Below are 56,118 nucleotides of genomic sequence, written 5' to 3'. Positions count from 1 at the left end.
CATCAAGAGAGTGCGTGCCCCAACCGGCCGCGGCCGGTGGGCGCAACGCGGGATCAAATGGGCCGCGTGTCGTCCGGGTCGGCGGGTCGGCGCTGCGGCATCAGCAGCAAGATGCTCGCAACCGGCCACAGCGCGGCTTCGACGAAACCGTCGATCAGATAGCTCCAGCCCGGAAATGCCGCACCGGTCAACAGCCGTATCACAAACGGCACCAGTTGCGCGACGACGAGCAGCGGCATCACCGCGAACGTTTGCACGCCAAGCGACATCCACAGCACGCGGCGATGAATCGTGATCGCGCCGTACGACAGCAGCGTGTACGCGAGCGCGTGCTCGCCGAGCAGGCTCGCGTTGTGCACGTCCATCAGCAGGCCGAGCAGAAACGCGATGCCCATGCCGACCTTGCGCGGCTGATGCACATTCCAGAAAAGCAGCACGAGCGCGACGAAATCCGGTACGCCGGCGAGACGCCCCCAGGGCATCAGGTTCAGCAGGAACGCCGCGGCGAGGCTGAACGCGATGAAGTACGGATTGACCGGCTGCAGGATGTATTGCGGGCGGTTCATGGCTGAGCCCCCGGCGCGGCCTGCGGCTTCGCGTTCTTCGCGGCGACCGCCTTGTCGGCTTTTCTCTCGGCAGCGGGCTTCTCGGACTTCTTGTCGGCGGCGGCTCTGGCCGGCGCTTTTTCCGTGGTTTTGGCGGCGGGCTTTTCGGCCGTAGCCTTATTGGCGGCGGTGTCCTCGCCCGGCTTGGCTGTGGATTTGTCCGCGACGCCCTTGCCGCCCTTCTTCGCTTTCGCGTCCTTCGCGACGGTGGCCGCGTCGGGTTCGGCAGCCGGGCGCGGCGGCGCGTCGTTCTGGACGTGCAGCACGAGCACCTGACGTGCGCCGCGCACCGCCGCGATGGGCAGACTGATCACGCGCGCAAACGCGGTGTCGGCCTGCTTATCGACGCGCACGACCTTCGCGACCGGCAGCCCCGGCGGATACACGCCGTCGAGGCCGCTCGTGACGAGCTCGTCGCCGGTCTGCACGTCGGCGCTGATCGGCACGAAGCGCAGATCGAGCGTGTCTCCCTTCGGCGTGCCGTAGATCACGCTGCGCAAGCCGGTGCGCAGGATTTCGACCGGCACGGCCTGGTCCTTGTCCGTCAGCAGCGTGACTTCCGCCTGCAGCGGGAACACCCGGGTGACCTGGCCGATCACGCCGTCTTCGTCGACGACCGGCGAGCCGTTCTGGACACCTTGTTGCGCGCCGCGTCCGATCACGACCTTCTGGGTGAATGGATCGCGCGTGTCGTACTGGATTTCGGCGGGCAGCGATTGCGTGGTCAGGCGCTGCGACAGTTGCAGCAGCGCGCGCAGATGGCCATTTTCGGCGGCGAGCGACGCCGCCGTATTGGCTTGCTGCGACAGTTGCAGGTCCTTCGTGCGCAGCTTCTCGTTTTCCTGGCGTAATGTGGCGCTCGTCACGGCGATGTCGGCGGCGCCCAGGAAGATATCGCGCGGCACGAGCGCCGCGCGCTGCAACGGATAAAGTCCCGCGCCGAGCACGCCGCGGACGATTTCGAGCGTCTGGAAGCGGGCATCGGAGATCAGCAGGGCGAGCGCCAGCACGACGAAGAACACCAGCCGGGCGAGAGCGGAGGGGCCTTGCTTGAACAGGGGCGGCGGACTGTATTCCATGGTCGGCGCCGGGGGCGTGAGCGGTTGGGTGAGACGGTGGCGCGCAAGGTGCGTGCGGTCAGCGCGCGTCGGCTGGTCGGCCCAGCCGACGACAAAGCGGCCCACAAGGGGCCGTGTGCCAGATCCGCGCTACTGACATGGGAGAAAAGCTCGCTTACTCGTACGAGAAGATGCTGCCGAGCTTGTCCATGCGTTCGAGCGCCATGCCCGAGCCGCGCACCACGCAGGTCAGCGGGTCTTCGGCGACGAGCACCGGCAGGCCGGTCTCTTCGGCGAGCAGGCGGTCCAGATCGCGCAGCAGCGCGCCGCCACCGGTCAGCATCATGCCGCGTTCGGCGATGTCCGCGCCGAGTTCCGGCGGTGTCTGTTCGAGCGCGATCTTCACCGACGACACGATCTGGTTCAGCGGATCGGTCAGCGCTTCGAGGATTTCGTTGCTGGAAATCGTGAAGCTGCGTGGAATGCCTTCCGACAGATTGCGGCCTTTCACTTCCATTTCCTTGACTTCCGAGCCCGGGAACGCGGAGCCGATTTCCTTCTTGATGGCTTCGGCGGTCTGTTCGCCGATCAGCATGCCGTAGTTGCGGCGGATGTAGTTGACGATCGCTTCGTCGAACTTGTCGCCGCCGACGCGTACCGAGCCCTTGTACACGATACCACCGAGCGAGATCACGCCGACTTCGGTCGTGCCGCCGCCAATGTCGACGACCATCGAACCCGTTGCCTCCGACACCGGCAGGCCCGCGCCGATCGCCGCGGCCATTGGTTCTTCGATCAGGTACACCTGCGAGGCGCCTGCGCCGTGCGCGGCTTCCTTGATCGCCCGGCGCTCGACCTGGGTCGAGCCGCACGGCACGCAAATGATGATGCGCGGCGACGGCGAGAACATGCGCGATTCATGAGCGGTCTTGATGAACTGCTTGATCATCTGCTCGGTGACGGTGAAGTCGGCGATCACGCCGTCTTTCATCGGGCGGATCGCCTCGATGTTGCCCGGCACCTTGCCGAGCATCTGCTTGGCTTCCTTGCCGACTGCCTGAATGGTCTTCTTGCCGTTGGGACCGCCTTCCTGGCGGATCGACACGACCGACGGTTCGTCGAGAACGATGCCCTTGCCGCGCATATAGATAAGCGTGTTGGCGGTGCCGAGGTCAATGGCCAGATCGTTGGAGAAGTAGCTGCGCAAAAAACCGAACATTCAAAATCCTGTCTCGCGGGGGCCGGGCCTCGCACCGTATGCGTAGGGCGGCAGCGGAATAAACAACAGCTTCAACCGGGCGAAGTGGCGCCACAGGAACTTGAAGCTGCGGGGGAGTCTACCGGAGGCCGTTGCAAAGCCAGGGCGGAAAGCTTCGGACGTTGTTGGAATTGTCCGTAAGGCCTTGGTAAGTCGGTCCGGGTTTGGGTCGAACGCGTAATGATACCTTATAATTTTGGATGTTTTGCAGGAAACGGAAGGCACTTTTTAACCCTGCCATTCCTTTTCTATTCTTGTCCTATCTTGTCGTAACCCGCTGTTACAACGCGATTTTTTGAAAGTGTTGTGACCTTCCACCCTTTCCGGTGACTGCATGGCTCTGACCCTGATCGATGTAAAACGCATCGCGCATCTCGCGCGGCTCGAACTGGCCGATGCCGACGCCGAGCACACGCGTGCCCAGCTCAATGATTTCTTCGGCCTCGTCGAACAGATGCAGGCGGTCGATACCACCGGCATTGCGCCGCTTGCTCACCCGATCGAGCAGATCGAAGACGTCGCGCTGCGTCTGCGTGACGACGCCGTCACCGAGGCGGTCGAGCGCGAGGCTTTCCAGCGCCCCGCGCCGGCCGTGCAGGACGGCCTGTACCTCGTGCCGAAGGTGATCGAATAAGACCCGCCGGGCAGACTCCGGGTCCGGCCCCGGCGCGATCCTCTGCGCCGCAGCCGCGCGGCCGCGTCGCGAACCACGCCGGACCGGTCTGCCAACGGGCAACCGAACGCCTCCACGGCAGCGTGACCGCGCTGCCGCGCTTTCCAGGATAAAACGCAATGCATGAAAAAAGTCTGACCGAACTGCGCGCCGCGCTCGCGGCCAAGGAATGCTCCGCAGTCGAACTGGCGCAGCTGTACCTCAAGCGGATCGACGCGGCCAATAGCCTGAACGCGTTCATCCAGGTCGACCCCGAACTCACGCTCACCCAGGCGAATGCCGCCGACGCGCTACTGCACACCGGCCACGCCGGCCCGCTCGTCGGCCTGCCGATCGCGCACAAGGACGTGTTCGTCACGAAGGGCTGGCGCTCCACGGCCGGCTCGAAGATGCTCGCGAATTACGAAAGCCCGTTCGACGCGACCGTGGTCGCGCGTCTGCAAAACGCCGGCATGGTGTGCGTCGGTAAGACCAACATGGATGAGTTCGCGATGGGCTCGTCCAACGAGAATTCATACTTCGGCCCGGTGCAGAATCCGTGGGACCGCAAGGCGGTGCCGGGCGGTTCGTCGGGCGGCTCCGCGGCCGCCGTGGCCGCGCGCCTCGCGCCCGCCGCGACCGGCACCGACACCGGCGGCTCGATCCGCCAGCCGGCGTCGTTCTCGGGCATCACCGGCATCAAGCCGACGTACGGCCGCGTGTCGCGCTACGGCATGATCGCGTTCGCGTCGTCGCTCGATCAGGGCGGCCCGATGGCGCAAAGCGCAGCGGACTGCGCGACGCTGCTCAACGCAATGGCCGGCTTCGACGAGCGCGACTCGACCAGCCTCGCGCACGCGCACGAGGACTACACCCGCTACCTCGGCAAGTCCTGGCAAGACGGTGGCGCGGACAAGCCGCTCGCCGGTCTGCGCATCGGTCTGCCGAAAGAGTACTTCGGCGCCGGTCTTGCCGACGACGTGCGCGCGTCCATCGACGCGGCGTTGAAGCAGTACGAAACGCTCGGCGCGACGCTCGTCGAGGTGTCGCTGCCGAAAACCGAACTGTCGATTCCGGTCTACTACGTGATCGCGCCGGCGGAAGCATCGTCGAACCTGTCGCGTTTCGACGGCGTGCGCTTCGGCCATCGCGCGGCCGAGTACCGCGATCTGCTCGACATGTACAAGAAGTCGCGCGCCGAAGGCTTCGGCCCGGAGGTGAAGCGCCGCATTCTGGTCGGCACCTACGTGCTGTCGCACGGCTATTACGACGCGTACTACCTGCAGGCGCAGAAGATCCGCCGCATCATCGCGCAGGACTTCCAGGAAGCGTTCAGGCAGTGTGACGTGATCATGGGACCGGTCGCACCGTCGGTGGCATGGGACATCGGCGCGAAGGGCGACGATCCCGTGCAGATGTATCTGGCCGACATCTATACGCTGTCGGTGAGCCTCGCTGGCCTGCCGGGCATGAGCGTGCCGTGCGGCTTCGGCGCGGGCGCGAATGCGCAGCGTCCGGTCGGTCTGCAGATCATCGGCAACTATTTCAACGAAGCCCGGATGCTCCAGGTGGCCGACGCGTTCCAGCGCGCGACCGACTGGCACCGTCAGGCACCGGCAGGAGTGTGAGCACCATGACCAAACAATGGGAAGTCGTGATCGGTCTGGAGACCCACGCGCAGTTGTCGACGCATTCGAAAATCTTCTCGGGCACCGCGACGAAATTCGGCGCCGCGCCGAATACCCAGGCGAGCCCCGTCGATCTGGCTTTGCCGGGCACGCTGCCGGTGATGAATCGCGGCGCCGTCGAGCGCGCCATTCAATTTGGTCTCGCGATTGGCGCAACGGTCGCGCCGCGCAGCATCTTCGCCCGCAAGAATTACTTCTACCCCGATCTGCCGAAGGGCTATCAGATCAGCCAGTACGAAATCCCCGTCGTGCAGGGCGGTCAGGTGACGATCCAGGTGCCGGCCAATGAAAAGGCGGGCAAGGAAGCGTACGAGAAAACCATCAACCTGACGCGCGCCCATCTCGAGGAAGACGCAGGCAAGTCGCTCCACGAAGACTTCGCGGGCATGACCGGCATCGACCTGAATCGCGCCGGCACGCCGCTGCTCGAAATCGTCACCGAGCCGGACATGCGCAGCGCGGCTGAAGCGGTGGCCTACGCGAAGTCGCTGCATACGCTCGTCGTGTGGCTCGGCATCTGCGACGGCAACATGCAGGAAGGCTCGTTCCGTTGCGACGCGAACGTGTCGGTGCGCCCGCTCGGTCAGAAGGAATTTGGCACGCGCGCCGAGATCAAGAACCTGAACTCGTTCCGCTTCCTCGAAGAGGCGATCCAGTACGAAGTGCGGCGCCAGATCGAGCTGATCGAAGACGGCGGCACGGTGGTGCAGGAAACGCGTCTGTACGATCCGGACAAGCGCGAAACGCGTTCAATGCGCAGCAAGGAAGACGCGCACGACTACCGTTATTTCCCCGACCCCGACCTGATGCCTCTCGTGATCGACGCCGCGTGGGTCGAGCGCGTGAAGAGCGAGATGCCTGAGCTGCCGGAAGCGATCCAGCAGCGCTTCATAGCGCAGTACGGCCTCACGCCGTACGACGCGAACGTGCTGACCGCGAGCAAGGCGACGGCCGCCTATTTCGAGGCGGTGGCCGCGAAGGCCGGTGCGGCAAACGCGAAGGTTGCGGCGAACTGGGTGATGGGCGAGGTGTCGTCGCAACTCAATCGCGAAGGTCTCGACATTTCCGCGTGCCCGGTCTCGGCCGCGCAGCTCGCGCTGCTGCTGCAACGCATTGCCGACGGCACGATCTCGAACAAGATCGCGAGGGAAATTTTCCTCGCGATCTGGGAAGAAAAGGCCACCGACGAAGCCGCCGCCGATCGCATCATCGAGGCGAAGGGCTTGAAGCAGATTTCGGACACCGGCGCGCTCGAAGCGATCATTGACGAAGTGCTCGCCGCCAATCAGAAATCGGTCGACGAATACCGCGCAGGCAAGGAAAAGGCATTCAACGCGCTGATCGGCCAGGCGATGAAGGCGACCAAAGGCAAGGCCAATCCCGCTCAGGTCAATGAATTGCTCAAGAAGAAATTGTCCTGAGTAGATGTGCCGCGGCCGGGCGTGGTTACGCCTGCGCCACCAAGGGCTGTTGCCGGATCGAAAGCGGGGCAACAGCCCGTTTTATTTTGCGGACCCGCTTCAAGCGCATAGGCGTAGCCAAGCGTAGACCACGGAGTGCGTGCATGGCGAAGCAACCTGATCTCGACGATTTCCGCGTCCCGTATTTCGACGACGGCAAGAAGAAAAATCACTTTTCGCTCGACCAGTTCGATCCCAAGGCGAAGCCGTTTTCAACCGGCTCGAAGGACGCGGACCGCGCGCGTCTGTCGGAGATCGGCATGCTGCTCGACAATCTGCAGGAGCGGCTGCATGCGCAACGCAAGCGCCGCATGCTGCTGGTGCTGCAAGGCATGGACACGAGCGGCAAGGACGGCACGATTCGCGCGGTGTTCCACGAAGTCGATCCGCTCGGCTTGCGCATCGTGCCGTTCCGGGCGCCCACGCCCATCGAACTCGCGCACGACTTCCTGTGGCGCGTGCATTTACATGCGCCTGCGGCCGGCGAGCTGACGATCTTCAACCGCAGTCACTACGAAGACCTGCTCGTGCCGACCGTGCAGGGCGAACTCGACGCCGCCGCGTTCGAGCAGCGCTGCCGCCATATCCGTCATTTCGAGGAGATGCTCGCCGACAGCGGTACGACGATCGTCAAGTGCATGCTGCACATTTCAAAGGACGAGCAGCGCGCGCGTTTGCAGGCGCGCATCGACGATCCGCTCAAGCACTGGAAATTCGACGTGTCGGATCTCGAAGCGCGCAAGCAGTGGGACGCGTATCAGTCCGCCTATCGCGACGCGCTGGCCGCGACGTCGACCGAGTACGCGCCGTGGTACGTGATCCCGGCCGACTCGAAGACGCATCGCAACTTGATGATCGCCGAACTGCTGCTGCGCACACTCAACGCGCTGAAGCTCGAATATCCGCCCGCCAAGGAATCGCTGAAGGGCGTCAAGGTCGAGTGAGCGCGAGCGCCCCTTCTGGCTTCAGAAACGAATCGAATAAAAGGAACAACATGTTGCGTGTGATTACCGCCAACCTCAACGGCATCCGCTCGGCGGCGAAGAAGGGTTTTTTCGACTGGTTCGGTGCACAGGGCGCCGACGTGCTATGCGTGCAGGAAATCAAATGCTCGCAGGACGACATGACGCCGGAGTTCATGGCGCCGCACGATTTCACCGGCTATTTCCAGCACGCGGTGAAAAAGGGCTATAGCGGCGCTGGCGTTTATACGCGTCATGAGCCGGACGAAGTGGTGATCGGCTTCGGCAGCGAGGAGTTCGACCCTGAAGGGCGGTATGTCGAACTGCGCTTCGGCAAGCTGTCGGTGATCTCGGTGTACGTGCCGTCGGGCTCGAGCGGCGACGATCGCCAGCAGGCCAAGTTCCGTTTCATGGACGAGTTCATGCCGCATCTCGCCGGGCTGGCGAAGGAACGCGAAGTGATCCTGTGCGGCGACGTGAACATCGTGCACAAGGAAATCGACATCAAGAACTGGAAGAGCAACCAGAAAAATTCGGGGTGTCTGCCGGAAGAGCGCGCCTGGCTCGACAAACTGTTCGGCGAAGTCGGCTACGTCGACGTGTTCCGCACGCTCGACCCGCGACCCGAGCAGTACACGTGGTGGAGCAATCGCGGTCAGGCGTATGCGAAGAACGTCGGGTGGCGGATCGATTATCAGATCGCCACGCCCGGCATCGCGAGCAAGGCGAAGCGCACCGAGGTGTTCCGCGATATCAAGTTCAGCGACCACGCGCCGCTGACCGTCGATTACGACCACAAGGTGAAGAAGTAAGCCGACCGCCGCAGCGCGAGGAGCGCCGTGGCCCGCCAGCAGCAGGTGGAAGCGGGTATCAGTCGCGCACCGGCGTACGGGTCGGCCGGCCGATGCCCGCGTAGTCGGGCAGCGCGTCGACGCTCTTGCCGATCGCCTTCGCGTACAGCGGCAGCATGTCTGGCAGCCGCTTGATGATGTCTTCGCGGCGCGCCTGCGGGTACGGGTGTACGTAGATGAAGCCGCGCTCGCCATTGCCGCGAGTCGCCTGCGCGAGCTTGTCCCACAGCGTGACCGCCGCGCGCGGATCGAAGCCGGCGCGCGATGCGATATCGCTGCCGATTACGTCGGCTTCGGTCTCGTCGGTGTCCTCGTATTTCATTTCCAGCAGACGCGAGCCGATGCCGAGCGGCGCCATGCCCAGATCGGCGAGGCCGAACAGTTGCGGGATCGTGCCGGTCGAGTCGAGCTGGCTCGCCTGCAGCTGGCCGAGCCGCATGCGCGCGTGCTCGCGCAACGCATGCGCGATTTCGTGGCCGATCAGCATGGCGAGTTCGTTGTCGTTCAAGCGCACGCGATCGATTATCCCGCTGTAGACGACGATCTTGCCGCCCGGCAGGCAGTACATGCGGATGTCGTTGGAGCGCACCACCGCGACTTCCCACTTCCAGCCCTTTGCTCGCTCGTTCCATTTCAACGAGTACGGAATCATCCGGTCGATGATCGAGCGCACGCGCGTTACCCGTGCGTCGGTGTCGCCGTACAGACGTTTCGCGTGGCTCGCGCCGTAGACGATCTGGCTGAACTCCTCGGCGGCCTGGGTCTCGAGCATTGGCGAGGGGATCAGGTTGCGGAACACCATGTAGCCGCCGTAACGCAGTTGCGGGCTGACGTAGTACGGCGGCGGCACGGCCGCGGGGGCCGCAGCCGTAGCGGGAGCTTTGGCGGTGGCGGCGGGTTGCGCGGACTGCTGCGCGGGGCTGGACGGGGCGGGGCCCGGAGCGCCGCCGCTAGCGGCGGTCGTGCTCGGGGCCCCGGCGTTGGCGCCGGCCGCTTTGCCGTCATTCGTGCCCAGGCTGGCGCCGGGCGCCGCCGATGTCGCGTTTTCCGCGCTGGCTGCGCCGGTTGCCGCCGCGCCTGCCGCGTAGGCGCCCGACGGCATCGCCAGCGCGACGCTCGCGCAGCCGAGCCACCATGCGGCGCCGAGCGCCGTGCAGCGCGCGCCTGTCGAAAACCGTACCTTCACGACCGGTCTCTCCACGGGGCGATACGCAACAGCAGCAGCATGCCGGGCACTGCGAGCGCGGTACACAGGAGGAAGTAGTCGAACCAGCCCATCCGCGCGACCACATAACCGCTCGCCGCCGACGCGAGCGTGCGCGGCACCGACGCGAGGCTCGTGAACAGCGCGAACTGCGTCGCGGTGTAGCGCGGATCCGTGGTGCTGGCAATGTATGCGGTGAACGCAGCCAGCGTCAGGCCGGTGGCGAAGGTCTCGAAGCCGTAGACGAGCGCGAGCGCGACCGAACGCGGGTCGAGCTGCACGCTCCAGTCGATGCCGACGATGGACAGCAGCTTCGTCGTCCCCTGGCCGAGCGCGACGGCGATGGCGTAAATCGCCGCAAGGCCGGGCGAATCGGGGCCGAGATGGGCGAGCCACGCGAAGCCGAGCGTCGACACCATCTGCAGGAAACCGAAAATCCACAAGCCGCGGCCGATGCCGATCTTCATCAGCCAGATTCCGCCGATGATCCCGCCAGCGAGGCTCGCGCCAAACGCGGTGGTCTTCGCGATCACACCAATCTGCGTGCGCGAAAAGCCGATGTCGAGGAAGAACGACGTGGACAGCGTGGTCGCCATCGTATCGCCGAGCTTGTACAGAAAGATGAAGCCGAGCACGAAGAGGGCCTCGCGCCAGCCGTCGCGCTGAATGAACTCCCTGAACGGCTCGACGATCGCCTCGCGCAGATTCTTCGGGGGCTTGCCGTGCACCTCGGGTTCGCGCACGACCAGGGTCATCAGAACGCCCGGCAGCATGAACGCGGCCGTCACGATGAACACGGTGCTCCACGGCAGGTGATCGGACAAAATCAGCGCGAGCGAACCGGGCACGAGCGCCGCGATCTTGTACGCGTTCACGTGCACCGCGTTGCCCAGTCCCTGTTGCGTGTCGCTGAGCAATTCACGCCGGTAGGCATCGATCACGATGTCGGAGCTCGCGCCGAAGAACGCGACCAATGCGGTCAGCGCGGCGACGGTCCAGATCGATTCGCGCGGCGACACGAAGCCGAGTGTCGCCATTGCCCCCGCCACCAGCAACTGCGTGAGGAGCATCCAGCCGCGCCGTCGGCCGGGCCGCCAGCCGGGCACGCGCGGCGCGTAGCGGTCCATCAGCGGCGCCCAGACGAATTTCCATGTGTACGGAAACTGGATCAGCGCAAACAGGCCGATTTCCTTCAGATTGACGCCTTCCGAGCGCAGCCACGCCTGCACGAGGTAGACGAGCGTAAACAGCGGCAATCCCGACGTAAAACCGAGAAAGACGCAAATCAGCATGCGCGTATTCAAAAACGCGCGCCAGCCGGGATGTTCTTCGTGAGCGGTAAGTGCGGGCGCCTCGTGCGGCGGGTTCGACATGTGGATAAGTGAGGTTAGCTTTTCTTGACGCGATAGACCGCAAGACTACCACGCCAGTTCACGCCCCAACGCACCACCTGTCCGTCGTGAAGCACGACGCGATCGAGAATTTCGATGCCGACTTCGGGCGCGAGCGCTTCGAAGTCCCTGATCGTGAGCACGCGCACGTTCGGCGTGTTGTGCCATTGATAAGGCAGCGACTTCGACACCGGCATGCGCCCTTGCAGCACCGACAGCCGGTGCGCCCAGTAGCCGAAATTCGGAAACGACACGATGCATTCCTTACCGACGCGCACCGTCTCGCGCAGGATCGCCGCTGTCTGATGAATGGTCTGCAAGGTTTGCGACAGCACGGCGAAATCGAAGCTGCCGTCTTCGAACAGGCGCAGTCCGTCTTCGAGATTCTGCTGGATCACGTTGACGCCGTTCTGCGTCGCGGCGAGCACGCCGGCGTCGTTGATCTCGATGCCGTAACCCTGCACGTCCAGTTCCTCGCTCAATAGCGACAGCAACGAGCCGTCGCCGCAGCCGAGATCGAGCACGGTCGAGCGCGGTTCGACCCAGCGGGCGATCGCGCGGAAGTCCGGGCGCGATGCCAGGTAATCAAGGGCTCGCTGGTTCATGCGTTGACCTCGTTTGCAATGCGTTCGTAGTAGGCGCGCAGCAGGTTGTGATAGCGCGCGTCGTCGAGCAGGAAGGCGTCGTGGCCATGCGGCGCGTCGATTTCCGCGTAGGTGACCGTGCGCTTGTGGTCGAGCAGCGCCTTCACCAGTTCGCGCGAGCGTGCCGGCGCGAAACGCCAGTCGGTCGAGAAGCTCGCGATCAGATACTTCGCAGTAGTGTGCGCGAGCGCGGCGGTCAGATCGCCGTCGAAGGCCTTGGCCGGGTCGAAGTAGTCGAGCGCGCGCGTGATCAGCAGGTAGGTGTTCGCATCGAAATAGTCGGCGAACTTGTCGCCCTGATAGCGCAGATACGATTCCACTTCGAATTCGACGTCGAAGCTGAAGTTGTAGTCATCGAGCGCGCCTTCCGCGCGACGCAGCGAGCGGCCGAATTTTTCGGCCATGTCGTCGTCCGACAGATACGTGATGTGTCCGATCATCCGTGCGACGCGCAGGCCGCGTTTCGGTTTCACGCCGTGCGCGTAGTAGTTGCCGCCGTGGAAGTCGGGGTCCGACAGGATCGCCGAGCGCGCGACCTCGTTGAACGCGATGTTTTGCGCGGACAGCTTCGGCGTCGACGCAATCACGATGCAATGCGCGACACGCTCCGGATACATCATGCTCCACGCGAGCGCCTGCATGCCGCCGAGACTGCCGCCCATCACGGCGGCGAAGCGCGTGATGCCCAACGCGTCGGCGACGCGCGCCTGCGCGTTGACCCAGTCTTCGACGGTGACGACTGGAAACGTCGCCCCGTACGGCTTACCGGTGGCGGGGTCGAGGCTCATCGGCCCGGTCGAGCCGAAGCACGAGCCGAGGTTGTTCACGCCGATGACGAAAAATTTGTCGGTATCGAGCGGCTTGCCCGGACCGACCATGTTGTCCCACCAGCCGATGTCCTTCGGATTGTCGGCGTACACGCCCGCCACGTGATGCGATGCGTTCAGCGCGTGGCACACGAGCACCGCATTGCTGCGCGCGGCATTGAGCGTGCCGTAGGTCTCGACCATCAAGTCGTAGCCTGCAAGCGAGCTGCCGTTGCGCAACGGCAGCGGCTCGGTGAAATGCATTTTTTGGGGAGCGACGACGCCGATGGATTCCATTCATTCCGCCATTGAGTCAACAGGGCGGCTAAACGGCGTCGGCGAAGCACGAAGAGAAGGGCGGTGTGCGCAGCTGACGACCTCTTTAGCCGCATTTATAGTGAACCGCGGGCCTAGAGCCAAGGGTTCGCGCGCCCGCAATCGAGTCAGCAAATCGGCGCGTAAAAGGGTGTGAAACCGCGTGCAACGTGTTCGGGATGCCCTGACGCGGTCCGTTATGCATCGGAGGGCCGCGGCGGTATCAGGCGCAAAGTATAGCGGAAAACTCCACGCCGCAGCGGCGCGGACGGTGCCGCGCGAGGGGGCGAGCCTCGCGTATTACTGAAGAATCAGCAGCAGTTGTGCGTCCGCTTGTTCGGCGGGCGGGCGCGTGAAACCGCTGCGCACATAGCGGTGCCAGCGGCCGATCACATAGCTCAGCAGCAGGCTCGCGCGAATCGCGGGATCGTAGTCGGCGGGCAGCGCGGTGGTTTGCGGCACGGACTGCGGGTCGGTGTTGCCCGTGGCGTGGTTATCAGCATGGGCGAGCGCTTCGGTCTGCGCGAGCCTCAAGCATTGCTTCAGCGATGCCTCGATACGCTCGAGCATCTGGTTCACGCGCTCGGTCAGCCGCTCGTGCTCGCCGACCAGCGCCTCGCAGGTCAGCACGCGCGTCATGCCCGGATTTTTAGCCGGAAAGTTGAGCAGCATCAGCGCGATCGCGCGCGCCTGCAGCACGCCGTTGCTTTCGCGGCTGGTGATCTGGTTGATGAGCCCGAACAACGTCTGTTCGATGAACTCGATCAAACCGTCGAACATTTGCGCCTTGCTCGCGAAATGGCGGTACAGCGCGGCTTCGGATACGCCGAGCCGGGCGGCGAGGGCGGCCGTGGTGATCTTTTCGTTCTTCGGTGCCTCGAGCATGCCAGCAAGCGTCTGCAGGATGTGCACGCGACGCTCGCCTGGTTTCGGACGCAGCGGGCGTGCGGCGGCGGGCGCTGCGGGGGAGGCTTCGGCTGAGGCTTCGTCAGGCTTGTCGATCGGCTGCATGGCTGTCGTCCCCCGGCTGATGTCGTTGGCTGCTCTCGTCGCTACTGTCCCGGCTGGGGTTCCTTCCATCGAACCGAGCGCATGCCCGGTCGCAACGATTTTAGCGAACGGATGCTGCGGTCGACATAATGCGGCCGGCCGGTGCCCGGCAGACGAGTCGGCGCGCCGTCCGCATGCGGCTTGCGCGGCAGATGACCGGTGAACCATACGGTGCGGATGCCGAGCCGCCGGTAGTTTTTCAGATGCGAGCGCGTGTCCTCGACGAGGATCGCGTCTTTCAGCGACACGTGCGCGTCGCGCATCGCGCGGCGCAGCATCGCGTGATCCGGTTTCGCGCGCCATTGGCGGCGATCGCGCATGTGCTCGATCGCGATCACGCGCTCGAACAGCCGCTCGATGCGCAACTCGGCGAGCACCGCGCGCGCGTACGTTTCGGGCGCGTTGGTCAGCACGATCTTGCGGCCCGGCAGAGCCGTGAGCAGGCGCGCGACACCGCGCTCGTGGCGGATCATCGAGCAGAGGTCGGGGAACGTATGAACGACCTTCAGAAAGTCGTGCGCGTCGAGCGGATGGTGGCGCGTGAGGCCGAGCAGCGCCGCGCCGTAGCGCTGCGTGTAGCCGACGCGCAGACGGTTGGCTTCGTTGATATCGACGTGCAGTGCATCGACGATGTACTGCGTCATGCCGCGATTGATCGCCGGGAAAATGGCATGCGACGCGCGGTGCAGCGTGTTGTCGAGATCGAACAGCCAGACCGGCTTGCCGCCCGCGATGTCAGGGCGGCGGCGCCGCGAAGTGGGGGTGCGCATGGTGGAGGTCTTCAGGCGCCGGCGGGCGCTTCATGCTGCCGATGCGGAAAGTTTGCGGTCTCCGCACTCGGACGGCGCGCCCCGCCGGCCAGCCGCGAGGTGGGGCACAGGTGTCGCGTTGAGGTGGCGCGACGCCTGTAACGGGGGGCGCAACAATTAGTGCGAGCGGATCATCGTGCCGAACGGCTGCTCGGTCAGGATCTCGAGCAGCACCGAGTGCTCGATGCGGCCGTCGATGATGTGCACCGAACGCACGCCGCTCTTCGCCGCATCGAGCGCGGACGAGATTTTCGGCAGCATGCCGCCGGAGATCGTGCCGTCTTCGAACAGGCCGTCGATTTCGCGTGCCGACAGGTCGGTGAGCAGATTGCCTTCCTTGTCCATCACGCCAGGAATGTTGGTCATCATCACGAGCTTTTCGGCGTTCAGCACGACCGCCAGCTTGCCTGCTACCAGGTCTGCGTTGATGTTGTACGACAGCCCGTCTTCGCCGAAGCCGATGGGCGAGATCACCGGAATGAACGCGTCGTCCTGCAGCGCTTTCACGACCGCCGGGTTGATCGACTCGACTTCGCCGACCTGGCCGATGTCGACGTACTGGCCCGGATTGTCGCGATCCGGCATCAGCATCTTGCGCGCGTGGATCAGCCCGCCGTCCTTGCCGGTCAAGCCGACCGCATGGCCGCCGAAGTGGTTGATCAGCATCACGATGTCCTGCTGCACCTCGCCACCGAGCACCCATTCGACGACTTCCATCGTCTCTTCGTCGGTGACGCGCATGCCCTGGATGAACGTGCCCTGTTTGCCGATTTTCTTAAGCGCCTGGTCGATTTGCGGACCGCCGCCGTGCACGATGACCGGGTTGATGCCGACCAGCTTCAGCAGAATCACGTCGCGCGCGAAGCCCTGCTTCAGGCGCTCTTCGGTCATGGCGTTGCCGCCGTATTTGATGACCACGGTCTTGCCGTGATACTGGCGGATGTAAGGCAGCGCCTCGGCCAGAATTTCGGCTTTCAGGGTGGGCGCAATCTGCGAGAGGTCGGGAAGCTCGGACATGGCGGCAGGCTCGGGCACGAAACAGTTAAAACAGCGCGAATTGTACAGGACTGGCGCGCTGCAACAGGGTTTTCAGCAGCGGCTCGAGCGACCTGCGGGCAAGCTGACATACCGCACCCGCACAAGCCTGCGGGACCGGTCGAACCGCAAGCTTAACGCGCTTGCGTGACGGCTGTGCATTGGCCGAATGGACGACTGCACCTGAGCGTATCAATCGTGTCATGATGGTCCGACCGATGTCCCTGGCCCTTTGCGCCCCACCCGCGATGAAACCGTCTGTCACCCGCTCCTGGCGCAGCGCGCGCTGTCCGCGCTGCGGCAATACCTTCGACTGCGCCATGCAGGCCGAGCCGTCGAGCTGCTGGTGCCGCGCGCTGCCGCCGCTGCCGGCAGAGCGGCTGGAGCCGGGCGGCCAGTGTCTGTGTCCGGAGTGTCTCGCCGCGGAGATTGCACGGGCGACACGAGAGGCGAGCGGGGATGAGCGGCCGTGATTTTGGAGTTTCCCTGGGGCCAATCTGAAACCGCTTACTCGCCGCGAGAAGGGACGATCGCGTCGGCGTGCCGGTTCGCCATCTGCAACGCGTAGCCGCTGCAGAAGTGCGCGATCGCGCTGCCGCGATCGAGTTGGGTAATAATGGCTGCGAGCTCGATCCCCTCCGCGTGGCGCTGCTGCGCGAGCAACGCGCCGATGAGCGCGTCGGGCTTACAGTCATATCACCGGCGCTCGGCCGCCTGGTCAGTCGGGCGAGGCCGAACGGGTAGACTAGGGTCATGCACCGTATAACCAACACCGGCCGGGTCAATCTCGGCCATCTGTTCTGGCTGCGCAGCCTCGCGATCATCGGGCAGCTGCTGACGATCGCGTTCGTGCAGATCTTCCTCGGCGCGAAACTGCCGTTGCCCGCGATGCTGCTCGTGATCGCGCTCGAAGTACTGTTCAACGCGCTCACCTGGTGGCGCGTGTCGCAGCAGCGTCCCGAGTCCAACATGGAGCTGTTCGGGCAGATCTGGGTCGATCTGGGGGCATTGTCCGCGCTGCTGTTCCTGTCCGGCGGCACCACCAATCCGTTCGTGTCGTTGTATCTGCCTTCGCTCGCGATCGCGGCGGCTGTGCTGCCGTGGTACCTGATGGCCTGGCTCGCGGCGTTCGCGGTCACCTGCTACGCCGTGCTCGGTTTCAATTCCGTCCCGCTCAATATCGAGAATCCCGCGAACCTGTTCGACTACTACCGCTCGGGCATGTGGGTCAACTTCATGGTCAGCGTGGGACTCATCGCGTGGTTCGTCGCTCGCATGTCGCGGGCGCTGCGGCTGCGTGACGCAGCGCTTGGAGAGGCGCAGCAGCGTTTGCTTCAGGACGAACGGGCGGTCGCGCTCGGCGTGCAGGCGGCCACCGTCGCTCACGAGATCGGCACACCCCTGTCTACAATCGCCATGTTGTCCGAGGAATTGCGCGACGCGGCGCGCACCGACGCGGGACTCGCGTCTTACCGCGCCGATCTCGAACTGCTCGAGCAGCAAATCGCGCTGTGTACGTCGGCGCTCGCGCGGTTGCGCAGCCGCGCAACGACCACGACGAACCGCCAGCCTGTCGACGAATGGCTCGAATCGTTTGCGGAGCAATGGCGCCTGCGCCATCCGCACGTTACGTTCGAGCGGCTCGGCGCGCCGCCCGCCGATGTCAGCCTCGACGACACGGTGGCCGTCGGCCAGATCCTCACGATCCTCCTGGACAACGCCGCGCGCGCGAGCCGGGATCACGTGACGCTTTCCTGTGCGCTCGCGCCACGCGGCGACCAGATCGTGTTCGAAGTGTGCGACCACGGTCCGGGCATTCCAGCCTCGCTGCGTGGCTCGCTCGGTACGATGCCGGTGAACAGCACGCAAGGCGGCCACGGCGTTGGCCTGTACCTGGCGTTTTCGGCGGCGGCGCGTCTGAACGGATCGATCGAGCTGGCCGACGTCTACGGCGAGGGGCCGCGTGGCACGCGTGCAGTGCTGCGACTGCCGCTCACCGCGCGCAAGACTTCTGGAGCGAGCCCGCAAGGCGCCGCACCATCCAACACGGAGAAACAGGCATGAGCGAAAAGAATTTTCTGGTGATCGACGACGACGAAGTGTTCTCCGGCATCCTCGCTCGCGGCTTGACGCGGCGCGGCTACACGGTGAGCGAAGCGCACAACGCGGACGAGGCGATCCGGCTCGCGAATCAGCAGAAGTTCAGCGAGATCACCGTGGACCTGCATCTGGGTAACGACTCCGGCCTCACGCTCGTCGCACCGCTACGCGATCTGCAGCCTGACGCGCGCATGCTCGTGCTGACCGGCTACGCGAGCATCGCCACCGCGGTGCAGGCGGTCAAAGACGGCGCCGACAACTATCTCGCGAAGCCCGCCAATGTCGAGTCGATCCTGTCCGCGTTGCAAAGCGAGGCGAGCGCGCTGCAGGCCGAGGAGGCGATCGAGCATCCGCAGCCGCTGTCGGTGGCGCGGCTCGAATGGGAGCATATCCAGCGTGTGCTCGCTGAACATGGTGGCAATATCTCGGCGACCGCCCGCGCGTTGAACATGCATCGGCGCACCTTGCAGCGCAAGTTGGCGAAGCGGCCGGTGAAGCAGTAGGCCGCGATCGTCCAGCGCGGCGTCGGCTGTGCGAGGCGACGCCGCCGCGCGTTGGGCGGCACGAAACAAAACGGGCCGCCCATACGGAGGCAGCCCGTTTTTTTCAGGCATCGGCGCCTGGTGATATCACAGCACGTAGCGCGACAGATCCTCGTCTTGCGCGACTTCGTTCAACGCGCGATCGACATACGCCGCGTCGATCTGCACTGCGCGGCCCGAATGATTGCCGGCCGAGAACGACACTTCCTCGAGCAGCTTTTCGATGACCGTATAAAGACGCCGCGCGCCGATGTTTTCGGTTTTCTCATTGACCGAGTAGGCGATCTCGGCGAGACGGCGGATCCCGTCGTCGGCGAACTCGAGGTGCACGTCTTCGGTGGCGAGCAGAGCCTGATATTGCTTGACGAGGCTCGCGTCCGTCGACACGAGGATCGATTCGAAGTCCTTCACCGACAGCGAGTCGAGCTCGACGCGAATCGGAAAGCGCCCCTGCAGCTCGGGAATCAGATCGCTCGGCTTCGCGAGATGAAACGCGCCGCTCGCGATGAACAGAATGTGATCGGTCTTCACCATGCCGTACTTCGTGTTGATCGTCGTGCCTTCGACGAGCGGTAGCAGATCGCGCTGCACGCCCTGACGGGACACCTCGCCGCCGCCCGCTTCATTGCGCGACGCGATCTTGTCGATTTCGTCGAGGAACACGATGCCGTTCTGCTCGACATTCTGCACCGCCTTGGTCTTCACCTCCTCGTCGTTCAGCATCTTGCCGGCTTCTTCGTCGGTGAGCACCTTCAGTGCTTCCTTCACCTTCATCTTGCGGCGCGTCTTCTTGCCGCCACCGATGTTGGCGAACATCGAGCGGATCTGCTCGGTCATGTCTTCCATGCCCGGCGGCCCCATGATGTCCATGCCGACCTGCGGCTGCTCTACGTCGAGTTCGATTTCCTTGTCGTCGAGTTGGCCTTCGCGCAGGCGTTTGCGGAACGTTTGACGGGTCGTGCTGCTTTCATCGGCGGTATTGCTCAAGCTCGAGCTCGAACCGAAGCCGACGGGCCGAGCGCTCGGCAGCAGGATATCGAGGATGCGATCTTCAGCCAGATCGCCCGCCTTGGTCCGCACTTTGCGCATTTCCGTTTCGCGGGTCTGCTTGACGGAAATTTCGATCAGGTCGCGCACGATGCTGTCGACGTCGCGGCCCACGTAGCCGACTTCCGTGAACTTGGTCGCTTCGATCTTGATGAACGGGGCGTCCGCGAGCTTCGCGAGACGCCGCGCGATTTCGGTCTTGCCGACACCGGTCGGTCCAATCATCAAAATGTTCTTCGGCGTGATTTCCTGGCGCAGCGGTTCATCGACCTGCTGACGGCGCCAGCGGTTGCGCAATGCGACTGCCACGGCCTTCTTCGCGCGGCCTTGGCCGATGATGTGTTTGTCGAGTTCGGAGACGATCTCGGCGGGGGTCATGGTGCTCATCGATGGGTCCTTACTCGATCGTCTCAATGACGCGGTTATGGTTCGTGTAGATGCACATGTCGCCGGCGATTTCCAGCGACTTCTCCACGATGTCGCGCGGCGACAGATCCGTGTTGTCGGCGAGCGCCCTCGCTGCCGCCTGCGCATACGCGCCGCCCGAGCCGATCGCGCAGATACCGCCTTCGGGGTCGAGCACGTCGCCATTGCCGGTAATGACTAGCGTGGTGGTCGCGTCCGCGGCGATCAGCATCGCTTCGAGACGACGCAGCATGCGGTCGGTGCGCCAGTCTTTCGCGAGCTCCACGGCCGCGCGCGTCAGATTGCCCTGATGTTTTTCCAGCTTCGCCTCGAAGCGGTCGAGCAGCGAGAAGGCATCCGCCGTGCCGCCGGCGAAGCCGACCAGCACCTTGCCGTTGTAGATGCGCCGAACCTTCTTCGCGCCGCCCTTCATGACGATGTTGCCGAGCGTCACCTGGCCGTCGCCGCCGAGTGCGACCTTGTTGCCGCGTCGCACGGAAACGATCGTCGTGCCGTGAAATTGCTCCATATGCGTTCCTCTTTGCAAAACGGGTAGGACGCGGCAGCGCTGCGCGCTACCGCATGAATCCTGTCAGCGGACGGCGCGCCGGCTGGCGCGCTCGTGGGCGCATGTCCGATCTATTTTAGGGCGCGCGCGGTCATATCAAGATCCGCCGGAAGGCATAGGACGAAAAACTGAAAATCCGCTCAGGAAGCCCGGAAAATGGGCGGGAAGGCGCGGCGGGGCGGCAGGAGCGGGGCAGCTTGCGCGGATGTCGCGCAAAAAGAAAAGGCGCACGGTTCACCGTGCGCCTCTCGACGAAGCAGCGTTTTCAGGGCGCTAAGCCTAGGCCGCGCCTAAGGTAATCAGTCGCCGAACAGCTTCTGGCGCAGTTCGCGGCGCTCCTGGGCTTCGAGCGACAGCGTGGCCGTGGGCCGCGCGAGCAGTCGCGGAATACCGATCGGCTCGCCGGTTTCCTCGCACCAGCCGTAGTCGCCCGCCTCGATTCGCGCGATCGATTGCTGCACCTTCTTCAGCAGCTTGCGTTCGCGGTCGCGCGTGCGCAGTTCGAGCGCATGCTCTTCCTCGATCGTGGCGCGATCGGCCGGGTCCGGCACGATGACCGTTTCGCGCAGGTTCTCGGTCGTCTGGCCGGCATTGCGGAGAATGTCCGCCTGCAGCTGTTCGAGCCTGTTCTTGAAGAAGGCGAGCTGATCCTCATTCATGTAATCCTTGTCGCTCATCTTCAGGATTTCGGCTTCGGTCAAGAGTCGTTTCGTCGTCATCTGGCTTACTTCTTCAATGTGAGGCAAAACTCTTACATAGTGCCCGCACTTTCGTATTGCCCGCAAACGCGTCGCGCGGGGCCGAACTCCTCTGGAAACCGATTCTAAATGCTCCTGAGGCATCGCTTGCCGGCAAGCGCGGGCCCTTTCAGGCCATGCCCGCCGGCATTTTCGGCGTGTCTCCGGACAAGATTTTCCGGCGCCGTTTCAGGCCCGTCGCAGGTTACGCGCGACCGGCAATTCGTTGTCATTCTCCAGTGGGCACGTATTGTAACTGAATCACAATCCGGCACAGTAACTGCTGAAAATCTGCCTGCGGCGCAGCGATATCCCGAAAATATAACGCGCACCAAGCTAAAAAGCGATGGTCGTGCACGCTTTAATACAGCAGGGTTTTCACGCGCTTTTCATATAGTCTGCTCTGAGACGGCCCGTCGGCCGCGGCCTCGGGTTTTCGACAGATGATTTACGCCCGCGCCTCCTGCTGCGGAGGGCTCGGCGCACTAGCACTAGCATTGCGCATGCCGCGATGCGTGCGGCATGCGGTGGCTTTCTCGGGCTTGCGCGGCCGCGCGGCGTCCGCTCAGGCGAGGCAGGCGTCGAGACCGTCGGTGATCAGGTCGCGCGGCAGATCGATGCCGATGAACACCATCTTGTTGGTCTTCTTCTCGGCCGGTTGCCATTTCGCGGCGAGGTCGCTGCCCATCATCTGATGTACGCCCTGGAACACGACCTTGCGATCGACGCCCTTCATGTACAGCACGCCCTTGTAGCGCAGCAGGTGCTCGCCGTAGATCTGCAGAATGCCGCCGAGAAAGTCTTCGAGCTTGTTCGGATCGAACGGACGATCGCTGCGATACACGAACGACTTGATCTTGTCGTCGTGATGCGCATGGTGGTGATGCGCGTGATCGTGGCCTTCGTGGTTGCAATGGCCATGCTCGTGATCGCAGTCCTCGTGGTCGGCGTGCGTGTGGCCGTGCTTGTCGTGCGCATGGCTGTGCGCGTGTTCGTCTTCGGCGAGGAAGTCAGGATCGATTTCGAGCTTCGAGTTCAGGTTGAACCCGCGCAGATCGAAGATTTCCTTGATGTTCGCCTCGCCGAAATTGACGACCCTGATCGCCGCCTTGGGGTTCATGTGCAACAGACGGTGGCGCAGATCGGCTACCTGCCCCTCGTCGACGAGATCGGCCTTCGTGATGAACAGGCGGTCCGCGAAACCGACCTGGCGCTGCACCACTTCATGCTCGTCGAGCTGATGATTTGCGTGCTTCGCGTCGACCAGCGTGATGATCGCGTCGAGCAGGAATTCGCTTGCGATCTGGTCGTCCATGAAGAAGGTCTGCGCGACCGGGCCCGGATTGGCGAGGCCGGTGGTTTCGATCACGACGCGGTCGAAGTCCACTTCGCCCGCCTGCTTTTTCGCGGCCAGATCGCCGAGCACGCGCGACAGGTCGCCGCGAATCGTGCAGCAGATGCAGCCGTTGCTCATCTGGATGATCTGTTCGCTCGTGTCCTGCACGAGGATCTCGTTGTCGATGTTTTCTTCGCCGAACTCGTTCTCGATGACGGCGATCTTCATGCCGTGCTTTTCGTTCAGGATGCGCTTGAGCAGGGTGGTTTTGCCGCTGCCGAGAAAGCCGGTCAGGATGGTGACTGGAATCATGTGGGTCGCCTGTAGGTCGTGAAACGGTGCGTGATCGAACGCTAGCGAAAGGCTAGCAAGATGCGTTAGGCCGGCCGCCGCAGCCGGATGGCGCGCGGCCCTGTCCAGCCGGTCATTGAAACATATTTGCGTGGCGGGTGCTGAGGCGCCCGCGTGCGCCGAGGCTGGCAGCTGCCGCCGCCAGCACGCGCAATCACCCCCAAAATAGGGACGATCAGGCGATTTGCAACAGCAGTCCCTTCAGATACTCGCCTTCCGGAAACGCAGTGAGCAGCGGATGATCGACGCCCGCACCCAGGCGCTTCAGGATGCGTGCGTCGACGCGCGCGTCGGCGGCCGCGCCGGACACGATCTTCTGGAACAACTCGGGATCGATCGCGCCCGAGCACGAGTAGGTGAACAGCAAACCGCCCGGACGCAGCAGCTTCAGGCCCGTCAGGTTGATGTCCTTGTACGCGCGCGCCGCGCGGTCCACGTGCTCGCGCGATGGCGCGAACTTCGGCGGATCGAGCACGATCAGGTCGAAGCGCTCGCCTTCGTCGTAGAGGCGCCGCAGCGTCCTGAACGCATCGGCGTCGAGCCAGGTCGCGCGCTCGGCATCGAAGCCGTTGGCCGCGACGTTCTGCTGCGCGAGCGCGAGCGCTTCACCCGACGAATCGACCGACACCACGCGCCTCGCGCCGCCCTTGAGCGCCGCGAGCGAAAATCCGCCGGTATAGCAGAAGCAGTTCAGCACGTCGCGATCCTGCGAGAACTGCTGCACGAGCAGGCGGTTATCGCGCTGATCGACATAGAAGCCGGTCTTGTGGCCATTGCGCACGTCGACGTGATAGCGCACGCCGTTTTCGCTCGCGATCAACGTCTCCGATGGCGGCTCGCCCGCTAGCACGCCGGTGATCTGCTCCAGCCCTTCCTTCTGACGGATCGACACGTCCGAGCGCTCGTAGACGTTCGGGCAACCGGTCGCGCCGACCAGCGCCGCGACGATCGCGTCCTTCCATGCTTCGACTCCGGCCGCCATGAACTGGCAGACCAGCTGGCTGCGCTGGCCCGCGTCCTCGGCGACGTAGTGATCGACGATCAGGCCGGGCAGACCGTCCGCCTCGCCGAAGATGAGCCGCACCGCGCCGGTGTCGCGCACCATCGCCCGACGATGCGCGAATGCGCGCTGCACGCGCCGCTTGAAGAACGCGTGATCGATCGGCTCGGCTTCGTCGAAGCTCCACACGCGCGCGCGGATCTGCGAGTGCGGGCTGTAGGCGGCGCGCGCGAGAAAGCGGCCGTCGTGCGCGCGCACGAGCACGGTCGCGCCGGGCGCGGGGCGGCCGTCGACGTGCTCGATCGCATTGGCATAGACCCAAGGATGGCGGCGCAGCAGCGATTTTTCTTTCGACGGTTTGAGCGTAACGGTATTCATCAGGTGTCGGTAAATTGCAGGCGAAGACGGCGCGCCGCGGTGCGCGGCGCCGGTCGCGTGATCAGTTGCGTTTCTTTGCGCGCGGATGAGCGCTGTCGTAGACGCGGGCGAGATGCTGGAAATCAAGCCCCGTATAAACCTGCGTCGCGGTGATGCTCGCGTGGCCGAGCAGTTCCTGCACGGCGCGCAGATCGCCGCTCGACTGCAGCACGTGAGTCGCGAACGAATGGCGCAGCACGTGCGGATGCACGTTGGCCGGAATGCCGGCGGCGAGCGCCGCGCGCTTGACGCGCTCGCGTACCACGTTGGGCGAGAGCCGGTTGCCGCGCGTCGACAGGAAGAGCGGATGCGGATCGTGGCGGACCATCCGGTCGCGCACCGCGAGCCATGCATTGAGCGCCGCGACCGCCTTGCCGCCCACCGGCACGACGCGACGCCGGTTGCCTTTGCCGAGCACTTCGACTTCGCCGGCATCGAGCTTCAACCAGCCGGCGGAGCGATAGCCGTCGGCGTCGGCGAAACGCACGTCGAGGCCGACCAGTTCGGCGAGACGCAGGCCCGACGAGTAGAACAGTTCGAGCATCGCGTGGTCGCGCAGGCCTTCGGGGGAGTCGGCGGGCGGGCTGTCCATCAGGCGCGCGGTGTCGTCGACAGACAGCGCCTTCGGCAGCGTTTTCGCCTGTTTGGGCGCACGCACCGCGGCGACCGGATTGGCCGGAAGTTCGATGCGGCCTGCAAGCCACCGATAAAACGCGCGCCACGCCGACAGCCGATGGCCGATCGAGCGCGCGGTGAGGCCGCCAGCATGCGCGCGCGCGACGGCGCCGCGGATGTCGGCGGCGGTGAGGCTTTCGAGCGGTCGGCCGTTGGCGAGCTGCTTCAGTTCCTCCAGCTCATGCGTGTAGCCGCGCAGCGTATGCGCCGAGAGCCGCCGCTCGTGTTCGAGATGCGACAGATAGGCGGCGAGAGGATCGGCGGCGGTCACGGTGAGCGGTGGCGTCAGGCGGCGCGGCTCAGCGCGGCAGTAGGCGGCTCAGCGCCGCGCTCGCCAACGCGCCGATCTGCGTGAGGAAATCGGTGGCCATGCCTTCGTGGAAGCGTCGCGGGTCGGACGAGCCCATTACCAGCAGGCCGAACGTGGGCGCGTCCTCGGCGCCTTCCGGGTCGCGCAGTGCCAGCAGCGCGATCGATTCGGTGGTCTGCGCCGTGTCGCTCGACGCGCTGCCATGGTCGTCGGCCGCGCTTGCTGCCGTGACGGTCGCGGCGTTGGACGCGCCCGCCGCTTGCGCGAGCCATTGGGCGGCCTCGAAGCCGGTGTTCGCGCCACAGTACGGCGTGCTCAGGCTGCCCGCGAAAATGCGCACTTCCTCGCTGACGTGGCGCGCGAAGTCGGCTTGCGCATACGGCTCGGCGACGTCCCACACGCGCAACGCCGTCTGCGGCACGTCGAAGATCTCGCGCAGACCGCTTGCGATCGTGCGCGGCAGCGCGTACGGATCGCGCTCGGCCATCACGCGGATAGTCCAGCGGTTGAATTTCGACGCGATGCTGTCGTTCTCGTGACCGTAGCGCAGCAGTTCGGCGAGACGCCGCTCCAGATGCTTGTTCTTGTCGCGCAGCATCTCCATCTGCCGCTCCTGCAACGACACCGCGGCTTTGCCGTGCGGGTTCGCGAGCCGGATCGTGGCGAGCAACTCCGCATGTTCGACGAAGAATTCGGGATTGGCGAGCAGGTATTCGGCGACTTCGCTATCGTTCATGGTTTCGGCTAGAGGACTACGGGATGGCCGTCTTGCGGCAGCGAGTCGGCCAGTGAGTTAGACGGAGGGCGCCACGGCGACCGGGTTGGACGGATCGTGCGGGGATACGTTTGACGCTTCATCGGCCAACTCGATTTCGCCTTCGAAAACGGTGGCCGCGGGGCCGGCCATCAGCAGCGGCGTGCCCGGCTGTGCGATGTCCCACGTGATCGTCAAATCGCCGCCATGCGTGTGCACGAGCACCGGCGCATCGAGCAGTCCGCGCCGGATGCCAGCCGCGACCGCGGCGCACGCGCCGGTGCCGCATGCGAGCGTTTCGCCCGCGCCGCGCTCGTAGACGCGCAGCCTGATTTCATTGCGGCTGACGATCTGCATGAATCCTGCGTTGACCCGCTGCGGGAAGCGCGTGTGCCGCTCGATCGCCGGACCTTCGACGAGTACCGGGAACGCCTCGGCATCGTCGACGACCTGCACCGCATGCGGATTGCCCATCGACACCACCGACATCCACCGCGTCGTGCCATTCACGTCGAGCGGCCAGAGTGTGTCCGCGCCTTCGCGGCGGCCTTGCAGGCCCTTGGTCGCGAACGGCACGAGCTCGGGATCGAACACCGGCGTGCCCATGTCGACGATCACTTCGCCGTTGTCCTGCATCGTTAGCGTGATCGTGCCTTTCTGTACCTGCACGCGCACGCTGCGCTGGTCGGTGAGGCCGCGTTCGCGCACGAACTTGACGAAGCAGCGCGCGCCGTTGCCGCAGTGCTCGACCTCGCCGCCGTCGCAATTGAAGATGCGATATCTGAAATCGACGCCTTCGACGGTCGGCTTTTCGACCAGCAACAACTGGTCGGCGCCGACGCCGAAATGACGGTTCGCGAGCGCGCGCACCTGCGCCGTGGTCAGATTGACCGGTTGGGTATAGCCGTCGAGCACGATGAAGTCGTTGCCCGCGCCGTGCATTTTGGTGAACTTGAGCTTCACGTTTTTCGGTGTATCCGTTGCTGCGTAGGGCTTCGCGTGTGCGGGCGAAGCCGGAGTCCTGGTATCGCCGGGCCTCGGATCAGTCACCCGTTCGGGCCTCTCCGGGCCAATAGGAGATGATACACGCTGGCACCTCGGACTGATCGTCAATACACGCCCGGCACCCCGGGCGGCCGTGTCTTGAACCGCTTGTGCACCCAGTAGTACTGCTCGGGCATCAGCGGAATCTGTTCTTCGAGAAACTCGTTCATGCGCCGGGCGTCGGCGTCGTCGTCGCCGGTCGGGTAGTTGTCCCAGGGCTTGAAGACCTTGAGCCGGTAGCCCTTGTAGTTCGGCAGCACTTCGCCGATGAACGGTACGACCTGCGCATGCCCGACCTTCGCGAGACGGCCGACTGCGGTCAGCGTGCAGGTCGGCACGCCGAAGAACGGCACGAACGTCGAATTGCGCGCGCCGTAGTCCATGTCCGCGCCGAGCATCACCGGTTTGCGTTCGCGCAGCCAGCGCAGCACGACGCGCGCGCTGTCCGCGCGGCTCGCCATGTCCGCGCCGAATCGCGCGCGCGCCGCTTTCGCGATCTCCTCGAGCTCGTGGTTCGACATGGGCTGATAGAGCGAGCCGCACTGGCGCTTCAGTGAATAGTTCAGAAAGATCGACCCGGCCTCGATGCCCACGAAATGGAAGCCGAGAAACAGCGTGGGTGGCAGGTTGGGGTCCGTCAGGTCGATCGCGCTGTCGAGCTGGATCAGCTTTTCGAGCTTCTTCGCCGAGCCGAACCACTGCACGCTGCGCTCGAGATAGCTGCGGATCGCGTGACGGAAATGCTTCTGCGCGACGTCCTCGCGACGCTCGTCGCTCCAGTCGGGAAAGCACAGTTTCAGATTCGTATGGACGATGCGCTTGCGGCGGCTCGGAATCTGATAGAGCAGCCAGCCGAGACCGTCACCAAGTCGGGCGACGAAACCATAGGGCAACAAGGCAAAGAATTTGAGCAGCCCGATCGCGAGCCTCGCGCCGTAGCGGCTCAGCATGCAGCCTCCGGGCGGGCGGCGCTGCATGAGGTGGAATGGGAGGGAGCGGAAAAATAGACGTGATACCGCACGCGTGGACACTCTGTGACATTCAAGGGAAGTCGCTATAATAAAGGCTTCGCCGAGTTAATAGACAACTTGCGGGGCGAAGCCGGCGGGCGCGGTCCATGGTTTTCCATGGGTTTTGCGTCCATCGGTCATGTAATCCGCTAAAGCGTCGCCGCTTCAGACTCCCGAAGCCGGCTACGTGGAACGCAACCGTAACCACTAAAGGAGTCTGCAACGTGGCAAACGACTATCTCTTTACTTCCGAATCCGTTTCCGAAGGCCATCCCGACAAAGTCGCGGACCAGATCTCGGACGCGATCCTCGACGCCATCCTCGCGCAAGACAAGTACTCACGTGTCGCGGCCGAAACGCTGTGCAACACGGGTCTCGTCGTGCTGGCCGGTGAAATCACCACGACCGCGAACGTCGACTACATCCAGATCGCGCGCAATACGATCAAGCGTATCGGCTACGACAACACCGACTACGGCATCGACTACCGCGGCTGCGCGGTGCTCGTCGCGTACGACAAGCAGTCGCCGGACATCGCCCAGGGCGTGGACCGCGCGCACGACAACAACCTCGATCAAGGCGCGGGCGACCAGGGCCTGATGTTCGGCTACGCGTGCGAGGAAACGCCGGAACTGATGCCGCTGCCGATCCACCTCTCACACCGCCTCGTCGAGCGTCAGGCGAATCTGCGCCGCGACGGCCGTCTGCCGTGGCTGCGTCCGGATGCGAAGTCGCAGGTCACCGTGCGCTACGTCGACGGCAAGCCGCATTCGATCGACACGGTCGTGCTGTCCACCCAGCATTCGCCGGACATCGATCTCGCCACGCTGCGCGAAGCGGTGATCGAGGAAGTGGTCAAGCCGACGCTGCCGGCCGAGCTGATCAAAGGCGACATCAAGTTCCTCGTGAACCCGACCGGACGCTTCGTGATCGGCGGTCCGCAAGGCGATTGCGGTCTGACGGGCCGCAAGATCATCGTCGATACGTATGGCGGCGCGGCGCCGCACGGCGGCGGCGCGTTCTCGGGCAAGGACCCGTCGAAGGTCGACCGCTCGGCAGCTTATGCTGGCCGCTACGTCGCGAAGAACATCGTGGCCGCGGGCCTTGCCTCGCGCTGCCTGATCCAGGTGTCGTACGCGATCGGCGTCGCGCAGCCGACTTCGGTGATGGTCAATACGTTCGGCACGGGCCGCGTGTCGGATGCAACGATCACGGAACTGGTGCGTCAGCATTTCGACCTGCGCCCGAAGGGCATCATCCAGATGCTCGATCTGTTGCGGCCGGTCTACGAGAAGAGCGCGGCCTACGGCCACTTCGGCCGCGAAGAGCCGGAATTCACGTGGGAAGCCACCGACAAGGCGCTCGCACTCGCCGAAGCGGCCGGCACCGAGCCGGTCGCGGCGATCGCCTGATCAGCGCCAGCCGGTCGCTGTCTGATAGCAAAAAACCCCGCCGGTGTGAGCCGGGCGGGGTTTTTCTTTATCTGTCGAAGGCGCAACGCCTGCCGATGCGCGGTTATCCCGATGCTCGATATGACACTCGTCCCCGCGCTCGAAGTCTTGCGGTGAACAAGCAGCCGGTCAGCGGTTGAGCGCGCTAGCCGCTGAACGCGTCGCTCAGGGGCGCAGCCATTTCACCGGCTCGCATACGCAAACGCGAACCACCCGCTGCTGCTCGTCGACAGCCGGCGCGGACGACGGCTCACAGGCGTATGCACCGCAGGTTCGCGTTTCGCGACCGTGAGGCGCAACGGCGTCGGTTTGCGCAGCAGGGTACGCAGCGACAGACGACGCGTGCCGCTCTGCTGACGCAGCGCCGAGAAGAAGGTATGGAACCAGGTGCGAATGCCGTCGACGGCCTTCGCGTCACGCCACTGCTCGCCGAGCGCGCGGGTGCGCGCGGCATGATGGCGCAGCGCCCGCATCATGTGGCGGCGCGCGGGACGTGCCGCTTTCAGCGCGGCACGGGTAAGACGGGTGCTCAAAAGAGTATGCATGGCTTCACGAATAGGCAATGTACCGCACGTCGGCGCGTGCACCGGAGGTGCACAGACAACCAGCACCATATGTGCCAATGGCGGGGTTGCGATGAACGGCCTGCAAGCCGGAAGTTCGGCACGGATCGGGGCGCGGCGGACCGCGACGCGAAAAATGGCGTACGGCGTAGCGAAGGAACAACGCGGAGAAACCAGCGGCACGGGCCCTGACGGCCCGCGAACGGCGGAAAAGTGCGTAAGCGACGATCGACATGTGTGCAGGCTACATGGGAAACGTGACGTCAGAAAGTCGGTTATTACCCTGCGAAGCCGGTTTTTTTCACGGGCGCAATCGTCGCGGATGCCGGTGTGATCCCACCTTTTGCGGGCGATCTTCGTGCGCGTTTGCCCAGCGAATGTGCGCTGGGCGCGCGTCGCGCGCCTGAAACCGGTGCATCGCCGCGGCGCAAAGCGCGAAGCCGCCCGGCGCGAAACGACGCGCCCCGATCGCGCCCGTTTTACAATCGGACATCAGTCAGTCGACAGTCACGGAACACCATGTCACCTCATTCGAAGAAAGAGCAGATTCAAGCGTTGCGGGAGCAGGGTTTTGTCGTCGTGCCAGGACTCGTGTCGCCCGAGCGTTGCGACGAGCTGAAGCGGATCGCGCAGCGGCAACTGCAGGAAGCCGCGGCGCCGATCGAATTCGAAGCGGATCTGCAGTATCCGGGGGCGCCATCATCGAAAGATGCGCCGGGGGGGCATACGGTGCGGCGCCTGCTCGACGCGTACGGCCGTCACCCGGCGTTCGCGCAATGGGCGACCGCGCCGGAAATCCGCGGCTGGATGGAGTTGTATTTCGGCGAGGAGCCGCGTTTGTCGCGTGCGCATCACAACTGCATGATGACCAAGCACCCCGCGTTCGGCAGCCTGACCGGCTGGCATCGCGACGTGCGCTACTGGTCGTTCGAGCGCGACGATCTGGTGTCGGTGTGGCTCGCGGTCGGTCCGGAAACCGTCGATAACGGCGCGTTGTGGTTCGTGCCGCAATCGCACGGCGCGGCATTCACGTCCGACCGTTTCGACGAAGCGAAATTCTTCCGCACGGATCTCGCGGAGAACCAGGCCGCGATCCGTACGGCGGTGTCGCCCGAACTGAAGACCGGCGACGTGGTGTTCTTCCACTGCAACACGCTGCACTCGGCCGGCAAGAATCTCAGCGACGAGGTGAAGTTCTCGCTTGTGTTCACCTATCACGGCGTGAGCAATGTGCCGCTACCCGGCACGCGCTCGGCCGCGAAGCCTGAGATCGCGTTCTAGGTCGTTTTCGTCGCGGGCCGTGTGCCCGTGCTTAGCGCTTGCGTCCCGACAACGCGACGCCCGTCAGCCCGGCGAGCGTCGCCACCACGCCCGCGACGATCAGCACGATCGCCTTGTTGGTCGGCGAACCGGTAAAGAAGCGCGACACGTCGCTGCTCACCGAATTGAATGCCTGCCCGCCGAAATACAGCAGCACGATGCCGCCGGCAATCAGCGCGATCGAAATCGCTTTCGTCATCCGTTCCTCCCATCAATCTGATCCGGCCAGAGTGTAGGTGAGCCATGCGCGCTCGTCCATCCGGCATGCCGGGTGCGCTGCAAGCGCCGCGTCGATTGGCTAACATAGCGGCTCTGGCCGCACCATAACAACACATCTCCCGAGCAGCACGCCTCCCGCAACGCGCGAATCCTCACGCCCGCACTCACCGGGCGATCTCATCGACAAGGACATTAGCAATGGCTTACGAAGCAGCTTCAGAACGCTATTCGGATATGCAATACCGCGTCTGCGGCAAGTCGGGTCTCAAACTGCCGGCGCTGTCGCTCGGCCTGTGGCATAACTTTGGCGACACCACGCCGATCTCGACGCAGCGCGACATTCTGCGCACGGCCTTCGATCTCGGCATCACCCACTTCGATCTCGCGAACAATTACGGGCCGCCGTACGGTAGCGCGGAAACCAATTTCGGGCGTCTGTTCAAGGACGATTTCAAACCGTATCGCGACGAACTGCTGATTTCGTCGAAGGCCGGCTGGGACATGTGGCCGGGTCCGTACGGCCAGGGCGGCGGCTCGCGCAAATACGTGCTCGCGAGTCTCGATCAGAGCCTCAAGCGCATGGGCCTCGAATACGTCGACATCTTCTATTCGCATCGTTTCGACGCGCACACGCCGCTCGAGGAAACCGCGGGCGCATTGGCCAGCGCGGTACAGCAGGGCAAGGCGCTGTATATCGGCATCTCGTCGTACTCGTCCGCGAAGACGCGCGAAATGACGAAGCTGCTTGCCGAATACAAGGTGCCGCTCTTGATCCATCAGCCGTCGTACAACTTGCTGAACCGCTGGATCGAACACGACCTGCTCGAGACGCTCGACGAGGTCGGCGCGGGTGCAATCGCGTTTACGCCGCTCGCGCAGGGGCTGTTGACCGGCAAGTACCTGAACGGCGTGCCGGCCGATGCGCGCGTCAACAAGCCGGGTGGCGGTTCGTTGAAAGACGAGCACCTGAGCCCGCAGAACATCGAGCACGTGAGGAAGCTCAACGACATCGCGCAGCGGCGCGGTCAGAGCCTCGCGCAGATGGCGCTCGCGTGGGCGTTGCGCGATCAGCGCGTGACGTCGGTGCTGATCGGCGCGAGCCGTGCGGAACAGGTGCGCGAGAACGTCGGCGCGCTGAAGAACCTCGCGTTTTCAGCGGACGAACTCGCCGAAATCGATCGGTATGCGACCGAAGGCGGGATCAACCTGTGGGAGAAGCCGTCGACGGATCAGCCGATCTGATCGCGTGACCGGGTGTCCGCACACTGAGCGGACGGAAGCAGGAAAGACGAAGCCGCACGCCCAGCGTGCGGCTTCCTTGATGGTCCTTCGCCGCGCCGCTACACGAGCGCGGGCAGACCCTCGACCAGCGCCACCGCGCACATCACCCCGATCAGCGCGCCCAGCACACGCAGCGCGTTGTGTCGCAACTCGGTCTTGCAGGGTAGTGCGCCGACGAATAGCGCGCCCGCCAACGCCATCGGGATGACCAGGATGAAATCGCCGATCGTGAAGTACGTCATCTTCGTCTCCTCCCATTCGGGATGGTTGCTGTGTCGTTCCTGTTCGCGCTGCGGCTGCGAAATCACGCGGCGCCCGCGCACGAATCGAGTATAGGAGACAGATGAAGCGGCGCGACGGCGCGGCATCGCGCACCGTCGCTGAATCGCAAGCTGCTGAACCCCGATGCGGCAGGGTATCCGGCGATTGGCGCGCTGCAACAATCGCGGCGAAAAAGCTCAAGCGCTCGCTTACGGGCGTCTTTCGTTCTGCCGCCGATCCATGCGGGAGACGTGATGGCGTGCGGCTCGCGGTACTTGCATCGCGCAGCGCGACCGGCCCCGCCGGACTATTCGCGGCCGCGCATCCGTGTCGCCGCGATCAGCCCTATCACGAGCAACGCCCCGACCAGCCCCACGACCCCGTTCCAGCCATGACCGGCCCACACATGGCCGCCATACGAGCCGACCAGACTCGAGCCGATGTAGTACGCGAGCAGATACAGGGCCGCAGCCTGGCCCTTCGCGTCCTTCGCCAGACGCCCCACCCAGCCGCTCGCGACCGAATGCCCGGCGAAGAATCCGAACGTCACGCACGCGATGCCCGTTGCGATCGCCGCGAGCGGATGCAGCATCGTCAGCGCGAGACCGAACACCATCAGCAGCAGGCTCGCGCTCAGCACGCGCGCGCGGCCGAACGTATCGGCCATGCGCCCGGACCACGGCGATGCGACCACGCCGGTCAGATAGACGATGAAGATAGCGCCGATCTCCGTCTGATTCAGCCGATACGGCGGCGCCAGCAGCCGGTAGCCGATGTAGTTGTACAGCGTGACGAAGCTGCCCATCAGCACGAAGCCGAGCAGGAACAAGAGCGGCAGGCCCGGCCGCGTGAACTGCCGCAGCAGCAGCGTGCGGTGATGCGCGAAGCCGAGCCCGCGGCGCGGCACGAAATGCCGCGATGGCGGCAGCAGCGAGCGAAACGCGAGCATCGACAGCAGGCCGAGCACGCCGATCGTGCCGATCGCGACGCGCCATGAAAACAGATCCGCGATCACGCCGGTGATCACCCGCCCGGCCATGCCGCCGATCGCCGTGCCGCCGACGTACAGACCCATCGCGAGGCCAAGACCGTCGGGATGCACTTCCTCGGCGAGATAGGCCATCGCGACGGCCGGCACCCCACCGAGCGCGAGTCCTTCGAGCGTGCGCAGCACGAGCAGATGATTCCAGTGCGGCGCGATCGATACGCCCAGCGTCAGCACGGCCGACGCCGTGAGCGACAGCGTCATCAGCTTGTGCCGGCTCCAGCCCTCCGAAAAGAAACCGGCGACGAAGATCGCGAGCGCGAGCGCCGCGGTCGAGAGCGACAGCGATAGACTGCTCTGCGCCGGCGTCACGTTGAACGCTTCGGAAAACGACGGCAGCAGTGGCTGCACGCAGTAGAGCAGCGAAAACGTCGCGTAGCCGGCGAACAGCAGCGCGAGGCTCGCGCGCCAGTACGCGCGCGAACCGCGTTCGAGATAAGGGATGCCCGGCACGACGGTGGCGCCGCAGGAAGCAGCCGGGGCTGCGCATGGGGAGAGAACCGCAGATGCGGTCCGCTGGGATGCCGGCGGCAGGGTCAAAACGGGACTCCTTCGGTCATACGGAAATGCGCAAAGGAGTTGAGGATACGCTGAAAATCGAGTTCGGGCCGCCGTCGCCGTCGAGGGGTGCACGAACGTATCGACGCCCCGCTCCTGCGGATTCAGGATTGTCTGCTCGTTGCCCTGCAAACCCGACACGATCGCGACGCGTGTGCTGAAGTCCGTGTCTAGCGACATCGGTAGCAGTTTCATCTTGTGCAGCGTATCGACGGTCGCGACCTTGACACCATCGAGGATGAACAGCGGCGAGCTGCGTCTTATGCGCGGAGCTGCGCGTCACCTGTATCGAACGGATTGTTCGGTGAAGCGCGTTTTTGATGTCTCCCTCCACAGGGTTTATGATGGTCTTCATCGCGACGTCTTACGCGGCGATCATCGGCTGTGTGCCGCGTAATCAGATAGGGCGAACGACGGGGAAAGCCTTCTATTTTCGCGCTTCCCAAAGCCCCGTAAAACGGGAACAATGACTCGAACCTCTCACGCGCCATGCGCGCGGCAGATCAAGTGCGCACGCAACGTCCAATGCGAAGCGGCGTTTTTTATCACCTCGACCGGCGGGAAATCATAAAGCCGGCTAAGTGAAGCGGGGAAATATCATGGAAGTCGGTTCCATTGTCCGATCGGTACATATCGCCGTGCCGCAAGGCGCGCGCGGAATCGTCATGCGCATTCTTGGCGACATGGCGATGGTGGCGTGGTACGCCGGCGAGCCCGGCGCCTCCGAGCAACTCAACACCGAACCCTTTTTCCTCGAAGATCTGATCGATACCGGCGACCTGATACGTCCGTCCGGCGCGCAGACGCATTGAACGAGAGGCGTAGCCTTCGCGCGTTGCCGCTATTGGACGCGCAGGAGCAGGCTGTAGTGATGCCGTAAGGTGTCGTCGGCTTACCGGCATCGCGGTCGGGCGGCGCGTGCGCCACGTTTTCCGGCGACGCGACGCACGCATTGCGGATCGTCGCCCTCGTCTTTACCCGCGGCGCGGCGCACAATGCGGGGCATGAACGACACCATTCCCCACAATTCCCATCCCCAGGCCGGCGCCGATGGCGCCGTGCCGTTCGCGCGGCTCACGCCGGAAACCGTACTCGATGCGCTCGACGGCGTACTCGCGACGACCGGCGTGCGCACCGACGGCCGTCTGCTGCCGCTCAACAGCTACGAGAATCGCGTGTATCAGGTCGGCGTCGAAGACGGTCCGCCGGTGGTCGCGAAGTTCTATCGTCCCGAGCGCTGGAGCGATGCGGCGATTCTCGAAGAGCACGCGTTCGTCGCCGAGCTTGCCGCGCGCGAGATTCCGGCCGTGCCCGCGCGCGTGCTCGATGGCCGCACGCTGCATACCTTCGACGGTTTCCGTTTTTCGATTTTCGAGCGACGCGGCGGTCGCGCGCCGGATCTCGACCGGCGCGACACGCTCGAATGGCTGGGGCGTTTTATCGGACGCATTCATGCGATCGGGCAGACGCACGATTACGCGCAACGTCCCACGCTGAACATCGACACGTTCGGCTACGAGCCGCGCGACTTTCTGCTCGCGCACCGTTTCGTTCCCGACGACGTGCGCACTGCGTGGGAAACCGTGGTGAACCTCGCGCTCGAAGGCGTCGCCCGTGCGTTCGAGCGGGCCGGCGAAATTCGCATGCTGCGCGTGCACGGCGACTGTCATCCGAGCAACGTGCTGTGGACCGACGCGGGTCCGCATTTCGTCGATTTCGACGACAGCCGCATGGGTCCCGCGATTCAGGATCTGTGGCTGCTGCTGCCGGGCGAGCGCGCGGAGGCGTCGCGTTCACTCTCCGATCTGCTCGCCGGCTACGAGGATTTCTGCGAGTTCGAGCCGCGCGAACTGTACCTGATCGAAGCGCTGCGCACGTTGCGGCTGATTCACTATCAGGCGTGGCTCGCACGGCGCTGGAACGACCCGGCGTTCCCGGCCGCGTTTCCGTGGTTCAACACGCAGCGCTATTGGGAAGATCGCATCCTGGAGATGCGCGAGCAGATCGGCGCGATGCAGGAAGGGCCGTTGTGGCCGGTTTGACGAGTTGACGGTCAAGGCGCTTGCGACGCCACATTCGACGACTCCACCAACGTTGACCTGACGATCACCTCCGCGCGCACGTCCCGCCCGATCGCTTCCATCGCGGGACGCATGCGCGCGAAATCTTCGGGCGTGCAGACGTCGCTGTCGAAATGCGTGGTGCCGTCGCGCGTCATCGTGATCACGTTGCTGTGCGGATCGAACGCGTATTGCGACGCGAAATCGATGAAGCGGTCCTGCGTGCGCTGCGCCTCCGGCATATCGAGCACGTTGAAATTCGCGGGCAACTCGATGCGCGCGCGTTCGTGGACCGCGAGGTTGTGGCACACGAACGGTTGCGTGCGCTTGCGTTCGCCTAGCCAGTAACGCGTGTCGGTCGCGACGCCACCGCTGAGGCTCGTCAGCGCCGGAATCGAGGCCGTCATGCCGGTCGCCACGAGACTTTCGAGCGTGCCTTTCATCGTCAGCGTGAGCGGGCCGTCGGCCGCGCTGAGGTCGCTCGTCGTCAGCGTCGCCGTGCCGCGCAGGTTCGCGTTGCGCAGTTCGGCCTGGATCGATTCCTCGCGTTGCGCGGGCGTTTGCGTGCGCAGCCGCGCGCGCGCCTGCTCGGCGGACGGCCCCGCAGCCTGTAACCGATACGTGAAGCTCGCCGAGCCATCCGGTTCGATTCTGATCGCGAGGTCGGTGCTGCGCGACATCGGCGCGGTGGCCGGTGTGTGCGCGAGTACGCCGTCGCCGGTCAGCACGGTCGGCCGGTTCATGTCGGACGAAGGCAGAAAACCGAACTCGGCGTTCGACGCGGTCGAATCCGCGTACATCTGCAAATCGGGCAGCCACGTGATGGCGTGATTGATGACGCCGTACCCGGGGACGCTCGGCAGCGTGTAGATCGTGCCGCTACTGATCAGCGCCGGCTCGTTGCGCACGCCGACCGCATCGAGCAGCGCGCCGTAGAGCGCGACGTGGTCCTTGCAATCGCCGTACCGGTTCGCGAGGATCGCGCTCGCGCTGTGCGGCACGACGGAGCCGCGTCCGACGTAGATCGCGACATAGCGGATATTGCGGCGAACCCAGTCGTACAGCGTTTTGGCTTTGTCGCGCGGCGTGTGATCGTGCGCGGTCAGTTGCAATGCAAGCTCGGTGATCGCGGTGTCGTGAGTGTCCGGGTCCGCCGCGGAAGCGCGGTAGGAAGCGGCGAATGCCGCATAGCTCGGGAAGGTCGACACCATCAACCGATCGCCGTACGACACGTACGCTATCGAGCCGCGTTCGAGCCGGTCGAAATGCGCCTTGTCATAACGGAATTCGTAGCGCGTGCGGCCGTCGCGCGTGACCGGCGTCACCGCGCTGAAGCCGCGCGCGTCGGCGTAAAGCGGCTTGTCGGCGGGCAGGTCGTAGATCAGGCGCAAGTTGCGCGTCGGCGCGAGGTCGGGCGGCGTGAAGTCGCTGAATTCTCCCGGCACGATCGGCTGGCGCTGCGTCTTGCGGTACGTCAGATGCACGCGTGCGCCGGGTTCGACAGCGGGGAACACGATGACCTTTTCCTGGATGTCCTGAAACATCGGCGCGTTGAACGAGCGGACTTCCTGCACGTCGCGGATCTGCTCCGGCTGAACGTCATGACGCTTGCCGTCGGCGCTGACCGTATAGGCCTCCAGGACCTGTACGTCGGCCATGCTGCGGTTGAACCAGACGTATTGCTGCGCGACCCGCTCGACGCCGGCTTCGTTGTTCACGCGCAGCGTCATCGAATCGAGCTTCGCATACGAGCCGTCCGCGTTGGCGGTGAAGGTCTGCGTTTCGCCCTCGTTGGTGTAGGGCTCGTCCAGTTTGGCCGTCACGCCCGCGCTCGCGGCGTGAATACCGGCCAGCCAGCCGGCGGTGGTAAGGACCAGCAGGGAGAGACGCATGAGGGGGTATCCGGACGATGACGTTGACGGGAACGCCAGCTAGGGTCGGTTCGCGCCGCGACGATGTCAAGCGGCTGGCGCGCATTTAGAAGCGCCCCACAGATTGCCCGTCGGGGTGCACGGCGCGCGCCCGGCGTGCCGGCAGTGAGGGAAATGCTCATCTGCGTCGCGGCGGCAACTCACAACCGAGCGCCGCAGGCTACACGCTGCAAGCGGCGCCCCCCGACGCCGCGATTTCCCGCGCGGCCTTCGCGCCTTCGACCTGCAAGATCATCGGCAGCGACACGCCATTCTTCGCCGCCGTCACTTCCGCGAGGATCGACACCGCAATCTCAGGCGGCGTCCTGCTGCCGATGTAAATGCCGACCGGCCCATGCAAACGGGCCAGTTCGGCTTCGCTCAGATCGAACTCCTTCAGGCGCTCGCGGCGCGCGTGATTGTTCCGGCGCGAGCCGAGCGCGCCGACATAGAACGCCGGCGTCTTCAGCGCTTCCATCAGCGCGAGATCGTCGAGCTTCGGATCGTGCGTGAGCGCGATCACCGCGCAGCGCTCGTCGAGCTTCATGTCGATCACGGTATCGTCAGGCATCGTGCGTACTATCTTCGTGCCGGGCACGTCCCATTCCTCGGTGTATTCCTCGCGCGGATCGCACACCGTCACCTGATAATCGAGCCCCACCGCGATGTGGCACAGGTAGCGCGACAACTGCCCGGCGCCGATCACGAGCATCCGGTAGCGCGGACCGTGGATCGTCAACAGACGCCCGCCATCGAAATGCACGCCGTCGGTCGCCTGAGCGTTTTCGAGCCGCACCGCCCCCGTCGTCATATCGAGCTCGCGTGCGACGAGCTGCCCGTTTTCCACCGCATGACACAGCTCGGCGATGCCGCTTTGCCGCGTCAACGGTTCGAGCACGAGCTGGATCGTGCCGCCGCAAGGCAGCCCGAAGCGATGCGCTTCCTCGGCCGTGATGCCGTACTTCACCGCTTCCGGATGGGTCTGCTCGATGCCGCGTTGCCGCACGCGGTCGATCAGATCGTCCTCGATGCAGCCCCCGGACACCGAGCCCACCACGAGACCGTCGTCGCGCACCGAGAGCATCGCGCCCTCGGGACGCGGCGATGAGCCCCACGTCTTCACGACCGTCACGAGGAGCGCGCGATGTCCGTCCTCCAGCCAACGGGCGCTGGTTTTCAGAACTTCGAGATCCACGCTGTCCATGATTTCTTCCCTTTCTTTGCTGCGCCGCCGGACTCGCCGTCCGCGGTCTCAGTCGATTCCGTTGGCGCGGACTCGGGCGCGGACGCGGCTTCTGCTTCTGCTTCCGCCTCGGCATCCACCGCTGCGTCACCGCCCGCTGCCTGATCCGCGCTATCGTCGCCCGAGAGCCGGGCCGTAAAGCGCCTGAAGAATTCCCCGGCAATCTTGCGCGCCGCGCCGTCGACGAGCCGCGAGCCGATCTGCGCGAGCTTGCCGCCGACCTGTGCGTTGGCGGTGTAGGAAAGCTTCGTCGCGGCCTCGCCGTCCGCCTCGAGCGTGACCTGCGCGTTGCCCTTCGCAAAGCCGGCGGCGCCGCCCTGGCCTTCGAAGACGATCGTGTAAGTGTTCGGCGCATCGATGCCGGTCAATTGCATACGCCCTTTGAAGCGTGCCTTGACTGGACCGACCGCCGCGCTCAGCGCGACCAGATACGCATTTTCACCGTCGGGGTCGATGCTCTCGCAGCCGGGGATGCAGCCGCGCAGAATCGCGGTATCGTTCAACGCGTCCCACGTTTGCTGCTGCGCGACCGGTAGCGTATGAGTTTCGCTCAATTCCATGACGTTGCTCCTGCGAGTGTCGTTGCGGCGACGGCGCGGCGAGGCGCGCGCGTCAGTTGCGCGAGATCGCGGCCGAACGCTGCAAGACTGTCTAGATTATGAACCGGACGATGCGCGTCGACATGCGGCAGGATTGCCTGCACGCCGCGCGCTTTCGGCGCGAAGCCGCTGAAACGCAGCAGCGGATTGAGCCACACGACGCGATGCGCGAAGCGCGCGAGGCGCGCCATTTCGGTATCGAGCACATCGATCGCTTCGTGATCGAGGCCATCGGTGACGAGCAGCACCGTCGCGCGACCAGTGAGCACGCGTCGTGCCCAGCGCCGGTTGAACTCGGCGAGCGCCGCGCCGATGCGCGTGCCGCCCGACCAGTCGACCACCTGGTCGCTGAGCGTGGCGATCGCGACGTCGGGATCGCGCTCGCGCAATGCGCGCGTCGCGTTCGTGAGCCGCGTGCCGAACAGAAACACCTGCAGACGCTCGCGCGACTGCAGCAGCGCGTGGCAGAAGTAGAGCACCGCGCGCGAGTAGTTGCTCATCGAGCCGGAGATGTCGAGCAGCAGCACGAGAGGCGGCTTGCGCTCGACCGTCGCGCGGTACTTCCACACGGTCCAGTCGCCGCCCGCGCGCACCGCGTGCCGCGCGCTCGCGCGCAGATCGGCGTGCGTGCCGTATGACGCAGCCTTCAGACGCCGTGTCGGCTCGGTTGCGAGCGGCAGCCGCTGGCCCCGGATCAGATGACGCAGCGTGCGCCATTCGTCGGCGCTCAGCGTGTCGAAATCGCGATGCCGGAGCCGCTCCTCCGCGCTGAACGTGAGCTGAGCGTGCAGTTCGTGCTGCACGGTCTCCTGCGGAACATGCAAATTCGGCGACGGGGGCATGCGCACCGCGAGCGCATCGGCGAGCCGGTTGTTGCGTTTCGGCGGCGGCACCCCGTCGCGCACTTTGGGCAGCAACAGCGCGCGCAACTTGCCTTCCCAATCGGGGTCGCGCCAGAACAGATCGAACGCGGCATCGAAGAGTTCGCGTTCGTCGGGCGCGGTGACGAGCAGCGCGGCAAGCGCGGCGCGCACGTCGTCGCGGTGGCCGAGGTCGATCCATTGCAGCGCGGCGAGTGCGTCGACCGCCTGTGCAGGTGACATCGGCAGGCCAGCGCCGCGCAGCACCCGGACGAAATGGACGACGTTGCGCGCGAGCATGGGTGCGGCGGGCGGGTTCGTCATGCCAACGATCCTCACCCGGACAGACACTGCGCGATCTGCGCGGCGTCTATGCGCGCGAGATCGTCCTGATACTTGAGCAGGACGCCGAGCGTGTTCTGCACGGATTGCGGATCGAGCTCGGTGACCGACAGCGCTTCGAGCGCGCGGCACCAATCGATCGTTTCGGCGATGCCGGGCGCCTTGAACAGATCCATGCCGCGCAGCCGATGCACGAAATCGACCGCGCGCCGCTGCAATTGCGCCGACGTATTCGGCGCGCGCGCGGCGACGATCTCGAGTTCGCGCTCGCGATCCGGATAGCCGATCCATTGATACAGACAGCGCCGCTTCAACGCGTCATGCACTTCGCGCGTGCGGTTCGACGTCATGATGACGAGCGGCGGTTGCGCCGCGTGCACGGTGCCGTATTCGGGAATCGATACCTGGAAGTCCGAAAGCAGTTCGAGCAGGAATGCCTCGAACGGTTCGTCGGCGCGGTCGATTTCGTCGATCAGCAGCACGCGCCGCGCCCCGGGATGGTGTTCGTCGGGCATGAGCGCCTGCAGCAGCGGACGCTTGAGCAGGAATTCGCCGCGATACAGCGTGTCGTTGTCGGGGCGCTCGCCGCTCGCTTCGGCAAGCCGCAGCGCCATGATCTGACGCGGGTAGTCCCATTCATAGAGCGCACTCGCGGTGTCGAGGCCCTCATAGCATTGCAGTCGCAGCAGCGTGGTGCCAAGCATGCCGGCCGCGGCTTTCGCGAGTTCGGTCTTGCCGACCCCCGGCTCGCCTTCGACGAACAGCGGCCGCTCCATGCGCAGCGCGAGATACAGCGCGGTCGCGAGTTCGCGGCTCGCGAAATAACGCTGGGCGGCGAGTTGGGCGAGGGTGTCGTCAATCGAAGCCGGCTGCATGGTGGTCCTGAATCTGCGCGACAGGCCGTGGCGAAAGCATGGCGCGAGAGAAGAATGTAACGGGCGCGAGGCCAACCTCAAACGCCTGCGCCAGCTCGGAAAACGAGCCAGGCCGGCTTGCGCGCGCTGCGGTCTCAGCGCGCGCCGGCCGGACGAGGTGGCAAGGATCGCTAAGTATTTGCCTTCGTGACCGCACGCGCGGCGAGCACCGGAATCAGATGCGCGCGATACGCGGCGCTCGCGTGCATGTCTTCATTCAGCTCGTCAGGCGACACGCTCACCGCGCGTGCCGCCTCGGGCGTGAAGTTCGCCGACAGCGCGCTTTCCAGCTCGGCAACGCGAAATACCGATGACGCCGCGCCCGTCACGGCGACCCGTACCCCGCTCGCAAACTTCGCAACGAACACGCCGACCAGCGCGAAGTGCGAGGCGGGATTGCGGAATTTCTCGTACGCGGCGCGCTCGGGTACCGGAAACTCGACCGCGACGATCAGCTCGTCGGGCGCGAGCGCGGTCTCGTACATGCCGACAAAGAAATCGCCCGACGTGATGCGCCGCCGGTCCGTGACGATCGTCGCATCGAGGCCCATTGCCGCGGCCGGATAGCACGCGGCCGGGTCGTTGTTCGCGAGTGAGCCGCCGATCGTGCCGAGCGCGCGCACCTGGCGATCGCCGATATTGCCGGCGAGGTCAGCGAGCGCCGGCAAGACGCGCCGCAGGTCCGCGTGCTCGGCGACGTCCGCGTGGCACACGGCCGCGCCGATCGTCACCGTGCTCGCGTCGACGGTGATCGACTTCAGCGCGGGAATGCGCGTCACGTCGATCAGCCGCGACGGTTGCGCGAGACGCAGGCGCATCGTCGGCAAAAGGCTCTGGCCGCCGGCGAGGAACTTCGCGTCACTGTCGGCGGCGAGGGCTGCGGCGGCCGCTTGCGGATCCGTCGCGCGTTGATACTCGAATGAATACATGTCGAATGCTCCGCTCAGGATCGTTGGGTCAGGCTTGTTTCGCGGCCGATTGCGCGGCTTGAATCGCGGACCACACGCGATGCGGCGTGGCCGGCATCTGCAGATTGGTCACGCCAAGCGGGGCGAGCGCGTCGATGATCGCGTTGATCACCGCTGGCGGCGAGCCGATCGCGCCCGCCTCGCCGCAGCCTTTCACGCCGAGCGGATTGTGCGTGCACGGCGTGCCCTTGACGGTTTCGACCGTGAAGTCGGGCAGGTCGCACGCTCGCGGCATCGCGTAGTCCATGTAAGAGCCGGACAGCAGTTGGCCGCTATCGCTGTCGTACACGCAGCGCTCGAGCAGCGCCTGGCCGATGCCTTGCCCGAGGCCGCCATGCACCTGACCTTCGACGATCATCGGATTGATCACGTTGCCGAAATCGTCGACCGCGGTGAACTTCTGGATGCGCGACACGCCGGTGTCCGGATCGACTTCGATCTCGCAGATATACGCGCCCGACGGATAGGTGAAGTTGGTCGGATCGTAGAACGCGCTTTCTTCGAGCCCCGGTTCGAGCACATCGAGCGGATAGTTGTGCGGCACGTACGCGGCGAGCGAGATTTCCGCGAACGCCTTGGTGCGATCGGTGCCCGCGACGCGAAACACGCCGTTCTTGAACTCGATGTCTTCAGCCGACGCTTCGAGCAGATGCGCGGCGATTTTCTTCGCCTTTGCTTCGATCTTGTCGAGGGCCTTCGAGATCGCCGAGCCGCCGACCGCGATCGAGCGCGAGCCATAGGTGCCCATGCCGAACGCGATGCGGCCGGTGTCGCCATGCACGACCTCGACGCTTTCGAGCGCAATGCCGAGCCGGTCCGCGACGACCTGCGCGAAGGTCGTCTCATGTCCCTGACCGTGACTATGCGAGCCCGTGAACACGGTGACCGAACCGGTCGGATGCACGCGGATCTGGCCGACTTCGAACAGGCCCGCGCGTGCGCCGAGCGCGCCCGCGATATTGGACGGCGCGAGACCGCATGCCTCGATGTAGCACGAGTAGCCGAGGCCGCGTCGCTTGCCGTTCTTTTCGGACTCCTGCCGGCGCGCGGCGAAGCCCTCGACGTCCGCGATTTCGAGTGCGCGCGCGAGGATCGCGTGGTAGTCGCCGGTGTCGTAGGTGAGGCCGACCGGCGTCGCGTACGGGAACTGCGTGATGAAATTGCGGCGGCGGATTTCCGCGGGATCGAGCTTCATCTCCCGCGCCGCCGTTTCGACCAGACGCTCGACGACGAAGGTGGCTTCCGGCCGGCCCGCGCCGCGATACGCATCGACGGGAACGGTGTTGGTGAAGACGGCCTTCACTTCGGCGTAGATCGCGGGCGTCGCGTATTGCCCGGCGAGCAGCGTCGCGTACAGGATGGTCGGCACGCTCGACGCGAACGTCGACAGATACGCGCCCATGTTCGCGATCGTATGCACGCGCATCGCGAGGAACTTGCCGTCGGCGTCCATCGCGAGTTCTGCCTTCGTCACATGGTCGCGGCCATGCGCGTCGGAGAGGAAGGCCTCGGAGCGCTCGGCCGTCCATTTGACCGGCCGGCCGATCTTCTTCGATGCCCACGTGAGCGCAACGTCTTCAGCGTACAGGAAGATCTTCGAGCCGAAGCCGCCGCCGACGTCCGGCGCGATCACGCGCAGCTTCGATTCCGGCAGCGACAGCACGAATGCGGCCATCAGGAGCCGCTCGACGTGCGGATTCTGATTGGCGACATACAGGGTGTAGCTGTCGTCCTGCGCCGAGAAGCTCGCGTTGACCGCGCGCGGTTCGATCGCGTTCGGCACGAGGCGGTTGTTGACGATGTCGAGCGTGGTGACGTGCGCGGCTCTCGCGAACGCGGCATCGGTCGCGGCCTTGTCGCCGTGGCCCCAGTTGTAGCAGACGTTGTCGGGCACTTCGTCGTGCACGGCCGCCTGACCTGGATCGGCCGCATGCGCGGTATCGACGACGGCAGGCAGGACGTCGTAATTGACCTCGATCAGTTCGGCCGCATCTTTCGCGGCATTGATCGATTCGGCGATCACGAGCGCGACCTGGTCGCCCACGTGCCGCGCTTTCGTATGCGCGATCACGGGATGCGGCGGTTCGTTCATCGGCTTGCCGTCGATGCTGTGGATCAGCCAGCCGCACGGCAGTCCGCCGACGTTCTCGGCGGCGAGATCCGCGCCGGTGAAGATCGCCACGACGCCTGGCGACTGTCGGGCCGCGCTCGTGTCGATGCTCGTGATCTTCGCGTGCGCATACGGCGAGCGCAGAAACACCGCGTAGGTTTGCCGCGGCAGGATGATGTCGTCGGTGTACTGGCCTTGGCCGGTGAGGAAGCGATAGTCTTCCTTGCGTTCGACGGCGGCGCCGATCAGGCTCGGGGTATCGGGTGCGTTCATCGTCGGCTCCTCAGGCGGCATTCGCGCCGGCAGTTGCGCTTGATGCGGCGGACGACTTCATACCCGCGGCGCCTTCGAGCACGGCCTTGACGATGTTGTGATAGCCGGTACAGCGGCAGAGATTGCCGTCGAGTTGTTCGCGCACGCCGTCGGCGGTCAGATCGGGCTGACTCTGTACCAGCGACACCGCGCTCATCACCATGCCCGGCGTGCAGAAGCCGCATTGCAGACCGTGGCAGTGCTTGAACGCGGCCTGCATCGGATGCAGCGCGCCGTCGTGCGCGAGCCCCTCGATGGTTGTGACGTCCGCGCCATCGGCTTGCACGGCGAGGATGTTGCAGGACTTGATCGCGCGGCCGTTCAGATGCACGGTGCAGGCGCCGCATTGTGCGGTATCGCAGCCGACGTGGGTGCCGGTCAGACGGAGTTGATCGCGCAGGAACTGGACAAGCAGGGTGCCAGGGTCGACTGAGGCGCTCACGGGCGCGCCATTGACCGTCAGACTGATGCTGATTTCCATGAAGCTGTCTCCTTTGTCGGCCGCAGTCAGCGCTTCAGCGCTTGCTGCGGTCCCATGCGTTTATCTCGGTTGATCGGAGCGAGCGCGTCGGCGTATCGATGCCTGCCTCGGCGCTGACTACGATCCCATGCAAGACAGTTGCTGTGGGTGAGACCGGACCTGTGATTGTTATTGCCCCTGCTTTGTTTCGACTGCGTGCTGATTGCGATTCGCGAGGTCCGATGAGGGTGCTGCGGGTTTTACAGATCTGCCGAAAAGTAAAGCACAAATCGCGCGGGCGCGCTATGAGGGGAAGTGTGTTCGGCGCCCGCGAGCGCACGAAGCCAGGCATGGCGGCCACGGAACAGGACGCCGCAAACACATGCGCCCCGTCTGCAGAGCATGACGGGGCGCATCGATAGATCAGCGGAAAGCGAGGCCGGACTCGGGAGCCTTCAGCGCGCCGGGGCGGCCTCGTTGAAACGGCGAATTACCTGGCCAGTTTCGAATGACGGCGCGAGTAGCCGAAATAGATGATCATGCCGATCAGCAGCCAGATCACGAATGCGGCCCACGTGATGCCTTGCAGGTTCAGCATCAGGAACAGGCACGATGCAACTGCGAGAACCGGAACGACCGGCACGCCCGGGCAACGGAATGCGCGCGGCAGCTCCGGGTGCGTCTTGCGCAGCACGAGCACCGCGATCGACACCATCGAGAACGCCGCGAGCGTGCCGATATTGATCAGTTCAGCCAACACATTGAGCGGCACCAGCGCGCCGATCAGACCGAAGAAGATACCGACGAGCCACGTCGTGAAGAACGGAGTAGCAAAGCGCGGATGCACTTTCGACAGCTTCGCGGGCAGCAGGCCGTCGCGCGACATCGCGAAGATCACCCGGGTTTGCCCGTAGGCCATGACGAGAATCACGGTCAGCATGCCGAGCACGGCGCCGAGATCGATGAAGCCCGCGACCCAGTTCTGCCCCGCGAGCTGCAGCGCGTACGACACCGGGTGCGAAATGCCCATGAACTTCTCCGACGGCACGATGCCGGTGACGACCGCGGCCACTGCCACGTACAGCACCGCGCACACGCCGAGCGAGGCGATGATGCCGATGGGCAGATCGCGCTTCGGATTCTTCACTTCTTCCGCCGCCGACGACACCGAGTCGAAGCCGATGAACGCGAAGAACATCACCGCGGCCGCGCCGAATACGCCGCTCCAGCCGTGCGGCATGAATGGGTGCCAGTTGGCCGGGGTGACGTGAAACACGCCGACGGCGATCACGAGCAGCACGACGACCACCTTGATCGCGACCATGATGTTGTTGATGCGGGCGGACTCGCGCACACCGAGCGACAGCAGCGTGGTGATCGCCATCATCACGAGGAAGGCAGGCAGGTTGAACAGCGTTTCGTGTCCCGGCACTGCACCGGGGGCCGCGGTCAGCGCCATCGGCAGCGACACCCCGAAGCCGGACAGCAGCGACTGCAGATAGCCGGACCAGCCGACCGACACCGCCGACGTCGCGAGTCCATATTCGAGCATCAGGTCCCAGCCGATGATCCACGCGGCCAGTTCCCCGAGCGTCGCGTACGAGTACGTGTAGATCGAACCGGCGACCGGAATCGTCGACGCGAATTCCGCGTAGGCGAGCGCGGCGAAGGCACAGGCGATCGCCGCGATCAAGAACGAGATCATCAGCGCGGGGCCAGCCTGCACGGCGCCCGTGCCGGTCAGCACGAAGATGCCGGTGCCGATGATGGCGCCGACGCCGAGGAAAGTGAGGTCGAGCGCGCCGAGCGCTTTTTTCAGGCCGGCAGTCTGAGCGCTTGTTGCGAGCATGTGCTCGACGCTCTTTTTGCGAAACAGGGACATTGGCGTGGGTCTCCAGTAGTGCACGCGTGTTGCGCGCCGAATGTCGGGAAAACCCGTAATTCTAGCGGATGCACGGGAACGGCCCGGTTCGCGGCGGCATTTTTTGGGCTCGAGTGACGGGCGGAAACTCCCGCCAGGAGGGGACTTCGGGGTGGTCTTGCGATATCGGGAGCAGAGTTGCGGTGAAGCTTTTGCTGGATAAGCAAAATATGGGGAGGGACTTTCTCCGTTTGCTCCGTAACCGCGTGGCGCAACGCCGCACGTGCGGCGCCTGTTTGCTTAACCCGCCATCGCGGGATTCAGATCGACGAGGCGGTTGCTCATCACATAGAACGTGAGCTCGGCGTTGTTGCGCAGCTTCATCTTGTCGAGCAGCCGCGTGCGGTACACGCTGACCGTCTTCACCGAGAGCGACAGCGTCGCCGCGATATCGGTGAGCCGTTTGCCCGACGCGAGCATGCACAGCGTCTGGTATTCGCGATCGGACAGCTTTTCGTGCGGCAGTTGTTCGCCGTCGAACGAGACGTAGTCGGCGAGCGCCTCGGCCATCTCGGGGCTCACGTACTTGCGGCCCGCCGCGACCTGCTGGATCGCACCGATCATCTGCGCGGCGTCGACGGTCTTCGATAGATAGCCGGAGGCGCCGGCTTTCAGCGCGCGCACCGCGTACTGGTCCTCGCGGTACATCGAGAACATCAGCACCGCGACGCGCGGCGCCTTGCGCTTCAGGCGCTTGAGCACCTCCACGCCGTTCATGTCGGGCAGCGAGATGTCGAGCAGCACGACGTCGAAGCTTTGCTGGACTACCGAGTCGAGTGCTCCCGAGCCGCTGTGCGCCTCGGCGACTTCGCGCGCGATACCGCGATCAAGCAGCAGTTGGCGGACCCCCTGGCGGACCACCGCGTGATCTTCGACGATCAGGATGCGCAGGCTCATGGTTGCGGGCTCACGATTGCAGTGCGCGCCGGGCGGCGCGCGGCGCGGGGCGAGCAGCGAGCAGCGCGTGCCAGGCGAAGCGAGCCTGGATCAGGGTGCCGCGCGGGGTAACGGCGCTGCTGTCATCGCTGCTGCCCTCGCCATGTCCGACGCCCGCGCGCCTGGCGCTGACCTGCAGCGCGCCGTCGAACGCGGCGCAGCGCGCCTGCATGCCGGCGAGGCCGAAATGGCCGTCGGCCGGTTTCTCGCCGTCGCGTTCGCGCGCGCCGCGCGGCAGGCCGATACCATCGTCGCTGACGGAGAGTTTCAGATGTCGCGGACCGGTTTCGATCCGCACGTCGGCGCACGTCGCATGGGCATGCTTCGCGACGTTGTTGAGCGCTTCCTGGGCGACGCGAAACACGGCGAGCGCCGCGTCGGCGGGCAGACGCGCGAGCCGCGCGTCGTCGGAGCAGGTGATGGTGGTGCGCAAGCCGGTGCGCCCGGAGAAGTCGCGGATCCAGCCTTGCAGCGCGCCGGCGACGCCGGTCTCGAACGACGGCGCGTGCAACTGTGCGACCGCTGCGCGGCTTGCTGCGCACGCGGCGTCGAGCGAACGGTTCGCGACCGCGAGCGCGGCTGCGCATTGCGGCGGCGCGTCGGCGGGCAGCCAGGTTTCGATGCCGGCGAGCGCAAAGCGCGTCGCGGTCAGCTCGGCCCCGACCCCGTCGTGCAACTCGCTCGCGAGGTGACGGCGCACGCTCTCCTGCGCGTCGACCAGTTCGGCCGACAGCTCGCGCACCCGCGCACGCAACCGTTCGATCTCGCGCGCGGCGAGCGACGGCATGTCGATGCCATCACGCTGCGCTGACGAGGCCTGCGGAGCGTTGAACGGGACGGCAGTCGACGTATCCATAAATTTCCCTCTCAGGAAGTGGAGCGGACAGCGAAGCGGACGCACTCGGGCGCGACCTGCGCGATAGTCGGAACCCGGCAGCCTGACGTAACGAAATTTACATTCAGTAACAAATACGGCGGCCTACGGCAGGCGTGCGAATTCCGTCTGATCTCGCGCCGCGATGATATCTTAAAAAAAAGAAAAATGCAGTCGTACCAAGGGTTAGCGCAGAGTTTTCATAGATTACTTGATGTACCGCGCATGCTGGTGGTGTCAGAGGAATTCTGACAGCGGAGGTGATGGAGGGGCTTCCAATTTGTAACGGACAACAAAAAAGGAGCCCGGAGGCTCCTTTTCGCGGAAGTCGCGGCGCGCGGGCCGCGAAGAGGGACGGCGGCTTAACCGACGAAGGCCTTTTCGACCACGTAGTGACCCGGCTCGTTGTTGCTGCCCTCCTTGAAGCCCGCGTCTTCGAGCAGCTTGCGCGTGTCGCGCAGCATGTGGGGGCTGCCGCACAGCATGACGCGGTCGTTTTCGAGCGAGAAACCCGGCACGCCGAGGTCGGCGAACAGCTTTTCGGTTTCGATCAGCTCGGTGATGCGGCCGCGGTTCTGGAACGCCTCGCGCGTGACGGTCGGGTAGTACAGCAGCTTTTCCTGCACGAGCTCGCCGAGGTGTTCATGCGCCGGCAGGTGCTCGGTGATGTATTCCTTGTACGCGAGTTCATCGACGAAACGGCAGGTGTGCGTGAGGATCACGCGCTCGTAGCGGTCGTAAATGTCCGGGTCCTTGATGATCGACATGAACGGTGCGAGGCCCGTGCCGGTGGACAGCAGCCACAGCGTTTTGCCGGGCAGCAGGTTGTCGGCCACCAGCGTGCCGACCGGCTTCTTGCCGATCAGCACTTCGTCGCCGACCTTCAGGTGCTGCAGACGCGACGTGAGCGGGCCGTCCTGCACCTTGATGCTCAGGAATTCGAGGTGTTCTTCGTAGTTCGCACTGGCAAGGCTGTATGCGCGCAGCAGCGGCTTGCCGTCGACCTGCAGGCCCACCATCGTGAACTGGCCGTTTTCGAAGCGGAACGACGGATCGCGCGTGCAGGTGAAGCTAAAAAGCGTATCGGTCCAGTGATGGACGCTCAGGACGGTTTGTGAATTCAGGTTGCTCATGGCTTCTTGGATAGTGCGAAAACAAAGGCGGCCAGTCGTCTGAGCCGGCCGGCACGGCAAGGGCGATGCTGCGTTGACCCGTGGCCGGGACTCACGCGTAATCCGGTATTTTACCGTGCCCGTCGGGGCGGGAGCGCGGCGCGTCGGTCGTGCGTGGTGAAGCGGGTTGCCGGACCTGGAAGCGGCGGCGCCGCTTTGTTGGCGCCGCGAAGTACGTTGGCGTAAGTGCGGCCGTGCTTCGGCGGTGTACGGCGATTCGGCGAATGCCGCGCAGGGCGGCTGTCATTGGCTGTCGGCGTGCGCAAAAGCGCGCGCCGCGCGGACAACAATTTCAAGATGATACCGAAAGGAGGCGTGCACCGCAGCATTGACCCTGCTGATGAAACCGGCAAATGGGGCGGAACCGTCCCTGCGCCACCGTAATCGGGTGGCGTTCTACATCGTTCGCGCGGGTGATTTTTTGGGGAATACCTCGGGCGCTTCGTCGTTTACGCAGGACGCGAGTCGCACGAGGCAAGGCGGTGTGGTCATGCGCGACTCGTCCCGGCGGCTCCGGCCGTCCCTGCGAGTAGGAGGTGTCAAATGGAAGCTTCTCGTGCGATGTCTACATGCGGTTCAAACACTGAATTCAACGGATGGATGATACGGGCACGCGCATCGCGCTTCATGCGTCGTGCGGCGTGTCGAGCCGCGTTGCTGGCGTTTTCGATGGGGACTGTCGGGGCCTGGGCGCAGGAGGCGATCCTGCCGCCAAATTCGGTGACCGCATCGACCGTTCCGTCTAACGGTGATGTCAATCCGTACGGCATTGCGTTCGTGCCGCCCGGCGTGCCGTCCTGGAGCACCCTCAAACCCGGCGATGTGGTGGTGTCGAATTTCAATGCAAGCTCGAATCTGCAGGGAACCGGCACGACGGTCGTCAAGCTCGTGCCCAATGGCAACCCCGTGACGTTCTTCCAGGGACAACATCTCGGTCTCACGACGGCGCTCGCTGTGCTGAAAAGCGGCTTCGTGCTGGTGGGCAATGTGCCGACTACGGATGGCAAGAACGTCGTCGCGCCGGGCTCGCTGCTCGTCCTCAATCCGCAGGGCGGTCTCGTCAAACAACTGATCGATCCCAACCTGCTGGATGGCCCCTGGGACCTGACCGTGATCGACGGCGGGCGATTCGTCAGAGTGTTCGTCTCCGATGTGTTGAACGGCAAGGTCGCGCGAATCGATCTTGCAATCGGGGAAAATGGCGTCCAGGTGCTGCCGAGCTCGACCATCATCGCGTCAGGCTATATGCACCGCACCGATCCGGCGGCACTCGTGGTCGGCCCGACTGGGCTGGCCTACGACCCATCACATGACGTGCTTTACGTCGCCTCGACAGGCGACAACGCCATATTCGCGATCTACGGCGCCGCCAACGCGAATCATGATGGCGGAATCGGGCGGATGATCTACCAGGACAACAAGCACTTGCACGGTCCGCTTGCGCTGGCACTCGCCCCCAACGGTCATCTCGTTACCGCGAACGGCGATGCAGTCAACCCCGACCCGCAACATCCCAGCGAAATCGTCGAGTTCACCGTGGGCGGACAGTTCGTCGCGCAATTGCAGGTCGATGCTGCGTCGGGCGCGGCGTTTGGCCTTGCCTTCGGTCTCAATAGCAAGGGGCATCTGCAGTTTGCGGCGGTGGACGACAACACGAATTCGGCGACTGTCTGGACGTTGCGCACCGATAATCAATGAACGGACACGGAGCAACGATCTATCGGTACACAGATGTGGGTATGGAGCGGCAATGGCCGGGCCAAGTCTCCGTCAGGCAAGGGTATGCTGTCTGACCGATCTGGTGACGCCTAGCTCGCGAGTGCCGCTCGCTCACGCGACGGCCCCCGTTTCTCGCCGACGCGCCGATCATTCCATGTGAAATTATTAACGACAGATCGCTAATAACAATCAACGGCTACCTGTCCTCGGTCACTACACAGACCGACGCGCGTTCGACCAGCGGTCCGTCCAGCTTGACCGCGCGATGGCGCACCGGTGCGCCGGCCGCGCGGTTGTGCTGCTCCTGAATGAGTGTCTCGACGGCCCAGCGGCCGAGTTCGTAGTTCGGCAGCACGACGGTCGACAGCGGCGGATGCGTGTGGCGCGCGATTTCCTGGTCGTCGTAGCCGAGCACCGCGACGTCCTCGGGCACGCGCAGGCCGAGTTGCTTGAGTGCCTCGATCGCGCCGATCGCGGTCAGGTCGTTCGCGCAGAAGATCGCGGTGGGCGGATTGGCCTCGCGCATCAGCGACAGCGTCTGCTCGAAGCCGAGGCCCGAACTCCAGTCGCCGTCGCGCACGAGTTCGGGGGCGAACGGCAGGTCGGCGGTCGCAAGCGCGGTGCGGTAGCCCTTCAGACGGTCCTTCGCGGCGTCCTGCCACGGCTCGCCGTTGATGTAGGCGATGCGCCGGTGGCCGGCCTGTAGCAGATACTCGGTCGCCAGATGGCCGCCCGCGACCTCGGCCGGCACAACCGACGAAAACGTGTCGTCGCCGGTGTAGCAGTTCAGCAGGACGGTCGGAATCTTCGACAGCGCGGCCGGGGGCGCGACCTTGCGCGTGTAGACGGTCGCGTAAATCACCCCGAACACGTGCGGATTGGTGAGGACCGTGTCGAGCACCTGTTTTTCGATGTCGGCGTTGCCGTGCGTCGAGTAGACCGCCAGCATCTTGCCGCTCGCGTACGCGGCGTCGCGCGCGCCGTCGATGCTGACGACCGGGTGCGGACTCGTCGAGATCTCGTCGGCCAGATAGACGATCAGATTGCGCTCGTCGCTCGATACCGCGACCGGCACGCGCGACGACAACCTGTAGCCGAGGTCGTGCGCAGCTTTCAACACCTTGTCGCGGGTAGCCTCGGAGAATTTCGCGCCGGCCGCGTTGTTGAGCACGAGCGAGACGGTGGACTGCGACACGCCGGTGAGTTTGGCGATGTCGGTCATGGTCGGGCGGCGTTGAGTCGATTTTTTCATTGCGCGGGCCGAGGCGAAGCGGCGCTGAAGCAGGGAATACCAGAGGCACCGCACTTCTGACGGTAGCACTAATAATATCCGCGCGGCAACGTGCGCGAACCCGCCGTGGGGAAGCGGTTTTCGCCGTCCTACGATCGCATTTGAACGAGTCTATTACTAATCACACGGACCGATAGTGCATCAGGCAGAGGCGCTTATTCGAGCCGCAACTTCGCCACGTAGGGCAAATGATCCGATAGCCACGCGGTCTCCTGCGTCGGCTGAATCCACTCGACGGGCTGCATGCCGCGCACGAACATCTTGTCGAGCGACAGCGCCGGTGAGAACGCCGGAAACGTGCGCGCCGGTTCGCCGAGCAGCGTTGCAACTTCCTCCAAGCCGTGTTCGCGAAAAAGCGGCACCGAGTCATTGCGCCAATCGTTGAAATCGCCGGCCAGCACGAGCGGCCCGTCGGGTGCTTCCTTCGCGATCCAGTGCGCGATCCAGTTCATCTGCCGCAACCGCGCCGGGCGCGTCAGCGCGAGATGCGCGCACAGCAGCGTGACTAGCCGTCCGCCGAACGTCGCGCGCGCGACCAGCAGGCCGCGCTTTTCGAAGCGGTGCGCGGAGATGTCCCAGCGGCCGCCGAGATCGAGCGGATGCGGCGAGAGGATCGCATTGCCGTGCCGCCACGACGGCTTGAACACGTTCGGGCCAAGCGCGACTTCGAGTTCGAGCGCGCGGGCGATCTCGGTTGCCTGACAGTGCCATACGTCGGTTAGCGGATCACCCATCGGCGCGCCGAAGCTGGTCGCCAGTACCGGCGCCGGCATGCGCCGCGCCATCGCTTCCTGCAGGAAGTACGCGTCCGCGTGTGTCTGTTCGACCCAGCGCTGCATGGCCTGCCACGCCTGAAAACCGAGCGGCGTGCGGCCCTTGTGCAGGTTCCAGCTCACCGCGATGAAATCGTTCGGTGCAAGGTTCTCTCGGATCAATTCTTCTGGGTTTCGCATGCCGCGTTATCCACGTGTTCTGTTCGAGGGCGTCGCTCAGACTCGCCGCGCCCGTCAGTTCGGATTGCTGCTGCCGTTCACGGCGCCATTGCCGTTCGGGCTGCCGCTCGTGCCGCCATTCATGCCGTTGCCGTTCGCACTGCCGCTCACGACGTTCGCATACAGGCGGTACACGAGGTTCGGATTGTGATCGAGGATCGTCCAGTTCGCCCATTGACCGGGCGGCACCACGAGACCCGGGTGGCTCGCGCTGACCTGGCGCGGCTGCGGTGGCAGCTCGCAGCCAATGTCGGTGCGCCCCGGGTTGTTGTCCTCGAGCGTTTCCTGCGTGTCGATGGAAAACATCACGCCCTCCGCATCGACGCGCAGCGGCGATACCGTGATGGTCCGCGACAGATCGATGCTGCCGGCCGGCTGGTTCTTGCAGCCGACGTTATGCTGCACGACCTGGTGGTGCGTGTCCGTGCGCGCCTGGCCGACGGTGGTTGTGCCGTTGAACGAGTCGATCTGCTGACCGTCTTTCACCACCTGCAACTGCCATTGCACGACCGGTTGCGCTGGCCGTTGTTGAGCGTGGGCGAGCGACGAAGCGCCAAGCAGCATAGCCACGATACTGGTTTTCCACATGGAAGGGTCTCCGCTCACGCGTCGGTCCGCGCGGTTGCGTCAGCGTAGCAATGAGAGAGCCATCT

54 protein-coding genes are annotated in these 56,118 nt (G+C 64.7%); 14 read left to right on the top strand and 40 right to left on the bottom strand.

The genetic code is table 11. From position 1 onward, the window contains the following. Window positions 1-53: 53 nt before the first annotated feature. The 3 genes from mreD to LJ655_RS08675 all read right to left on the bottom strand — a co-directional run bounded on the left by mreD (window position 54) and on the right by LJ655_RS08675 (window position 2,882). Window positions 54-566: a rod shape-determining protein MreD gene (gene mreD / locus LJ655_RS08685; protein WP_230560842.1), complete on the bottom strand. Its 513-nt coding sequence runs from the start codon at window positions 564-566 to the stop codon at window positions 54-56. Further along, window positions 563-1,684 (bottom strand): rod shape-determining protein MreC, encoded by a 1,122-nt coding sequence (mreC, locus tag LJ655_RS08680; RefSeq protein ID WP_230560841.1) that lies wholly within the window; start codon window positions 1,682-1,684, stop codon window positions 563-565. The genes mreD and mreC overlap by 4 nt, the downstream gene beginning before the upstream one ends. A 154-nt stretch (window positions 1,685-1,838) precedes the next feature. Beyond that, complete coding sequence (locus LJ655_RS08675) at window positions 1,839-2,882, bottom strand: rod shape-determining protein (protein ID WP_004189550.1); 1,044 nt, start codon at window positions 2,880-2,882, stop codon at window positions 1,839-1,841. Between the two features lie 373 nt (window positions 2,883-3,255). Here LJ655_RS08675 and gatC point away from each other — a divergent pair, with 373 nt between their 5' ends. From gatC to LJ655_RS08650, 5 genes are all read left to right on the top strand, one after another. Then, a complete protein-coding gene (gatC, locus tag LJ655_RS08670; protein WP_008924125.1) occupies window positions 3,256-3,555 on the top strand; it encodes an Asp-tRNA(Asn)/Glu-tRNA(Gln) amidotransferase subunit GatC in 300 nt (99 codons plus the stop codon). 158 nt (window positions 3,556-3,713) lie between these two features. Continuing rightward, window positions 3,714-5,201, top strand: coding sequence for an Asp-tRNA(Asn)/Glu-tRNA(Gln) amidotransferase subunit GatA (gene gatA / locus LJ655_RS08665; protein WP_230560840.1), 1,488 nt, complete (start codon window positions 3,714-3,716; stop codon window positions 5,199-5,201). Window positions 5,202-5,206: 5 nt separating this feature from the next. Next, a complete protein-coding gene (gatB, locus tag LJ655_RS08660; RefSeq protein WP_230560839.1) occupies window positions 5,207-6,682 on the top strand; it encodes an Asp-tRNA(Asn)/Glu-tRNA(Gln) amidotransferase subunit GatB in 1,476 nt (491 codons plus the stop codon). Window positions 6,683-6,825: 143 nt separating this feature from the next. Then, on the top strand, window positions 6,826-7,665 hold the full coding sequence (locus LJ655_RS08655) for a PPK2 family polyphosphate kinase (protein WP_230560838.1): 840 nt from the start codon (window positions 6,826-6,828) through the stop codon (window positions 7,663-7,665). A 50-nt stretch (window positions 7,666-7,715) separates the two neighbouring features. Next, the gene (locus LJ655_RS08650) at window positions 7,716-8,495 is read left to right on the top strand and encodes an exodeoxyribonuclease III (RefSeq protein ID WP_230560837.1); all 780 of its coding nucleotides are present in this window, start codon (window positions 7,716-7,718) and stop codon (window positions 8,493-8,495) included. 58 nt (window positions 8,496-8,553) lie between these two features. Here LJ655_RS08650 and LJ655_RS08645 read toward each other — a convergent pair whose 3' ends face one another. From LJ655_RS08645 to LJ655_RS08610, 8 genes are all read right to left on the bottom strand, one after another. After that, window positions 8,554-9,720 carry a M48 family metallopeptidase gene (locus LJ655_RS08645; RefSeq protein WP_230560836.1) on the bottom strand — a complete coding sequence of 389 codons (1,167 nt, stop codon included), beginning with the start codon at window positions 9,718-9,720 and terminating at the stop codon, window positions 8,554-8,556. Next, on the bottom strand, window positions 9,717-11,111 hold the full coding sequence (locus LJ655_RS08640) for an AmpG family muropeptide MFS transporter (RefSeq protein WP_230560835.1): 1,395 nt from the start codon (window positions 11,109-11,111) through the stop codon (window positions 9,717-9,719). Before LJ655_RS08640 ends, LJ655_RS08645 begins: the two co-directional genes overlap by 4 nt. Before the next feature lie 14 nt (window positions 11,112-11,125). Then, window positions 11,126-11,734, bottom strand: coding sequence for a methionine biosynthesis protein MetW (gene metW, locus LJ655_RS08635; RefSeq protein ID WP_230560834.1), 609 nt, complete (start codon window positions 11,732-11,734; stop codon window positions 11,126-11,128). Further along, on the bottom strand, window positions 11,731-12,876 hold the full coding sequence (metX, locus tag LJ655_RS08630) for a homoserine O-succinyltransferase MetX (protein ID WP_230560833.1): 1,146 nt from the start codon (window positions 12,874-12,876) through the stop codon (window positions 11,731-11,733). The genes metW and metX overlap by 4 nt, the downstream gene beginning before the upstream one ends. Window positions 12,877-13,194: 318 nt before the next feature. Then, entirely contained in the window at window positions 13,195-13,905 is a 711-nt protein-coding gene (gene slmA / locus LJ655_RS08625) for a nucleoid occlusion factor SlmA (RefSeq protein ID WP_230560832.1), read from the bottom strand. 41 nt (window positions 13,906-13,946) lie between these two features. Beyond that, window positions 13,947-14,714 carry a pyrimidine 5'-nucleotidase gene (locus LJ655_RS08620; protein ID WP_230560831.1) on the bottom strand — a complete coding sequence of 256 codons (768 nt, stop codon included), beginning with the start codon at window positions 14,712-14,714 and terminating at the stop codon, window positions 13,947-13,949. 156 nt (window positions 14,715-14,870) lie between these two features. Continuing rightward, entirely contained in the window at window positions 14,871-15,770 is a 900-nt protein-coding gene (argB, locus tag LJ655_RS08615) for an acetylglutamate kinase (RefSeq protein WP_062125460.1), read from the bottom strand. Window positions 15,771-15,795: 25 nt separating this feature from the next. Next, a complete protein-coding gene (locus LJ655_RS08610) occupies window positions 15,796-16,110 on the bottom strand; it encodes a hypothetical protein (protein ID WP_230561108.1) in 315 nt (104 codons plus the stop codon). Between LJ655_RS08610 and LJ655_RS08605 the strand changes: the two genes are divergently transcribed. Further along, on the top strand, window positions 15,992-16,261 hold the full coding sequence (locus tag LJ655_RS08605; protein ID WP_425605791.1) for a cysteine-rich CWC family protein: 270 nt from the start codon (window positions 15,992-15,994) through the stop codon (window positions 16,259-16,261). The genes LJ655_RS08610 and LJ655_RS08605 overlap by 119 nt on opposite strands. A 34-nt stretch (window positions 16,262-16,295) precedes the next feature. Here the strand turns inward: LJ655_RS08605 and LJ655_RS08600 are convergent, their stop codons facing one another. After that, on the bottom strand, window positions 16,296-16,451 hold the full coding sequence (locus tag LJ655_RS08600; RefSeq protein WP_230560829.1) for a hypothetical protein: 156 nt from the start codon (window positions 16,449-16,451) through the stop codon (window positions 16,296-16,298). A gap of 90 nt (window positions 16,452-16,541) precedes the next feature. On the opposite strand from LJ655_RS08600, the gene LJ655_RS08595 reads away from it, so the two are divergent. Both LJ655_RS08595 and LJ655_RS08590 read left to right on the top strand, forming a co-directional pair. Next, a complete protein-coding gene (locus LJ655_RS08595; RefSeq protein ID WP_230560828.1) occupies window positions 16,542-17,852 on the top strand; it encodes an ATP-binding protein in 1,311 nt (436 codons plus the stop codon). Continuing rightward, window positions 17,849-18,391, top strand: a complete 543-nt coding sequence (locus tag LJ655_RS08590) for a response regulator transcription factor (RefSeq protein ID WP_008923577.1) — start codon at window positions 17,849-17,851, stop codon at window positions 18,389-18,391. Before LJ655_RS08595 ends, LJ655_RS08590 begins: the two co-directional genes overlap by 4 nt. 126 nt (window positions 18,392-18,517) lie before the next feature. Here LJ655_RS08590 and hslU read toward each other — a convergent pair whose 3' ends face one another. The 9 genes from hslU to LJ655_RS08545 all read right to left on the bottom strand — a co-directional run bounded on the left by hslU (window position 18,518) and on the right by LJ655_RS08545 (window position 28,024). After that, window positions 18,518-19,864, bottom strand: coding sequence for an ATP-dependent protease ATPase subunit HslU (gene hslU, locus LJ655_RS08585; protein WP_230560827.1), 1,347 nt, complete (start codon window positions 19,862-19,864; stop codon window positions 18,518-18,520). A 10-nt stretch (window positions 19,865-19,874) separates the two neighbouring features. Beyond that, window positions 19,875-20,411: an ATP-dependent protease subunit HslV gene (gene hslV / locus LJ655_RS08580; protein ID WP_230560826.1), complete on the bottom strand. Its 537-nt coding sequence runs from the start codon at window positions 20,409-20,411 to the stop codon at window positions 19,875-19,877. 338 nt (window positions 20,412-20,749) lie between these two features. Continuing rightward, window positions 20,750-21,169 (bottom strand): RNA polymerase-binding protein DksA, encoded by a 420-nt coding sequence (gene dksA, locus LJ655_RS08575; protein ID WP_008923580.1) that lies wholly within the window; start codon window positions 21,167-21,169, stop codon window positions 20,750-20,752. 583 nt (window positions 21,170-21,752) lie between these two features. Beyond that, window positions 21,753-22,835, bottom strand: a complete 1,083-nt coding sequence (locus tag LJ655_RS08570; protein WP_230560825.1) for a CobW family GTP-binding protein — start codon at window positions 22,833-22,835, stop codon at window positions 21,753-21,755. A 214-nt stretch (window positions 22,836-23,049) separates the two neighbouring features. After that, window positions 23,050-24,252, bottom strand: coding sequence for a class I SAM-dependent rRNA methyltransferase (locus LJ655_RS08565; RefSeq protein ID WP_230560824.1), 1,203 nt, complete (start codon window positions 24,250-24,252; stop codon window positions 23,050-23,052). Between the two features lie 61 nt (window positions 24,253-24,313). Next, window positions 24,314-25,237, bottom strand: a complete 924-nt coding sequence (gene xerC / locus LJ655_RS08560; protein WP_230560823.1) for a tyrosine recombinase XerC — start codon at window positions 25,235-25,237, stop codon at window positions 24,314-24,316. A 28-nt stretch (window positions 25,238-25,265) separates the two neighbouring features. After that, complete coding sequence (locus tag LJ655_RS08555; RefSeq protein WP_230560822.1) at window positions 25,266-26,012, bottom strand: DUF484 family protein; 747 nt, start codon at window positions 26,010-26,012, stop codon at window positions 25,266-25,268. Between the two features lie 57 nt (window positions 26,013-26,069). After that, complete coding sequence (gene dapF / locus LJ655_RS08550; protein ID WP_230560821.1) at window positions 26,070-26,993, bottom strand: diaminopimelate epimerase; 924 nt, start codon at window positions 26,991-26,993, stop codon at window positions 26,070-26,072. A 146-nt stretch (window positions 26,994-27,139) separates the two neighbouring features. Next, window positions 27,140-28,024 (bottom strand): lipid A biosynthesis lauroyl acyltransferase, encoded by an 885-nt coding sequence (locus LJ655_RS08545; protein ID WP_230560820.1) that lies wholly within the window; start codon window positions 28,022-28,024, stop codon window positions 27,140-27,142. A gap of 284 nt (window positions 28,025-28,308) precedes the next feature. Here LJ655_RS08545 and metK point away from each other — a divergent pair, with 284 nt between their 5' ends. After that, window positions 28,309-29,496 (top strand): methionine adenosyltransferase, encoded by a 1,188-nt coding sequence (gene metK / locus LJ655_RS08540; RefSeq protein ID WP_230560819.1) that lies wholly within the window; start codon window positions 28,309-28,311, stop codon window positions 29,494-29,496. 221 nt (window positions 29,497-29,717) lie between these two features. Here metK and LJ655_RS08535 read toward each other — a convergent pair whose 3' ends face one another. Continuing rightward, window positions 29,718-30,080, bottom strand: coding sequence for a hypothetical protein (locus LJ655_RS08535; RefSeq protein WP_230560818.1), 363 nt, complete (start codon window positions 30,078-30,080; stop codon window positions 29,718-29,720). Window positions 30,081-30,617: 537 nt separating this feature from the next. Here LJ655_RS08535 and LJ655_RS08530 point away from each other — a divergent pair. Beyond that, window positions 30,618-31,379: a phytanoyl-CoA dioxygenase family protein gene (locus tag LJ655_RS08530; RefSeq protein ID WP_230560817.1), complete on the top strand. Its 762-nt coding sequence runs from the start codon at window positions 30,618-30,620 to the stop codon at window positions 31,377-31,379. A gap of 31 nt (window positions 31,380-31,410) precedes the next feature. On the opposite strand, the gene LJ655_RS08525 is transcribed toward LJ655_RS08530, so the two are convergent. Continuing rightward, a complete protein-coding gene (locus LJ655_RS08525) occupies window positions 31,411-31,617 on the bottom strand; it encodes a DUF3185 family protein (RefSeq protein ID WP_230560816.1) in 207 nt (68 codons plus the stop codon). A 218-nt stretch (window positions 31,618-31,835) separates the two neighbouring features. Here LJ655_RS08525 and mgrA point away from each other — a divergent pair, with 218 nt between their 5' ends. Next, window positions 31,836-32,879: an L-glyceraldehyde 3-phosphate reductase gene (mgrA, locus tag LJ655_RS08520; RefSeq protein WP_230560815.1), complete on the top strand. Its 1,044-nt coding sequence runs from the start codon at window positions 31,836-31,838 to the stop codon at window positions 32,877-32,879. A 98-nt stretch (window positions 32,880-32,977) separates the two neighbouring features. Here mgrA and LJ655_RS08515 read toward each other — a convergent pair whose 3' ends face one another. After that, on the bottom strand, window positions 32,978-33,160 hold the full coding sequence (locus LJ655_RS08515) for a hypothetical protein (protein ID WP_008923386.1): 183 nt from the start codon (window positions 33,158-33,160) through the stop codon (window positions 32,978-32,980). Window positions 33,161-33,486: 326 nt separating this feature from the next. After that, window positions 33,487-34,764: an MFS transporter gene (locus tag LJ655_RS08510; protein ID WP_230560814.1), complete on the bottom strand. Its 1,278-nt coding sequence runs from the start codon at window positions 34,762-34,764 to the stop codon at window positions 33,487-33,489. Window positions 34,765-35,381: 617 nt separating this feature from the next. Between LJ655_RS08510 and LJ655_RS08505 the strand changes: the two genes are divergently transcribed. Next, window positions 35,382-35,594 (top strand): hypothetical protein, encoded by a 213-nt coding sequence (locus tag LJ655_RS08505; RefSeq protein WP_230560813.1) that lies wholly within the window; start codon window positions 35,382-35,384, stop codon window positions 35,592-35,594. 192 nt (window positions 35,595-35,786) lie between these two features. Next, complete coding sequence (locus LJ655_RS08500; protein ID WP_230560812.1) at window positions 35,787-36,824, top strand: serine/threonine protein kinase; 1,038 nt, start codon at window positions 35,787-35,789, stop codon at window positions 36,822-36,824. A gap of 11 nt (window positions 36,825-36,835) precedes the next feature. Here LJ655_RS08500 and LJ655_RS08495 read toward each other — a convergent pair whose 3' ends face one another. The 12 genes from LJ655_RS08495 to LJ655_RS08440 all read right to left on the bottom strand — a co-directional run bounded on the left by LJ655_RS08495 (window position 36,836) and on the right by LJ655_RS08440 (window position 51,424). Then, window positions 36,836-38,734, bottom strand: coding sequence for a DUF3857 domain-containing transglutaminase family protein (locus LJ655_RS08495; RefSeq protein WP_230560811.1), 1,899 nt, complete (start codon window positions 38,732-38,734; stop codon window positions 36,836-36,838). 199 nt (window positions 38,735-38,933) lie between these two features. Then, entirely contained in the window at window positions 38,934-39,956 is a 1,023-nt protein-coding gene (locus tag LJ655_RS08490) for an XdhC family protein (RefSeq protein ID WP_230560810.1), read from the bottom strand. Continuing rightward, window positions 39,929-40,555, bottom strand: a complete 627-nt coding sequence (locus LJ655_RS08485; RefSeq protein ID WP_230560809.1) for an SRPBCC family protein — start codon at window positions 40,553-40,555, stop codon at window positions 39,929-39,931. The genes LJ655_RS08490 and LJ655_RS08485 overlap by 28 nt, the downstream gene beginning before the upstream one ends. Beyond that, entirely contained in the window at window positions 40,546-41,778 is a 1,233-nt protein-coding gene (locus tag LJ655_RS08480; RefSeq protein ID WP_230560808.1) for a vWA domain-containing protein, read from the bottom strand. Before LJ655_RS08480 ends, LJ655_RS08485 begins: the two co-directional genes overlap by 10 nt. A gap of 11 nt (window positions 41,779-41,789) precedes the next feature. After that, window positions 41,790-42,671, bottom strand: coding sequence for an AAA family ATPase (locus LJ655_RS08475; protein WP_230560807.1), 882 nt, complete (start codon window positions 42,669-42,671; stop codon window positions 41,790-41,792). Window positions 42,672-42,841: 170 nt separating this feature from the next. Beyond that, window positions 42,842-43,639: an FAD binding domain-containing protein gene (locus LJ655_RS08470; protein WP_230560806.1), complete on the bottom strand. Its 798-nt coding sequence runs from the start codon at window positions 43,637-43,639 to the stop codon at window positions 42,842-42,844. Window positions 43,640-43,667: 28 nt separating this feature from the next. Then, complete coding sequence (locus tag LJ655_RS08465; RefSeq protein ID WP_230560805.1) at window positions 43,668-46,061, bottom strand: xanthine dehydrogenase family protein molybdopterin-binding subunit; 2,394 nt, start codon at window positions 46,059-46,061, stop codon at window positions 43,668-43,670. A 10-nt stretch (window positions 46,062-46,071) separates the two neighbouring features. After that, on the bottom strand, window positions 46,072-46,581 hold the full coding sequence (locus tag LJ655_RS08460; RefSeq protein ID WP_230560804.1) for a (2Fe-2S)-binding protein: 510 nt from the start codon (window positions 46,579-46,581) through the stop codon (window positions 46,072-46,074). A 469-nt stretch (window positions 46,582-47,050) separates the two neighbouring features. Next, window positions 47,051-48,442, bottom strand: a complete 1,392-nt coding sequence (gene bcaP / locus LJ655_RS08455) for a branched-chain amino acid transporter BcaP (RefSeq protein ID WP_230560803.1) — start codon at window positions 48,440-48,442, stop codon at window positions 47,051-47,053. 279 nt (window positions 48,443-48,721) lie between these two features. Further along, complete coding sequence (rqpR, locus tag LJ655_RS08450; protein WP_230560802.1) at window positions 48,722-49,378, bottom strand: response regulator transcription factor RqpR; 657 nt, start codon at window positions 49,376-49,378, stop codon at window positions 48,722-48,724. A gap of 10 nt (window positions 49,379-49,388) precedes the next feature. Continuing rightward, window positions 49,389-50,273, bottom strand: a complete 885-nt coding sequence (locus LJ655_RS08445) for a sensor histidine kinase (protein ID WP_230560801.1) — start codon at window positions 50,271-50,273, stop codon at window positions 49,389-49,391. 380 nt (window positions 50,274-50,653) lie between these two features. Further along, window positions 50,654-51,424 carry a ferredoxin--NADP reductase gene (locus LJ655_RS08440; protein WP_230560800.1) on the bottom strand — a complete coding sequence of 257 codons (771 nt, stop codon included), beginning with the start codon at window positions 51,422-51,424 and terminating at the stop codon, window positions 50,654-50,656. Window positions 51,425-52,063: 639 nt separating this feature from the next. Between LJ655_RS08440 and LJ655_RS08435 the strand changes: the two genes are divergently transcribed. Further along, on the top strand, window positions 52,064-53,161 hold the full coding sequence (locus LJ655_RS08435) for an NHL repeat-containing protein (RefSeq protein ID WP_230561095.1): 1,098 nt from the start codon (window positions 52,064-52,066) through the stop codon (window positions 53,159-53,161). Window positions 53,162-53,378: 217 nt separating this feature from the next. Here the strand turns inward: LJ655_RS08435 and LJ655_RS08430 are convergent, their stop codons facing one another. From LJ655_RS08430 to LJ655_RS08420, 3 genes are all read right to left on the bottom strand, one after another. Continuing rightward, the gene (locus LJ655_RS08430) at window positions 53,379-54,434 is read right to left on the bottom strand and encodes a LacI family DNA-binding transcriptional regulator (protein WP_230560799.1); all 1,056 of its coding nucleotides are present in this window, start codon (window positions 54,432-54,434) and stop codon (window positions 53,379-53,381) included. A 194-nt stretch (window positions 54,435-54,628) separates the two neighbouring features. After that, the gene (locus LJ655_RS08425) at window positions 54,629-55,426 is read right to left on the bottom strand and encodes an endonuclease/exonuclease/phosphatase family protein (protein ID WP_230560798.1); all 798 of its coding nucleotides are present in this window, start codon (window positions 55,424-55,426) and stop codon (window positions 54,629-54,631) included. Between the two features lie 54 nt (window positions 55,427-55,480). Next, complete coding sequence (locus LJ655_RS08420) at window positions 55,481-56,053, bottom strand: hypothetical protein (protein ID WP_230560797.1); 573 nt, start codon at window positions 56,051-56,053, stop codon at window positions 55,481-55,483. Window positions 56,054-56,118: the final 65 nt, after the last annotated feature.

It is taken from the genome of Paraburkholderia translucens, assembly GCF_020881035.1.
Taxonomy (GTDB): Bacteria; Pseudomonadota; Gammaproteobacteria; order Burkholderiales; family Burkholderiaceae; genus Paraburkholderia; species Paraburkholderia translucens.
Note: the sequence above shows the minus strand (reverse complement) of the source record. Positions and strands in the feature narration are given on the sequence as shown.

Bases quoted from the DNA above. Each gene is read 5' to 3' on its own strand.
- mreD (WP_230560842.1), bottom strand. From the start codon at position 566: ATGAACCGCCCGCAATACATCCTGCAGCCGGTCAATCCGTACTTCATC.
- mreC (WP_230560841.1), bottom strand. From the start codon at position 1,684: ATGGAATACAGTCCGCCGCCCCTGTTCAAGCAAGGCCCCTCCGCTCTC.
- LJ655_RS08675 (WP_004189550.1), bottom strand. From the start codon at position 2,882: ATGTTCGGTTTTTTGCGCAGCTACTTCTCCAACGATCTGGCCATTGAC.
- gatC (WP_008924125.1), top strand. From the start codon at position 3,256: ATGGCTCTGACCCTGATCGATGTAAAACGCATCGCGCATCTCGCGCGG.
- gatA (WP_230560840.1), top strand. From the start codon at position 3,714: ATGCATGAAAAAAGTCTGACCGAACTGCGCGCCGCGCTCGCGGCCAAG.
- gatB (WP_230560839.1), top strand. From the start codon at position 5,207: ATGACCAAACAATGGGAAGTCGTGATCGGTCTGGAGACCCACGCGCAG.
- LJ655_RS08655 (WP_230560838.1), top strand. From the start codon at position 6,826: ATGGCGAAGCAACCTGATCTCGACGATTTCCGCGTCCCGTATTTCGAC.
- LJ655_RS08650 (WP_230560837.1), top strand. From the start codon at position 7,716: ATGTTGCGTGTGATTACCGCCAACCTCAACGGCATCCGCTCGGCGGCG.
- LJ655_RS08640 (WP_230560835.1), bottom strand. From the start codon at position 11,111: ATGTCGAACCCGCCGCACGAGGCGCCCGCACTTACCGCTCACGAAGAA.
- metW (WP_230560834.1), bottom strand. From the start codon at position 11,734: ATGAACCAGCGAGCCCTTGATTACCTGGCATCGCGCCCGGACTTCCGC.
- metX (WP_230560833.1), bottom strand. From the start codon at position 12,876: ATGGAATCCATCGGCGTCGTCGCTCCCCAAAAAATGCATTTCACCGAG.
- slmA (WP_230560832.1), bottom strand. From the start codon at position 13,905: ATGCAGCCGATCGACAAGCCTGACGAAGCCTCAGCCGAAGCCTCCCCC.
- LJ655_RS08620 (WP_230560831.1), bottom strand. From the start codon at position 14,714: ATGCGCACCCCCACTTCGCGGCGCCGCCGCCCTGACATCGCGGGCGGC.
- argB (WP_062125460.1), bottom strand. From the start codon at position 15,770: ATGTCCGAGCTTCCCGACCTCTCGCAGATTGCGCCCACCCTGAAAGCC.
- LJ655_RS08605 (WP_425605791.1), top strand. From the start codon at position 15,992: ATGATGGTCCGACCGATGTCCCTGGCCCTTTGCGCCCCACCCGCGATG.
- LJ655_RS08610 (WP_230561108.1), bottom strand. From the start codon at position 16,110: ATGGCGCAGTCGAAGGTATTGCCGCAGCGCGGACAGCGCGCGCTGCGC.
- LJ655_RS08595 (WP_230560828.1), top strand. From the start codon at position 16,542: ATGCACCGTATAACCAACACCGGCCGGGTCAATCTCGGCCATCTGTTC.
- LJ655_RS08590 (WP_008923577.1), top strand. From the start codon at position 17,849: ATGAGCGAAAAGAATTTTCTGGTGATCGACGACGACGAAGTGTTCTCC.
- hslU (WP_230560827.1), bottom strand. From the start codon at position 19,864: ATGAGCACCATGACCCCCGCCGAGATCGTCTCCGAACTCGACAAACAC.
- hslV (WP_230560826.1), bottom strand. From the start codon at position 20,411: ATGGAGCAATTTCACGGCACGACGATCGTTTCCGTGCGACGCGGCAAC.
- dksA (WP_008923580.1), bottom strand. From the start codon at position 21,169: ATGACGACGAAACGACTCTTGACCGAAGCCGAAATCCTGAAGATGAGC.
- LJ655_RS08570 (WP_230560825.1), bottom strand. From the start codon at position 22,835: ATGATTCCAGTCACCATCCTGACCGGCTTTCTCGGCAGCGGCAAAACC.
- LJ655_RS08565 (WP_230560824.1), bottom strand. From the start codon at position 24,252: ATGAATACCGTTACGCTCAAACCGTCGAAAGAAAAATCGCTGCTGCGC.
- LJ655_RS08555 (WP_230560822.1), bottom strand. From the start codon at position 26,012: ATGAACGATAGCGAAGTCGCCGAATACCTGCTCGCCAATCCCGAATTC.
- LJ655_RS08545 (WP_230560820.1), bottom strand. From the start codon at position 28,024: ATGCTGAGCCGCTACGGCGCGAGGCTCGCGATCGGGCTGCTCAAATTC.
- LJ655_RS08535 (WP_230560818.1), bottom strand. From the start codon at position 30,080: ATGCATACTCTTTTGAGCACCCGTCTTACCCGTGCCGCGCTGAAAGCG.
- LJ655_RS08530 (WP_230560817.1), top strand. From the start codon at position 30,618: ATGTCACCTCATTCGAAGAAAGAGCAGATTCAAGCGTTGCGGGAGCAG.
- LJ655_RS08525 (WP_230560816.1), bottom strand. From the start codon at position 31,617: ATGACGAAAGCGATTTCGATCGCGCTGATTGCCGGCGGCATCGTGCTG.
- mgrA (WP_230560815.1), top strand. From the start codon at position 31,836: ATGGCTTACGAAGCAGCTTCAGAACGCTATTCGGATATGCAATACCGC.
- LJ655_RS08515 (WP_008923386.1), bottom strand. From the start codon at position 33,160: ATGACGTACTTCACGATCGGCGATTTCATCCTGGTCATCCCGATGGCG.
- LJ655_RS08505 (WP_230560813.1), top strand. From the start codon at position 35,382: ATGGAAGTCGGTTCCATTGTCCGATCGGTACATATCGCCGTGCCGCAA.
- LJ655_RS08500 (WP_230560812.1), top strand. From the start codon at position 35,787: ATGAACGACACCATTCCCCACAATTCCCATCCCCAGGCCGGCGCCGAT.
- LJ655_RS08495 (WP_230560811.1), bottom strand. From the start codon at position 38,734: ATGCGTCTCTCCCTGCTGGTCCTTACCACCGCCGGCTGGCTGGCCGGT.
- LJ655_RS08490 (WP_230560810.1), bottom strand. From the start codon at position 39,956: ATGGACAGCGTGGATCTCGAAGTTCTGAAAACCAGCGCCCGTTGGCTG.
- LJ655_RS08485 (WP_230560809.1), bottom strand. From the start codon at position 40,555: ATGGAATTGAGCGAAACTCATACGCTACCGGTCGCGCAGCAGCAAACG.
- LJ655_RS08480 (WP_230560808.1), bottom strand. From the start codon at position 41,778: ATGACGAACCCGCCCGCCGCACCCATGCTCGCGCGCAACGTCGTCCAT.
- LJ655_RS08475 (WP_230560807.1), bottom strand. From the start codon at position 42,671: ATGCAGCCGGCTTCGATTGACGACACCCTCGCCCAACTCGCCGCCCAG.
- LJ655_RS08470 (WP_230560806.1), bottom strand. From the start codon at position 43,639: ATGTATTCATTCGAGTATCAACGCGCGACGGATCCGCAAGCGGCCGCC.
- LJ655_RS08465 (WP_230560805.1), bottom strand. From the start codon at position 46,061: ATGAACGCACCCGATACCCCGAGCCTGATCGGCGCCGCCGTCGAACGC.
- LJ655_RS08460 (WP_230560804.1), bottom strand. From the start codon at position 46,581: ATGGAAATCAGCATCAGTCTGACGGTCAATGGCGCGCCCGTGAGCGCC.
- bcaP (WP_230560803.1), bottom strand. From the start codon at position 48,442: ATGTCCCTGTTTCGCAAAAAGAGCGTCGAGCACATGCTCGCAACAAGC.
- rqpR (WP_230560802.1), bottom strand. From the start codon at position 49,378: ATGAGCCTGCGCATCCTGATCGTCGAAGATCACGCGGTGGTCCGCCAG.
- LJ655_RS08445 (WP_230560801.1), bottom strand. From the start codon at position 50,273: ATGGATACGTCGACTGCCGTCCCGTTCAACGCTCCGCAGGCCTCGTCA.
- LJ655_RS08440 (WP_230560800.1), bottom strand. From the start codon at position 51,424: ATGAGCAACCTGAATTCACAAACCGTCCTGAGCGTCCATCACTGGACC.
- LJ655_RS08435 (WP_230561095.1), top strand. From the start codon at position 52,064: ATGATACGGGCACGCGCATCGCGCTTCATGCGTCGTGCGGCGTGTCGA.
- LJ655_RS08430 (WP_230560799.1), bottom strand. From the start codon at position 54,434: ATGAAAAAATCGACTCAACGCCGCCCGACCATGACCGACATCGCCAAA.
- LJ655_RS08425 (WP_230560798.1), bottom strand. From the start codon at position 55,426: ATGCGAAACCCAGAAGAATTGATCCGAGAGAACCTTGCACCGAACGAT.
- LJ655_RS08420 (WP_230560797.1), bottom strand. From the start codon at position 56,053: ATGTGGAAAACCAGTATCGTGGCTATGCTGCTTGGCGCTTCGTCGCTC.